Below are 56,987 nucleotides of genomic sequence, written 5' to 3'. Positions count from 1 at the left end.
CAGATGCGGTACAACCCATCCCCGTCACTTTGGTCATTAGCGGATGTCCGTTTTTTATAAAAACAGTTTGAGTGCCATTTACGATGATATCTGTTTCACCGGAGATGCATACCAAAGTTTCGTGTTGAATGGCCAACCCAATAGCTGCGTTTACGGCCTCGTTGCTGTCGGCCGTGCTGTCCACACCTTTGGTGGCACCTTCGTTGGCTTGGGCCAATGCCATAACCTCAGATGCATTGCCCTTGACCACGATTGGTTTGAACGCTAACAGTTGTTGCAAGATTTTATCCCTGAACGGGGTAGCCCCGGCGCCAACAGGGTCCAAGACCCATGGTTTGCCCAATTTATGTGAGGTCTCGGCAGCCAAAAGCATGGTTTCAGACCAATATTCATCCAAGGTGCCAATATTGATGACCGATGCATGGGCCAGAGCTACCATATCGGGTACCTCGGATTTTGCATGTGCCATAATAGGGGATGCACCTGCTGCCAAAAGGGCATTGGCTGTATTGTTCATCACAACATAGTTGGTGATATTATGCACCAAAGGAGATTTTGATCTTACGGATTCGATGTGTTTCCAGAGAATTTTTTCCATTACCATTATTGATTTAGATTACAATGGCCTTAGGTGGAAATCGGAAAACAAAGGAAAGTAACATCACCAGAAAGTGATGCTTGTTTCGCTTTTCCCTACGTCGGTGTGAGCCGTATCAGGTTCCAAGGGACTCTCTCAATTCTTTTCAGAATACCCCTAAAGCTTTTACAAAGGTACACATAATTGAGAACCTTTTTTGGAGTGTATACTATCCTTTTTTCCACATTGCCCTGTTCAAGCTTTTTTTGGTGTTCTCAGTTTTTTTAATGATGATAACGCTTTGTTAACGAACTGGGATCTGTGATTGATTTAGGATTCTATCTTTGGTTTAAGTTATAGTAGCACTATTGCGGTACATCTACAGGTTGCGGTGTGCGTCTGAACGGCTCCCCCACTATCTCATTAGATAAACAATGACATTAATATGAAAAAAATAGAAGAACAATCCGAAATGAACAAAGTGGGTAAAACAAAAACGTTGGTTGTTTTTATAGGGACCATTTTTTTGGGATATGTACTTTTTATCATCCCGGATGTTTTTTTTGGAGTTACCAAGATAAATGGAGGTAAAATCGGTATAAACTTGCTTTTTATTGGTCTCTTTCAATTTATAACGGTGACGGCCTTGCTGTACTTTTCCCTCAAAATTCTGAAGAAAAAGTTTAGAGATATTGGCCTTCGATTTGAGAATCTTGGAAAGGATATTCTTTTGGGTACTGTTTTCGGCGGCGTATGGACCATGCTTCAATTAGCTTTTATTATTCCAAACACAGGCGGAGCAAACCGTCTGGACATTAATGGAATGTTGGAAATGTATGATGGGAGTTTGGTAGGGACCATATCCTTTGTAGCGCTTGGTGTTATAGGCGGCGGAATTACCGAAGAGATTTTTAACAGGGGATATTTTATCAATGTGCTGAAGGAAACCTTCAAGAACCCCAAAACGGGACTATGGTTTTCGGCAGTTTTGTCCATTCTGCTTTTTGCATTGGGTCACATGCCGGTCAATACGTTGGACTGGTTTGATATTTTGGTGCCCACCATATTGTACACAATTTTGTTCATTTGGACGAAACGCCTTACGGCTTCCATGGTGGCCCATGGTGTCTACAATGCATCAGCCATTATTTTAACTTATTCTATTTACTTTCACTAATAAGGTAGTTTGTGTCTTTTTCCTGTGGATAAAAACAAAACAATGTAACAAAGGAAGAGATGAAATACTCTTTTGGTAAAAGTAAAACACAATTCAATTTTACAAAATATGCAAATTAAACTTCAATTGTTTTTTTTGGTCTTTAGCGGACTTCTGTGTTTTGGACAACAAAAGTCAATTTCCATAACCATAGATGATGTCCCCAATACCACTAAATATCAAAAAGATGGTTATAGCCCAAAGTTGTTGAACGTATTGGACTCCTTGGACATCCCTTTCACCATTTTCATCAATGAGAACAAAATTTTGCAAACGGAAGACGTGGAACATAACAAGGCACTGTTGGAATCTTGGGTCAAAAGGGAACTTGCCCTGATCGGAAACCATACCTATAGTCATCCCAGATACTCAGATGTTGGCCTGAACAGTTTTGTTCAGAATGTTGAAAAAGGGGAAATCTTGACCAAGCGGTATGCAGTAAAGCATGGCAAAAACCTTGCGTATTTTCGGTTTCCCTTTAACGACATGGGCAAAGATTCCATACAGCATACACAAATTAGGGAGTATTTAAAATCAAAGGATTACATCATAGCCCCTTTCACAGTAGAGAGTTCCGATTGGATGTTCGATTATGTATACCAACACTATTTGGATAGTGGTGAGGTTGGGAAAGCCAAGGCAATAGGAGAACAATATGTTGAAAAGACCATAGCTCTGGTCAAGTTTTTTGACGAAATGGCAAAAAGTTTATACGGGCGTTCCGTAAAGCATATCTATCTATGCCACGACAATGCCATCAATGCCGATTATTTGGGGGAAATCATCACAAGACTAAAACTGAACGATTACCAAATAGTAAGTTTCAAGGAATCGCTTACCGACCCGATTTATGACCAGCAAGACCATTACTATAAAAAGTGGGGCATTAGTTGGTTGTACCGATGGATGGATACACAGACAGAACGTGTGAAGTGGATGAAACAGGAACCTGAACTAACTGAGATACAGAGTCTATACCAACAGATGTTGGATAATTAGAAGTTTAATCTGATTGAAACCTTGATTTTTCAGAACAATGACACGAAACCAACAAAACTTCAAGAGGGCTATCAAACTAATTACGATTCCATTTTTGGCACTATTGCTTATTTATTGCTCGCCTAAGGGCAATCAACTTTAATCAAAATAACAAAAGTATAGATGTTTCCACCTTGAAATCCGGAATCTATTTCTTGCAAATGGAGGTCAATGGACGCATGGAAACTGTAAAGATTATAAAGCGATGAAAATGATAAAATCAATTTTTCGAATCATGTATTGCTCCATTGTTGTCATTTTATCTTCGTGTGGAGGAGAGCAATCACCTCCAGAGCCAGAACCCAGCAATGATTTACCTTTGAAAGTAACGGGAACATTGCCCGTGAACGGGGAACCTTGTTCCGATTATGAAGAAGTGCCCTCGGACGATTCCATGGTTTTGATTGCTTTTAATTGGAACGAGGCGCAATTTGCGGACAATTACGAATTAGCTGTTATGGAAGGTACTTCTGAGGTATTCAGCAATATGTATTCCAATTTGGAGGCCCAAGTGGAACTTCAAAGAGGAAAAACCTATACCTGGTCCGTTACGGCAAAGAACGAGTTCGGAGAAACACCAGGAAACTCATATTCTTTTACAACTCCGGGAATGCAGGTGGGTAATTATGCTCCTTACGCCGCAGAAATCAATGTTGAGTTTAATACGAATACAATGGAAATGTCCGTAGGTTGGGTTGGTAGTGATGAGGATAGTGATGCTCTTGTGTACGATGTAAAAGTATGGGAAGACAATAATCTTTTGTTGGAAGAGGTTGAGTACTCCCTTGACGTTTTGGAACCAATCATTTTCATGAATACATGGAAATATTCCGTGGAGGTCATTTCAAAAGATACTGCTGGTAACTTTTCAATTTCAACATATAGTGTAGAGGCTCCATAATGCTGTCTTGAACAAATAAATAAGCCCTCGGTTTTTCGAGGGCTTATTTGTTTTTATATGGAGATAGATTCTCCAATACCGGGCAGAATCAATTTCTTTCCTTTCTTCTCAAAATATTGAACGGCTTTGGTTTTGTCTAATTTTATAGGCGGAAAAGTATCGTAATGGCAACCGATTATCTGGTCGCATTCCACAAAATCACTGGCAATTGATGCATCCTCGTACCCCATGGTAAAATTGTCGCCAATGGGCAAAATAGCCATATCAAGTTTCGGGCAGGTCATAGGAATCAGTTCCATGTCCTTGGTCAGCGCGGTATCTCCTGCAATATAAATACATTTCGATTCATCCCATAGAACAAACCCTCCCGGATTTCCTCCATTGCTCCCATCGGGCAGCATACTGGAATGAATGGCAGTTACGTATTTGGCCGTTCCAAAATCAAAGGTGTATTTTCCTCCATGGTTCATGCCGTGTCCATCGATACCTTTATGGCCAAACCAACTCACCACCTCAAAATTGGAAACCAATAGTGCATCAGGATTGTTCTTGGCTATGGCCTCTACATCCAGAACATGATCTTGATGACCATGGGTCAGAAAAATGTAATCAACGTTAAGGTCGTCAATGTTAACATCGGATGCCATTTCGTTGCCGGTGATAAACGGGTCGAACAAAATGTGTTTTCCGTTCATCTCAATCAGGAAACAAGCATGTCCTAAAAAGGTAATTTTCATAGTGTAGTATTTTTTATTTCGTATGTTCTTTTGAAGGCTTTTGACCTATTGCATAAAGTTAACAAGAACAAGTTTGAATTTCAATTTGAAATCGAAAGGTTCAGAATCCTTTTGCATATTTTTTTGAATCAATAAAATATGATTGCAGAAAAAGAACTTAACTTTGCAGCATGATTGCCACGATTTGTAGAAAAGCACATTTTAATGCCGCACACAGGCTTCATAACCCAAAATGGAGCAAGGAAAAGAACATTGAAGTGTTCGGAAAGTGCAACAGTCCTAGTTTTCACGGTCATAACTTTGACCTTGAGGTACGGATAAAGGGAGAGGTTGACCCGGATACCGGTTTTGTGATGGACCTTGCCGAGCTGGGAACATTGATTCATGATGAGGTAGAGGAACGCTTTGACCACAAAAATTTGAACGAGGATTGTCCGGAGTTCGAAAATCTGCTTCCGACAACGGAGTATTTTGTAAAAGTGATCTACGATATTCTAAAACCCAAGCTTAAAAAGGGGCAATTATTGCATATTACCTTGCACGAGACATCAAAGAACTCTGCAGAGTATGGAGATTGGGATTAATTTCCGATATTGCACCCCGTTTTCAAAGGGATATTAGCTCAGTTGGTTTAGAGCGCTGCCTTGACAGGGCAGAGGTCACTGGTTCGAATCCAGTATATCCCACTTTTTCTACTCATATTCCGAAATCCTTTTTCTTAGTTTTTGGTTACTGCGCACCAAGCGTTCGTTTTGGATGCGTAAACCGCCCAATACTTTTTGCATGGCCTGTAGGCTTTCTTGTTGTAGGCTGATGATTTGTTCTAAGTCTGATCGGGAAAAACTTTTGCTCATGGTCTGTGATTGTATTCAAAAAATACTTTAAAATATTTATTTGAATCGTTAAAAGCAATATTAAAATATAAAAAATATTTTAATGAATATAATAAAGCATAAAATTAACCCAATAGCATATAGAGCTAAGTGACTATTTTTGATACGGAGCAATTTCCCAACATGGAAAAAGAAGTATTCAATCGCATCAAAGCAGTTTTGGCTGAGAAAGGAAAAACCAATAATTGGTTGGCGGACGAATTGGTTATGAACCGGACAACAATTTCAAAATGGTGCAGGAATGATATGCAACCAAGGGTTGAAACATTGTTTCAAATCGCAAAAGCCTTGGATGTGGATGTCAGGGAGCTTCTCGTTTCCACAAAATGATGGTAATGTGGCACATAAAAACTCGGATTCATGGTTTTATAAACGGTAACGACCAATCATAACACCTCCAAAACACGTTCCAAGGCCATTCCCCGCGAACCTTTAATGAGGAGTGATGCTTTTTCCAAAGGATGCTTTGTCAGATGCTCTTTTAAGGCATCAAATGATTTGAATTTACTCAAAGAAGTATTGGTTCCATAGAAATTCTCGCCTACCAAATAGATTTCGTCAAAATGAAGGTTTTCTGCAAGGTCGGAAATGGCCTGATGCTCTTCGGCCGCAGTATTGCCAAGTTCAAACATATCTCCAATGATCAAAGTTTTTCTTTTGGCCTTCATCAGGCTGAAGTTTTCCAAGGCAGCTCTCATACTCGTAGGGTTTGCGTTGTAGGCATCGAGAATAATGTCGAACCCATTCTTTGAAAGTAATTGCGACCTATTGTTTTCGGGACGATAACCCTCAATGGCCGATTTGATATCCTCAATGGGAACATTAAAATATTTTCCCATTAAAATAGCGGCGCAACAATTGGAAAAATTGTATTTGCCCACCAATTGTGTCTGTATTTGTGTTCCTTCCACCTCCAGAGCTACATAGGGGTCGACCCCAAGGAACTTTATTTGATAATATTGATGGTCGCTGGAGCTAAAGCCCATTTTTTTGGTATAGTTTGCCAATTTCTTCTTCTGAATGTCATCATCGGCATTTAAGAAAACATATTTGTTGTGGCTGATTAAATAATCATAAAGTTCACTTTTCCCTTTGATAACGCCTTCCACACCTCCGAAGCCTTCCAGATGGGCCTTTCCAAAATTGGTGATGTAGCCAAAATCGGGCTGGGCAATGTTGCATAGGAATTCAATTTCCTTTTTATGGTTGGCGCCCATTTCCACAATGGCGATTTCAGTATCCTCTTTTATGGACAATAGGGTCAATGGAACTCCAATATGATTGTTGAGGTTGCCTTGTGTGGCAACGGTCCTGTATTTTTTAGAGATAACCGCATGGATAAGTTCCTTGGTAGTGGTTTTACCATTGCTCCCGGTCAGGGATATGATTTTGGCATTGGAATAATTCCTTTGGTACGTTGCCAACTGTTGCAAGGTGGCCAAAACATCCTCAAACAGAAGAAACCTGTCGGAAGTCTTGAATTCTTCCTCGTCGATTATGGCGTAGGCAGCTCCATTGTCCAACGCGCTTTGCGCAAAAGCATTGCCGTTAAAGTTGGGGCCTTTCAAGGCAAAAAACAGACAGTTTTTGGTGATTTTCCGGGTGTCCGTACTTATGGTGGGATGCTCTAAAAATAGAGCGTGCAACTCTTTCATCATCATAAATCGAAGATAAAAAAAAGCCCCGACCTTTTTGGCCGGGGCTTTTAAAATACTCAAGAAGTTTTTTATCTCGCCTTTTTGTGGCGTACCGTCTTTTTAGATCTGGATTTAGATCCAACTCTGGACATGGCACATCTAAAGCCGATATCATCCGTTGCCATATATTGTGGCAAGTATCTACGTTGTGCAGGGTCCAACCAGTAAGCGCGATCTCTCCATGATCCACCTTTGTACACGCGAACCTCGTTGTTGATCAAGGATGTTCTGTAGTTGGATTCGTCATACTGGCGAACAATCTCACCATCCTCGTTGCGCTCAACTTTGTGTTTAGGGGAGTCGTACATTTTTTGGGTATCTCCATCTTCTTCGCTAAAGCGGTTAAAGAATCTAGACGACCCTGGGTCTCCATCTCTAAACCCTCTGTTATCACTTTTATCGAAGTTGGTTCTTAGGTAGGTTTCTTCCTCTGTCACCGCAACTTCTTTGATTTCTCCAGGAAGATTGATAGCTACGATTTTACCATTTGGCAAGGTATCGTATACAATTTCATCCCTCAATATTTCCACTTTTCCATCTTCGCCAATGGCTTTTTTCATGAAAACGTTTCCACGGTAGTAGTTGAAGTCACTTATTTCATCATCAACAATAGGACGGTAAACATCGGCAACCCATTCGTTTACGTTACCGGCCATGTCGTAAAGACCAAAGTCGTTAGGTTTGTATGATTTTACTTGGCCTGTGATGTCGGCACCATCATCTGACCATCCAGCAATACCGCCGTAATCACCTTTTCCTTGTTTAAAGTTGGCCAATTGGTCCCCTCTACCCACACGTTGACCGTTACGGGTATAGTCACCTTCCCAAGGATATTTTTTTCTACCTCTGTAGTTATTGTATTCCCTAGTTCCAACAAGTGCCTGTGCAGCATATTCCCATTCAGTTTCAGTGGGGAGTCTGTATTCCGGCATAATTACCCCGCTACTCCTTTTGGCAAAGGAATTGATGGAATCTTTCTTTTGTTTTCCTTGAAGTGAATCAATTTCACCTCCATAAACAGATTCTGGATTGTTTAAGTAAGCCTCAGTACTGAAAGTACCTTCTAGTTCTCCGTTCAACACCTTGTATTTGGTATCGTCGGCAAGGTAGCCCTCCCTTTCGAGCATTACCTCGTTCACCCTATCGGTTCTCCATTCGGCATATTGCGTGGCCTGTACCCAGTTGACACCTACCACGGGATACTCGGCATATGCTGGGTGTCTTAGGTAGTTGTTTGTCATTGTTTCGTTAAAGCCCAGTCGGTTTCTCCAGACCAAGGTATCTGGTAGGGCACCTTCGTATATGTTGGCGTATTTTGGGTCATCTGGAGGGTATACCGCCTTTAGATAATCCAAGTACTCTAGGTACATCACGTTGGTTACTTCGGTCTCATCCATGTAGAATGATTGGACGTGCTGCTGGGTTGGCGTATTGTTCCAATCGTGCATAATATCGTCCTGGACTTTACCTTTGGTAAAAGTTCCACCCTCTACAAATACAGTTCCTGGAGGCGTTTCTTGCTCTTTAAAATCCGAATTGTATTGGAAGCCTCCTTCTTTGGCATTGATTTTCCAACCTGTGGCTCTGGAGACGTTCTTTGATGAGGAAGAGTTTTTGCAACTGGAAAAACTTCCCATCACTACGGCGCAAGAAAGTACAACTTTGATTAAGTGTTTTTTCATAATTTGGGCTTGAGTACTTTAAAAATCAGGGTTTTTACCCTCAGTATCTTCGACTTGTTTTGATTTTTTAAATCTTTCGATGGCATTAGAACGGTGTTTTTACCATTATATTTTGTGCTCATCAAATATTTGTAACACCCGAAAAATGCGGCATGTTACATTTCAGTAACGGAGAAGGTTCCAAAATAGTATGGACAAATCGGTTTTTAACGGTCAATAAAGATAAGTGTGCTTATTTTTTTGCCTTTTAATCAAATTAGATGCGATTTGGACATTCGGTATTAGAAATATGTCCTTCTATATAAGAATTTCCTCAAAAGACCGTTAATGTGTAATAAGTCCAAAGGAATTATTTTGGATTCAATAACTTTACTAAACGCTAAATACTTAGAATGAGAAAGTTACTCGTATTGGTGTTGCTGGTCATCGTAGGTGCTACATCGATGAGTGCACAACAAGAAAGGGCGATCACTACAGCAGTTCCATTTTTGACCATTGCAGCCGATGCGCGGGCCTCCGGTATGGGGGATATGGGTGTTGCCACCTCCTTTGATGCGTATTCCCAGCAATGGAACCCTGCCAAATATGCTTTTGCCAATAAAAAATCAGGGGTAGGGATAAGTTATACCCCGTACTTGGAAACCATTGTAAACGATGTTTCCTTGTTAAATGCCAATTATTACAACAAGCTTAACGACCAAAGTGCTTTTGCATTTGGATTGCGTTATTTTGGATTGGGTGAAATAGAATTAAGGCAAACCATAGATCAAGATCCAACTTTGGTAAAACCCAATGAGTTTGCTTTGGATGGTTCTTATTCCCTAAAACTGAGCCCAACATTTTCCATGGCCGTAGGGGGTAGGTTTATAAGTTCAAATCTAAGATTCCAGGATGGCGTGCAAGATTCACAGGCAGCTAATGCATTTGCTGTGGATGTTGCAGGATTTTACAGGTCCAGGGAAATTGCATACAGTAATTATGATGGACGTTGGAGAGCTGGATTTAATATCTCCAATTTGGGAGGTTCGCTTCAATATGATGAGGGAGGGCAAGAAAACTTTTTGCCTACCAACCTGAAACTGGGCGGTGGTTTCGATTTTATTTTTGACCAGGACAATGTTTTGGCCATCAATACCGAGTTCAACAAACTACTGGTCCCTACGCCAAGGGATTTTAACGGAGATGGACAGATTACCACCGAAGATAACGATGAATACCAGAACATAAGTTTCTTCAATGGAGTTTTCGAATCTTTTGGAGATGCGCCTGATGGTTTCAGTGAGGAATTGAAAGAGGTTACATGGGCGTTGGGTGCAGAGTACAGATTTAGAGAAGCCTTTATGTTGCGAAGCGGTTACTTTAACGAAAGTGAGGAGAAGGGGTCCCGTAAGTTCTTTACATTGGGGGCAGGCTTCAAATTTAAATCGGCCCAAATAGACCTATCTTATCTGTTCTCGACCTCACAGGTCAGAAATCCTTTGGAAAACACATTGCGTTTCTCGCTTAGCTTTGATTTTGGAGAGGAATTCTTCAACGATTAAAGTAGATGAAAATATTTATTTGAAAACCTGTCCGTTGGGGCAGGTTTTTTTATTTTTGAGTATATCCAAAGATTACATGGAAAAAAGAAAAATTGGTTTTGAAATGCTCATTTTTAATGATGCATCGGAGTTGTCACAAAACGAACAAAAATTGTTACAAGAGGCTGCCAAGGCTAGGGAGAATGCTTATGCCCCCTATTCCAAATTTAGGGTTGGGGCCGCGGTATTGCTAGAAAATGGAGAGGTCATTATTGGAAGCAATCAAGAAAACGCATCTTATCCTGCCGGTCTCTGTGCCGAACGCGTAGCTATTTTTCATGCGGGAGCAAAATATCCGGGTATAGCCGTAAAAACTATTGCTATCTGTGCTTCATCGTCAAAGAATGGGGTAAGTTCGCCTGCAGCACCATGTGGTAACTGTAGGCAGTCCATCATAGAATATGAACAAAAACAGCGATCACCAATCTCACTATTGTTGAGTTCGGAATCTGGACCCGTTTATAAATGCAATTCCATGTCCGATATTCTGCCATTGGCATTCAATAGCTCATTTTTGGGCGATTCTTAATTCAATTCTTTTTCCAAAACAGATATATATGTATTTTTGCTCTTCCCTACGCAAGGGAAATTCATTTAATACAACAGTAGATGAAAAAAATCACCAAAGAAGTTTACCTTAAATGGTACGAGGACATGTATTTCTGGAGAAAGTTCGAGGATAAACTGGCCGCCGTATATATTCAACAAAAAGTTAGAGGTTTCTTGCACCTATACAATGGTCAAGAAGCGGTGCTTGCAGGTGCTTTGCACGCCATGGATCTTGAAAAGGACAGGATGATCACCGCTTACCGAAACCACGTTCAGCCGATTGGTATGGGAGTTGATCCCAGAAGAGTTATGGCCGAGCTTTACGGTAAGGTTACCGGAACCTCGAAAGGTATGGGTGGTTCCATGCACATTTTCTCCAAAGAACACCGTTTTTATGGTGGTCACGGAATCGTAGGGGGGCAAATTCCCTTGGGTGCCGGGTTGGCCTTTGGTGACAAGTATTTTAAAAGGGATTCTGTAACACTTTGTTATATGGGCGATGGTGCCGTAAGACAAGGATCGTTGCATGAGGCCTTCAACTTGGCTATGTTGTGGCAATTACCGGTAGTTTTCATTTGCGAGAACAACGGATATGCGATGGGAACCTCTGTGGCACGTACTTCACATTCCACAGAAATCTGGAAATTGGGTCTTGGTTACGAAATGCCCTGTAGCCCTGTTGACGGAATGGATCCTGCCATAGTTGCAAAGGAAATGGACAAAGCGATCGAGCGTGCCCGTACAGGGGGAGGACCAACTTTCTTGGAGATGAAGACGTACAGATACCGTGGACATTCCATGTCCGATGCGCAGCATTATCGAACAAAAGAAGAAGTTGAAGAGTATAAAAAGATAGATCCGATCACTCAGGTCAAAGATGTGATCCTTGAGAAAGGATATGCATCCGAGGACGACCTTAAGAAAATCGATAAAAAGGTGAAGGACTTGGTAAAAGAGTGTGAGAAATTTGCGGAGGAATCAGATTTTCCACCAAAAGAACAATTATACGACACCGTTTACGAACAAGAAGACTATCCATTTTTACAACATAAATTATAATTAGATGGCAGAAGTAATCAACATGCCTAGATTGAGCGATACCATGGAAGAAGGAACCGTGGCAAAATGGCTCAAGAAAGTAGGGGACAAGGTAGAAGAAGGAGATATATTGGCCGAAATCGAAACGGACAAAGCCACCATGGAATTCGAATCTTTTCATGAGGGAACTTTGCTCCATATTGGAATCGAGGAAGGTGATGGTGCTCCGGTTGATTCACTTTTGGCCATAATCGGTGAAGAGGGTGAGGACATTTCCGGTCTATTGAACGGCTCGGGAAGCTCATCGGAAGCTCCAAAAGAAGAAGATCCATCAGAAGATAAGGATTCTTCTTCCGAACAAGAGGAAGAAACTGAATCCAAGGATGATGAAAGTAGCGAGCCTGCCGATATTCCTGAAGGAGTAGAAATCGTGACCATGCCCCGATTGAGCGATACCATGGAGGAAGGAACGGTCGCCAGCTGGTTAAAGAGCGTTGGGGACAAAGTGGAAGAAGGAGACATATTGGCCGAAATCGAGACCGATAAGGCAACGATGGAATTTGAATCCTTCTATTCCGGAACTCTTTTACATATTGGTATTCAAGAAGGTGAAGGAGCTCCTGTAGATTCCTTATTGGCCATTATTGGCCCAGAGGGAACCGATGTTGATGCTGTTTTGAATGCGAAATCATCAGGTGGTTCATCTAAGAGCGCACCTAAAAAAGAAGCATCCAAAGATGAAGCTCCGAAAAAAGAAGAATCATCCAAAAAAGAAGAAACAGCTCCGGCCACACAAGATGGTCAGCGCATATTTGCTTCGCCATTGGCCAAAAAGATTGCTGATGAAAAAGGAATCAACTTGGCAGATGTAAAAGGGACTGGCGATAACGGAAGAATCGTTAAAAAGGATATAGAGAACTTTAAGCCATCCGAAAAAGCAGCTCCTGCGGCAGAAAAAACCGAAGCTGCCCCTGCAGTGGCACCGGTTACACTTCCAGTTGGTGAAGAAAGTGTGGAAGAGGTTAAAAACTCTACAATGCGCAAGGTAATTGCCAAGCGTTTGGGGGAATCCAAATTCACTGCACCACATTATTACTTGACCATTGAGGTGGATATGGACAATGCCAAGGCATCCCGTGCACAAATCAACAGTTTGCCGGACACCAAAGTATCTTTCAACGATATGGTTCTGAAAGCTTGTGCCATGGCCCTTAAAAAACATCCGCAGGTAAATACGTCGTGGAATGGTGATTCCATGATATACAAACATCACATTCACATGGGGGTTGCCGTCGCCGTAGATGAAGGTCTTGTAGTTCCCGTAATCAAATTTGCTGATCAGATGAGTTTGACCCAATTGGGTACTGCAGTAAAAGATTTGGCCGGAAGAGCAAGAAACAAGAAAATTAAGCCGGATGAAATGGAGGGAAGTACCTTTACGGTTTCCAACTTGGGAATGTTCGGTATTCAAGAGTTTACTTCCATTATAAATCAGCCTAACTCTGCCATTCTATCCGTAGGGGCAATCGTTGATAAACCTGTGGTTAAAAATGGCGAGATTGTAGTTGGAAGTACCATGAAGGTAACTTTAGCCTGTGACCACAGAACTGTTGATGGAGCTACTGGCGCTCAGTTCTTACAGACCTTGAGAGCGTACTTGGAGAACCCGGTGACTATGTTGGCCTAGATTTGTCGACACAAGCACATTCAATAATACATATATTTAAAAGCATCCTTTTTTGGGATGCTTTTTTTATCTTTAAAAAAATCAAAAAAGAACAAAAATGAGAATACTGTCATATGTTTTCACAGCACTATTTATAGTGAGTTGTGGTTCTGCAAAGGTTGTTCAAACAACAAGTGTATCACCAGAAATTAAAAAATCAAGTGGGACTTTTACCAATGCTGAGCGTGTCGGCGAAATAATGAATTATTTAGCGAGCGATGACCTTAAGGGAAGGGAGGCCGGAGACGAGGGAATTGAAATTGCTGCGACGTATATTGAGAATTATTTTAAGTCTTATCACCTCAAACCCTATTTTGAAACGTACCGCGACACACTTTCAAATTTTAAAAAACCTGCTTACAATATTGTGGGTGTTGTGGAGGGCAACGACCCTAATTTAAAGAATGAATATATTTTAATAGGTGCCCATTACGACCATATTGGTATCATTAAGCCGGAAAACGGAGATTATATTGCCAATGGGGCAAACGATAATGCATCGGGTACCACTTCTGTTTTGGAAATGGCGCGGTATTTTGGAACAAACAAAACGAACAAGCGTAGTATTATTTTTGCACTGTTCAGTGCAGAGGAGAAAGGCTTGTTGGGTTCCAAGCACCTGGCCCAAAAATTAAAAGAGCAGGATTTGAATCTGTATACCATGCTCAATTTTGAAATGACGGGTGTTCCTTTGCAGGGGAAGGACTATTTTGTATACATCACGGGGTACGATATGTCCAACTTGGCAGAGGTAAGCAATAGGTATGCTAAGGAAAACCTGGTAGGATTTTTACCAACTGCCAAGGAATTTAACTTGTATCAGAGGTCGGACAATTATCCGTTCCATGAAGAGTTTGGAGTGCCGTCCCATACGTTCTGTACGTTTGACTTTACCAACTTTAATCATTATCATAAGGTCGGTGATGAGAACAGTTTAATGGATTTTGGTCATATGGCCACATTGGTAAACAAAACAATTCCAGTTATTGAAGGCATCGCTAATGCTCCATCACAAGAAATCAAATTAAAAGAGTAGCATATTGTTTCGAACTGCCCAATGGTTATCGGGAGTAAGAAATCTGAAATATATTATGGCAAACATTATTATTACAGGCACAAGTAGGGGAATAGGGTTTGAATTGGTGAAACTTTTTGCAAGGGAAGGGCATCAGGTTTTGGCATTGTCACGGAATAGTAAGCCTGTGCAAAACCTGAATTTACCCAATGTGCAAACGTTACCCTTTGATTTGGGCAATCCTGCGGATTTTGAAAAACTAAATGAATTTTTGAACCAATGGCATGTAGTGGATGTCCTTATTAATAATGCAGGTCGGTTTTTGGGCAAACCATTTTCGGAAACCACAGCTGAAGAATTTGAGAGCGTTTACAAAGTAAACGTGTTCGGAGTAGCTGAAATAACAAAGACCGTACTCCCCTTGATGGGTCAAGAAGGACATGTGGTGACCGTGAGTTCCATGGGGGGCGTGCAAGGCAGCATGAAGTTTCCAGGACTCTCTGCTTACAGTTCAAGCAAGGGTGCTGTGATTACCTTGACCGAGCTATTGGCGGAAGAGTACAAGGAAACAGGACCGAGTTTTAACGTATTGGCCTTGGGTGCTGTACAAACGGAAATGTTGGAAGAGGCTTTTCCGGGATACAAAGCTCCCGTAACTGCATTGGAGATGGCCACCTATGTAAAAGAGTTTGCCTTATCAGGACAAAAATTATACAACGGTAAGCTGTTACAGGTAAGTAATAGTACGCCGTAGAAGCATAATTGAAACCGTTGGATAAACTTGTAACTTTATCCTTGTGAACGATACCCTTCAAAAATACCTTCCAGAGCTTGCAGTGGCTCCCTGTTTTGAATTGATCAAAACCCATGGAGTACATTTAAAGATTGTAAACCATCGAGTTACCCGGCACGGGGACTATCGAAGATTACCGAACGGACTGCATTTGATAACCGTAAATGCATCACTCAACAAATACCGGTTCCTGATTACACTCGTCCACGAAATAGCGCATTTGGTGGCCTTTGAAACGTATGGTCGTCGAATAAAACCGCACGGAGTGGAATGGAAGCGTACCTTTCAGCTCTTAATGGTTCCATTTATTCGGCCAGAGGTGTTTCCAACGCAACTGTTGCCCATAATTGCAAATCATTTTAAAAACCCAAAAGCCAGTAGTAGCACCGATGCTAGGTTGTCCATTGCACTTAAAGCTTTTGATGAGGAAGAGCGACAACTGAGTTATGTATACGAATTGCCCACGGGGAGTGTTTTTAGGTTGTATAATGGTAAATTGTATAAAAAAGGAAACAAGAAAGTAAAACGGTACGAATGTGTAGAGTTATCAACCGGGAGATTATATTTGTTTCAACCAAACGCGGAGGTTGAGTTGGTTCAAGATGTATCAGGATAACCGGCATTCTAATTAAAAAACAGCAAAATGAACAAGAATTATTACGCAGTTTTGATGGCAGGAGGAGTTGGTTCTAGATTTTGGCCGGTGAGTACATCATCCAACCCAAAGCAGTTTCACGATATGTTGGGGACCGGTAAGACCCTGATTCAAAAAACGTTTGATCGTTTAAACAAGTTTATTCCGACTGAGAATATTCTGATTTTGACCAATGAGCAATACAATGACTTGGTGTTGGAGCAATTGCCCATGGTAACACAAAACCAAGTGGTTCTAGAACCCGCGATGAGAAATACGGCACCTTGTATTTTGTATGCATCACTAAAGATTCAGAAAATGAACACCAACGCGGTAATGATCGTAGCGCCCAGTGATCATTGGATAGAAGATGAGGAAGCGTTTGAAAAGGATGTAACCGCATGTTTTAAGAAATGTGAAGAAGAAAATGCACTTTGCACCTTGGGGATTCAGCCAACCTTTCCCAATACCGGATTTGGTTATATCGAATTTGAAAAGGGAAGTGACCAAAACATTAAAAAGGTGTCCCAGTTCAGGGAAAAACCAGATTATGAAACCGCAAAAGAGTTTTTGGCACAAGGTAATTTTCTATGGAACGCAGGTATTTTTATGTGGAGTGTAGAAACCATAGTGGAAGCCTTCAAAAAATATCAGCCAAATCAATACAAACTATTTGGTAAAGGTATATCCTGTTACAACACAAGTGAGGAAAGAGCTTTTATCCAAGAAAATTACCCCAAGGCGGAAAACATATCCATTGATTATGCTATCTTGGAACAATCCAAATCCATTTATACCCTTCCGGCAACTTTTGATTGGAACGATTTAGGAACCTGGGGCGCTCTCTATGACAAGTTGGAGAAAGATGAAAACGAGAATGCAGTGGTAAATGCGGACACCCTTTTGGAAAATGCAAAAGGCAACATGATCCTTTCTCCAAAAGGGAAGGTAGTTGTGGTAGATGGACTAGAGGATTATATTATTGTAGATAAAGAAGAAGTGTTGCTTATTTATCCAAAGGACAAACAACAGGATATTAAAAAAGTATTGACCCAAGTAAAAGAAAAATTTGGGGATCAGTTTGCATAGCCATGAGTGAATATTTAAGGGAAGATCAGTTGACCCCCAATGACGATAACGATAGCGGGGATGAGGTAAAAAAGGACTTTAAAGGGCTTTTGGGCAGCGTGCGCAAGTTTCTATCGGACTTGTTGGAAATCCGTTCCAATACTGACGCTGCGGCCACAAAGGAATCCATTATTGCGGATATTCCCTTTAAAGGACATACCTCGTGGATTTTGGTATGTTCCATTTTTATTGCCTCCATTGGGCTAAACGCCAACTCAACAGCGGTGGTTATAGGTGCCATGCTTATTTCGCCGTTAATGGGTCCTATTCTTGGGATGGGTATGTCGTTGGCCATTAATGATATTGATACGTTGCGTAGGTCGCTCAAGAATTTTACCGTAATGGTGGTTTTGAGTGTGATCACCGCATTCCTGTTCTTCTACTTTTTTCCACTTCGGGACGAATCTTCCGAACTGTTGGCGCGTACCAAGCCCGATATTCGGGATGTGCTGATTGCATTTTTTGGTGGGCTTGCACTTGTGATCGCTCGAGCTAAAAAGGGAACCATTGCCAGTGTTATTTTCGGTGTGGCCATCGCAACAGCTTTGATGCCTCCACTTTGTACGGTAGGTTTTGGTTTGGCCATCGGCAAGCCGTGGTATGCTGCTGGGGCCATGTACCTGTTCATTATCAATACGATTTTTATTGGTCTCGCCACCTTCTTGGTCATCAAATTTTTGAGGTTTCCCATGGTGCGATATGCCAATTCACAGCGCAGGAGATTGATTGCCCGTTTGGCTTCCATTACAGGTATTTTGGTTATGATTCCGGCCGGATTTACCTTTTACAATGTGTTTCAGGAGTCGCTTTTTATGAAACAGGCACAAGAGTTTTTAAAAGGTACAGTAGAGGTATATCAGTTTGATGGTGCTGGAAGATACGTGGACAATCTCACTAAATTGGAGTATGTGGATGATGGTACTTCAATGATAGAAGTGGTTTTTATGGGCGATGAATTGGTTCCAGAGAATATCATCAATACATGGAGAACCCAGAAGAATGAATACAATAGACTCAAGGACGCCGAACTCCATATTATTCAAGGAGGAAGGGATGATTCAGAAGAGAAGTTCAATTATGTGAGTGAACTTTATGAGAAGAACAAAGCCGAATTGCTGAACAAAGATGAGCAAATCAGATTGCTTGAAGAAGAATTGGCTACTTTGACCAAAAATGCGGGAAAACAAATTCCTTTTCAAAACATAAGCGCAGAAGCCAAGGCCAATTATGAGAATATCGATGCCCTAAGTTTCTCGTACCAGATACGAACCAATTTTAAAAAGTTGGATACCATTCCTGTTTTTGAGGTAGATTGGAAAAGCGGATTGAGCTCTAGCCAAAAGGAAGCGGATACCAAAAAAATGTTGGCATGGTTAAAGTTGAGACTTCAGGACTCCACCTTGGTGATCAAGGAAGTTGAATAGCGTCAGTTTCTTTCTTCGATATACATTTGCCGAACCTTTTTGAACAATTCGGAGGAGTACACAAAGTCGGTAACCGCTTGGTTATCGGTCTTGAAGATTTCCTTATTGGTGCCTTCCCATTCTTTGAGTCCGTTTTTTAGAAAAATTATTTTTTCTCCTATTTCCATTACCGAGTTCATATCGTGTGTGTTGATAATGGTCGTAATGTCATATTCTTGGGTGATTTCGTGAATCAGGTTGTCGATTAGGATGGCGGTTTTTGGGTCAAGCCCAGAGTTGGGTTCATCGCAGAACAGATATTTTGGGTTCATAACAATTGCTCTTGCAATGGCGACTCGTTTCTGCATACCACCGGATATTTCGGCAGGAAATCGTTTGTGAGCATCCACCAAGTTGACTCGCTTCAACACAAAATCCACACGATCTTGCTTTTCCGATTGCGACTGTTTAGTGAACATATCCAAAGGAAACATTACATTTCCCTCAACGGTCATGGAATCAAAAAGGGCGCTGCCCTGAAAAACCATCCCCATTTCCTGCCTTAGATTTCTTTTTTGTTTTGTCGAAAGCTCGGAATAGATTTGGCCATTGTAGCAAATGTTTCCTTCATCAGGTTCAAAAAGTCCTAAGAGACATTTTAAGAAGACTGTTTTCCCTGAACCACTTTGTCCAATTACAAGATTTGTTTTTCCTTTTTCAAATGTTGTTGAAATTCCTTTGAGTACGTGGTTGTCTCCAAACGATTTATGTATGTTATCTACCTCTATCATTAGCCCAACAATAATTGTGTTAAAATATAGTTCACGATAATAATCACAACACTGGTCCAAACAAACGATGTGGTGCTGGCCTTGCCTACCTCCAAAGCTCCGCCCCTCATGTAATACCCATGAAAGGATGGTACCGTCGCGATTACAAAAGCAAAGACTACTGACTTGATCAGTGCATAGGTGACATGATAGGAATTAAAATCCATCTGAAGGCCCTGTATAAAGTCGCCGCTAGGTGCAAAACCTCCAAAAACAGCGGCCACCCACCCTCCTAAGATGCCTACGAACATGGAAATTGCCACTGCGAAGGGGTATAGCATAATGGCTACAATTTTTGGGAACACGAGATAGTTCAAGGAGTTTATCCCCATAACTTCAAGAGCATCAATTTGTTCCGTAACACGCATGGTGCCAATGCTGGAAGTAATGTAAGAGCCCACTTTTCCCGCCATTATTATAGAGGTGAATGTCGGTGCAAATTCCAGTATTACGGATTGTCTTGCCGCAAACCCGATAAGACTTTTGGGCAAAAGAGGATTGGTCAGGTTAAGGGCGGTCTGTATGGTGACAACTCCCCCAATAAAAAAGGATATGAATATGATGATGCCCATGGCCCCAAAGACCAATTCATCAACTTCCTTGAGAATCAAGGTTTTCATAATACGCCACTTGGTAGGCTTTTTAAATACTTCCCAAATCATGATGAAGTATTTTCCAATCGCTTCTAGGTATTTCATGCGTTTTTTGGACTTGAGATGATAAAAATAAGAATATTGTGCAGCTTTTAACCTTCATTTAAATTTTAAAACGGGATAAATGAATAGTTTTGCCCTAATTAGATTAAACCTATAACATGAGAACAACCAACCTTATAGTTTCCATTTTAGCATTGTGCATGATCAGTATGTCCTACGGACAGCGAAGAAAGAAGAACGATGCGGAAGTACAACAACCAGCGCCCATCGCACAATCGCCTAAACTCGTAGTGGGCATTGTGGTAGACCAGATGCGATACGATTATCTCACACGTTTTTGGAATCAGTACGGAGAAGGGGGCTTTAAGCGATTGGTAAACGAAGGGTTCAATTGTAAAAACAACCACTTTAACTATGCGCCCACCAGCACAGGGCCGGGCCATACCTCGGTGTATACGGGAACAACCCCAGCAACGCACGGTATCATCGGAAACGATTGGTTCGATAAGGAATCCGGCGAAGATGTGTATTGCGCAGGAGATGATAGTTATGCTTCAGTAGGTACAACATCGGATGCCGGGAAAATGTCTCCACACCGTATGCTCACCACTACCATCACAGACGAATTGCGTTTACATACCCAAAAAAGGGGGAAAGTAATCGGAGTGGCTTTAAAAGATAGAGGTGCCATTCTTCCAGCGGGGCATGCAGCAAATGCAGCATACTGGTTCGAGGGCGGACAAGATGGCAACTGGATTACAAGCACTTATTACATGGATGAATTGCCCCAATGGGTAGTGGACTTTAATAGTTCGGATATAGTAGAGTCGTACAAAAAGCCATGGAATACGCTAAAGCCTATTGAAACGTATGTAGAAAGTGGTTTGGATGCCAATACTTATGAAGGGTTGCAAGAAGGGGAGGCCAGCAATACTTTTCCTCATGACCTTCCGGCAATTTGGGATCAAAACGGTCAGTTCGATTTGATAAGAAGAAGCCCTTATGGAAATAGCATTACAGCTGACTTTGCCTTGGCTGCTTTGGAAGGCGAAGAGCTTGGAGCAGATACCATCACTGATTTCTTGGCCATTAGTTTTTCCAGTACGGATTATGTAGGTCACTTTTTTGGGGTGAACTCTAAGGAGATTGAAGATACTTACATAAGATTAGATCAAGATTTGGCCCGTATTTTCTCTACTTTGGATGAGAAGGTGGGAGAAGGCGAGTATACTGTGTTCCTTACAGCGGACCATGCTGCTATCGATGTTCCGTCTTATTTGATAGATTCCAAGATTCCTGCAGGGTATTTGGATATGAACGGTATGAAAACAAAGTTTGGCGAGTTTCTTCAGTATAAATACGGAACTACAGATGTGGTAAGGAACCTTTCCAATTATCAATTGTTTTTAGACCATAAAATATTGGCCAACTTGGATATCGACCTAGAAGATGCCCAAGAAGATATTGCCATGGAATTATTGACCTACGATGGCATTGGTCAAGTATACACAGCCCATCAAATGTGGGAGAACGAATATATCGAAGGTATACCGTACATTTTGCAGAACGGATACAATCAAAAACGTTCTGGAGATATTCTTTTGGTTCCCAATGTGGGTTATATTTCGTACAGTAGAACAGGCTCCACACACGGTTCGCCTCAAATCTACGATACCCATGTGCCGTTATTGCTTTATGGTAAAGGGATTAAACAGGGAAGTACGGTAAACCGTACGGAGATTCCTGATATTGCACCCACCATTGCAGCTTTGCTGGGCATTGCGTTCCCAAGTGGTGCCACGGGTCAGCCTATCGGGGAGGTTTTGGAGTTTGATTAGTTAAGGCACAAAGATGCTATAAATGCCGGTTTCAGGGTTTATTTCATAGTCTGAACCTGATATTTCAATGTCCGAATATTTCGTGTAAGAACAACAATCTTCAGAAATTCGTTCAGCATTTAACTGCAGTGTAAACAAGAATTCGTTCTTTGCCGTAATTAGGTAGTTGATAGTTTCGGTTTCCCAACCAACAGTATTGATGTTCAATAGATTAGTGCCTCCGTTTTGAGCGATGGAGAATTCCACTGATTGGTTGTTTGATTGATTAACAATCTCAATTTCATTGGAAGTATAGGTGCCGTTGGAAATCAAGTTATCTCCAGAATCTTGGGATACAAGTTCGAACAGTAAAGGTTGTGGCGGCGTAAAGCATTCGTTGCATTCCTTCTTACAAGCAAGAAAAATAAGGAAAACGATTATGGAATTTATTTTAGACATTTTTGATTGTTTAAGTTATGGTTTGATATTATAGAGCATGCGTTTATTGTATTTAAAGTTAAAGGTGCTAGGGTTCCAAGAATTGTATCCATAGTAGCCATTATAACTGCCGCCCCAACCCCAATTCATATAATAGTAAGTACTCTGTATGCCTAATTCACAATAATAATGAGACCTAAACCCTTCACAAACCCAAGCATGTCCATCTTCATAACCGCACCACCAAAGAAAACAGTCCTTGTCATTATAACCGGCAAGAATAACCGGCCTTCCAGAAATTATTTCTCCCTTAACGGTTGAATGATTCCAAGTTCCATAAGAAGCTGAAGAGTAATCAAATATATTTTTTAAAGCGTCTACACCATTTTCTGTATGAGCTCCTGAGCCAGTACAATTATAATTCATTTGTACTGCTGTACCTATGTCTTTTAACAATTGTGAAATTTCATTTGATCCAGCACTTGTAAGCGGCATATTTTGCCAAACGTATGAATTTGGATATTGATAGTATCTCATTACTTGTCCAATAGCGGTCGCAACACATCCAGAAGGTGGTTTACCTTGATAGCTTTCACATCCCATATTTGGCAAGTAATTGTTAAAACCTGACCATTGGCTCCATTTTGAACCAATTAATGGTCCATAATAGTTATGAATATCATTGCAATTGGGTTCTTCCCCGGGGTTAGGACCACCACACTTTGAATTTAAAGAGATATTTTCAGAAATTGCCATTTGCATTGGACAAGGCTCATATAACTCTTTAGTTGAATGATTATTTGTTGAACCTTCTTCTGAATTATTCCTTATTTTTAAAATGTTTATAGTGGCTTCTTCAAGCCACCATAACAGTCCCGACGGTATTTCTCTATTCGAAAAATCAAAATTATTTTCATTAGAGTATGCTAAAATTGGTTGAGAACTTTTATCTCCAGATATTATTATAAAGCCTCCTTCATGATAATTAAATATATAAAAAGCGGTAATTCCTGATGAGTCTGGTACCGTTAAAACTGTGTCGATGGTTTTAGTAGATGAAGCCAATTTTTTATTGCTTTCTGCTTTTGAATTGAATTCTAAAGTGGAGGCGATGGATGTAGCTTCCTGTTTAGTGATAAAATACTCATTGTTCTTAATTTCAGTTTGATTCTCAATAGTATCTTTATCACAGGATGTAAGAGCACATCGTAGAAAATGATAAAAGATATTACAATCAATTTTTTCATACGAATTTAATTTTTGGTAGTAAATTTCTTTCAAGAAAGAAATTTTAACAATAAGAGGTATATGTGAATTGATAGATGTTCATTTCCAATTGATGGAACCCTATTTTCAATTGACGGATGAGGAATTATAGGTGTTTTTTAAAAGAATTTGGACCAAATTCCCCTCCAACGGTAGCTCCTTATAAACTTTCCCTCTTTTCTGGAAACGTATTTGGGTTGCTGTTGGAAGAAAGCTCTTAGGTAGCCAAATATGGCTTGGAAGTATAACCCCGGACTTTTAGCCTGCAAGGCCATTTTTAATGTGGCAATTTTAGTGAGTACGAGTCCATAACCCATTTTATACATCGCGACACCCTTGGATTGATAGTTTTTGGTGCTGTACCCGTGTCCCGTCGGGCGAAGATGTTTCACCTTGAGTTCAGGAATCGTCAATGTATCAAAATCGTGGTATTTGGCCAGAAGTGTATCCACAGTGTCCCAGCCTACGCCCGGACGCAGACCGCCGATTTTGTTAAAGCAGGCTTTATGATAAAGTTTGATTGGTCCCCGGATATGATTTTTATCCGCAATGTTTTCATAAATCCAATTTTCTCCTTTTTTGATGTAGAGAAGTCCGGAGCACATTCCGAGTTTCCAGTTGGCCTGAAATTGATTAACGATGAGTTCAAAATAATTTTCGGGCAGAATAATGTCTGCATCAAACTTTCCAATGAGGTCAAAATCTGAGGTTTGTTCCAATCCAAAATTAAAAGTGTCCACAACTTTTTTGCCCGGAATATGTTCGTTGGACGAGCTGCGCTGAACGGCTTTTATCCAGTTGTATTTTTGTGCGTAGTCTTTTGCAATATTAAAAGTGTTGTCGGAAGAATTGTCGTCCACAACAATCACTTCATTGGGCAAGTAGGTCTGACCCACAAAGGAATCTAGGCAATCTTGTAAAAAAATTGCTTCATTGTGAGCTGGAATAACAATACTGATGCGCATGTGCTAAAATTCCAAAAAACAATCTACAAATCCCAAATTAGTTTGTTGTCATTTCGAACGAATGTGAGAAATCCAAAAAAACTAAGGAGAGATTTCTCAATCGCTTTGCTCATTTCGAAATGACGGTTAATGCTCTCTTTCCGCATATACGATATAGTATCGATTTGTAAAATATCGAAGAATAGGGCGAAGGCCTATTTTTTTGGAGGGATTTGTCCACTTGGAGGAATCTTTTATGGTCCATCCGGCTTTTTCCAAGAGCCAGTCAAACTGCCAATCCTCAAATTCGTGATAGTGCCTGTCCCATGGGTCGGTTTTACTGCGGTAGGCAGGTGCAAACCACAATCGCATGGGTATGCTTGCGACCAATTTATCCGCTTTTATTTCTTTAAGAACATTAAAAGGTGCTATTAAATGCTCAAAGATTTCGAAAGCAGTTACAACATCGGCATTAGATTTTACAATACTTTCAAAATCGACATCCAAATCTTCTCCGGCAGTATTCGTAATACTGTACCCATTGGATTTCATTATTTCTGAAAAGGGATTTTCAACCCCTAAATCCAAAATGGTCTCTGAAGTATCAATGTGTTTTTGTAAGAACGCCAATGTATGTTTGTAGCGTTTGTTGGGAAAGTTGTTTTCGTACATTTAATATCGATATACAATGGCATTGATGTTCATTCCTGCACCAACACTTGCAAATATAACAACGTCTCCCTTTTTTACTTCATGTTCCGGTAGTTTTCCTTTAAGAACCATATCATAAAGTGTGGGAACCGTGGCAACCGAACTGTTTCCCAAATCGTGTATGCTCATCGGCATTACATTTTCTGGCACAGGTTTTCCGTAGATTTTATAAAATCTTTTTATAATGGCCTCGTCCATTTTTTCGTTGGCTTGATGGATGAATATTTTTTTAACGTCCTCAATATCAACTCCGCTATCATCTAGGCAAGAAGCCATGGCCTTGGGTACGTTGATGCAGGCAAATTCATATATTTTTCTCCCCTGCATTTTAATATATCGTGTGTCTTTGGACTCCAAAGGGCTGTTCGATTTATCAAAATAAAGATAGTATGCCTCTTCATTGGCATACGTTTCCGATGCATGGGATAATATCTCTCCTTTGGGGGAATTGGCCTCAAGGATAGCAGCTCCTGCACCATCGGAAAAAATCATGCTGTCGCGGTCGTGTCGGTCAACAACTCTGGATAGTGTTTCCGCTCCGATGACCAAACACTTTTTGGCCATGCCACTTTTGATAAATGCAGTAGCTTGAATCATACCTTCTATCCAGCCGGGGCAACCGAAGATAAGATCGTACGCAACGCATTTAGGATTTTGTATTCGTAATAGATGTTTAACACGGGTGGCGAGGCTCGGTAGCGTATCCCCTTGTATTTTTCCTGGAGTAAGGTCACCAAAATTATGGGCGAAGATAATGTAATCTAACTCCTCTTTATTCACCCCAGCACTTGCTATGGCTTCTTCGGCAGCCAAAAAACCAATATCCGATGTTTTGAGGTCTGGTTGGGCATACCTTCGATTCGAAATACCTGTGATAGCTTCAAATTTTTCAATAATCACATTGTTTTTTTGTTCAAAGGAGGAGCCGTCGGTTTCCATAAACTGATGGTCCAAAAAATTTTCGTTTTTGGTAATTATGGAAGGAATGTGACTCCCGGTGCCTATTATGCCAATTTTCATATTGTGCGGAGGTTTTTAATCAATACAATTTAAGGTATTGAACCATTATTGTTATGCATGCATAATAAATTATACAATGTTCAAAAGGTAACTCATATATTGCTGGATACGAAAAAAGCCTTGAACTATTATTAGTAACAAGGCTTTTAATCAATGTTTATAGTGGTTTTTAGGCCTCTATGTAATCTTCGATAGGTGCACAGGTACACATTAAATTACGATCCCCAAACGCCTCATCTGTTCTTCGTATACTTGGCCAAAATTTGTTTTCGGTAATATAAGGTAATGGGAAGGCCGCTTTTTCCCTGCTATATGGGTGCTCCCAAGAATCGCTGGTAACCATGGCCAATGTGTGGGGTGCATTTTTCAGGACATTGTCCGTCTCATCGGCAGTAGCCTCATCGATTTCTGTTCTGATGGATAACAAGGCATTACAGAAGCGGTCCAATTCTGCACGACTCTCGCTTTCCGTTGGCTCTATCATTAATGTTCCAGCTACGGGGAACGATACCGTTGGTGCATGGAAACCATAATCGATCAGACGTTTGGCAATATCGGTAACTTCGATGCCGTTGGCTTTAAATGGTCTGCAATCAATGATCATTTCGTGGGCGGCACGTCCTCTTTCGCCAGCATACAGTACATCGAACTTACCTTTTAAACGGTCTTTGATGTAGTTGGCGTTGAGGATGGCAGCCTTGGTTGCATTTGTCAGTCCTTCTGAACCCAACATTTTAATATATCCATAAGAAATCAAGCACACCAAAGAGCTTCCCCATGGCGCTGATGAAATGGCTGTGATGGCATTTTCTCCCCCCGTAGGAATTACTGGATTGGTCGGTAAAAACGGTTTCAACTGCTCGGCCACGCAAATAGGTCCAACACCTGGTCCTCCGCCTCCGTGCGGAATGGCAAAGGTCTTGTGCAGGTTCAAGTGGCAAACGTCCGCTCCAATGGTTGCAGGATTGGTCAATCCTACTTGTGCGTTCATGTTGGCACCGTCCATGTAAACTTGTCCGCCGTTGTCGTGGACAAGTTTTGTAATCTGTTTTATGGAGGATTCAAAAACCCCGTGAGTGGAAGGGTAGGTGACCATTAATGCAGCTAGGTTCTCCGCATGTTGATTCACTTTCTCTTCCAAATCGTTCAAATCGATATTTCCTTTTTCATCGGTTTTGGTCACGACCACTTTCATGCCTGCCATTACGGCCGAAGCAGGATTGGTGCCGTGGGCAGAAGCAGGAATCAAACAGATGTTGCGATGTCCCTCTCCTCTGGATTCATGGTAAGCACGGATAACCATAAGACCCGCATATTCACCTTGCGCACCAGAGTTGGGTTGAAGGGAGGTCGCAGAAAACCCTGTGATGACATTCAATTGCTCTTCCAATGATTTTAGGACCGTTTGGTAACCTTCTGCTTGATTTAAAGGCACAAATGGGTGGATGTTTCCCCATTCGCCCCAGCTCAATGGTAACATTTCCGATGCGGCATTCAGCTTCATTGTACAGCTACCTAAAGAAATCATGGATTGATTCAAGGCCAAATCTTTACGTTCCAATTTTTTGATGTAACGCATCAATTCAGTTTCGGAATGATAGGAGTTGAAGACTTCATGCTCCATAAACGGGGCTTGTCTTTGAAGGTTGGTCGGAATAGCTTCGTCCAATTGAACATCACTCAAAGATTTTTCATCTAAATCATGTGATTCCAAAAAGCAGGAGATCAAAGTTTCAACATCAGTATTGGAAACGGCTTCGTTCAAAGAAATGGACACTGTGCTCTCGTCAATGTAGTGAAGGTTGATGTCTTTGCTTTCAGCAACTTCTTTCAGTTTGTTGCTGTTTTTCACTTTTACCTCAACAGTATCAAAATAAGCACTGTTCATTTGTTCAAAACCATGCGCTTCCAAGACGCTGACCAACTTTTTGGTGTTATTGTGTACTTTGTTCGCAATATATTTCAAACCTTCTGGTCCATGATATACGGCGTACATGCCCGCCATCACGGCCAACAGTACTTGGGCGGTACAAATATTTGAGGTGGCTTTGTCCCTTTTTATATGCTGCTCCCTAGTTTGAAGCGCCATTCTGAGCGCTGGGTTGCCATCAGTATCTTTTGTGATACCTATGATACGTCCGGGAATGCTTCGTTTGTACTCCTCTTTAGTGGCAAAGAATGCAGCATGTGGTCCGCCATACCCCAATGGAATCCCAAAACGCTGCGTGGTTCCCACCACGGCATCCACACCCCATTCACCCGGAGGGGTCAATAGGACCAAGCTCAAAATGTCGGCAGCAACGGCTACTTTAATTTCATTTTCCTTCGCTTTTTCAACAAAAGATGCATAGTCGTTTACCTGACCATGTTTTCCCGGATATTGTAACAACGCACCATAGAATTCTTCTGAAAAATCAAAGGTCTCATGGTCACCGATTACAAGTTCTATCCCCAAAGGAATAGCTCTTGTTTCCAATAAGCTCAATGTTTGTGGCAATATTTCTTCGGAAACAAAGAATTTTACCGCACCGCTTTTTTTCTGTTGACGGCTACGAAGCTCGAACAACATGTTCATGGCCTCGGCCGCCGCTGTACTCTCATCCAATAGCGATGCATTGGCAATTTCCATTCCGGTAAGGTCGCTTACCATGGTCTGGAAATTTAAAAGCGCTTCCAACCTACCTTGGGCAATTTCAGCCTGATAGGGGGTGTAGGCGGTATACCATCCTGGATTTTCCAGAATATTTCTTTTAATAACAGATGGGGTAAGCGATTCATGGTACCCCAATCCGATATAGGTTTTAAAAACCTTGTTTTTCTTGGCCAGTTCGTTCAGGTGGCTCAGGAACTCATGTTCACTGATACCTTCGGGAAGGTCCAATGGTTTTTTTAGTTTGATGTCATCGGGAATGGTCTCATAAATGAGCTGTTCCATACTTTCGACCCCAATGGTTTCGAGCATGTGGGGCAAGTCTCTTTCTGTGATGCCAATGTGTCTGGCGGCAAAAACCTCTGTGTTCATGTTCAATCCAATAAAGTGCACAAAATTAGGGATTAATTCAATCAAAATAGCCAATTTTGAAGGTCTCTAGGGTAAAGTTGTTAACCACCAATTAACCTTAGTGACAAGGCCTAATTTTTTATCCTAATGCGGACCCTCAAAGCCATATTTGATTTTTACTTGGATGCCAGTATTCATGTAGCCATTGCTGTAATTTCTATGGCGGGCGTCACCTTCCATTTGTTGGGAAGTTCATCGGATATCAATCTAATGGGCTTTGTTTTTTTCAGTGTGATCGTTTGCTACAATTTCATTAAGTATGGTGTTGAGGCATACAAGTATCTCATCGTATCGAATGCCTACCACAAAGTGATTCAAATGTTCAGCTTTGTTTGCTTTGCTTTCGCGGTTTATTTTTTGCTGCAACTAAATAGGGATATTTGGATAGCAACGGCTATTTTGGGAGTGTTGTCCGCGCTGTATGCCGTGCCTTTGTTGCCCAGTGCCAATAATTTAAGGAATTTGGCGGGATTAAAAATTTATATAGTGGCCTTTGTCTGGGCCGGGTTTTCGGTCTTATTGCCTGTTTTGGATGCAGGAATAGAGTTGCATTGGGACTTTGCCGTAACATTTATTCAACGAATGCTGTTGGTTCTGGTTTTGATATTGCCATTTGAAATCAGGGATTTACAATGGGATGACAAAAGTTTAAGGACATTGCCACAGGTCTTGGGTATAAAAAACACGACCAGGTTAGGTATCGGGTTAACCTTGATTTTTTTCTTGATGACTTTTCTGAAGGATTCAATACATCAACATGAAATCGTATTACGGCTCATTTTGTCCGTAGCACTTATTTTTGTGCTTGCCTCAAAGAAGCGAATGCAGTCCAAATACTTTGTGATGTTCTGGGTGGAGGCGATACCGATTTTTTGGTTTTGTTTATTCTGGTGGACAGAGAATTATTTTTAAAGTTTCTCTTCCAATTCTCGCTTCATTTTTTTCTTGTCATCATCGGAGAGCATAGTCAGTCCAGCTCTATCACACAAAGAGGTCAACTCGCCATTCTTTTTGGAATAGCCACGACAAACCTTGCAATAGAGAAGGTGGAAACGAAGTTTTACAATGTCCCAAAAACTAGCTTCTTTGTACTGGGATTTGTCACAAATACATGATGCCTCTTTACATGAAATCTTCATACCTAAAACCAATTTTCGTTTAAACAACCCATAAGCGATGTCCTTGCCCTATGGATCATTACCCAAAGGTTGGACGGATTTATGTCCAGTTCATTACAAATATCCTCGGTGCTCATGCCTTGAATGGTCTTTAATTTAAAGGCCAAGGCCTGTTTTTGCGGCAATTTGGTGATGCAATCTTGAATAGCTGAACCCAATTCTTCATTTTCCAAAATATTGTCGCCGTCTTTACTGAAGGGGTCCGCGACCTGTTGTTCCAGCCAGTCACCCTCTGCATCGGAATCGGAACTATAGTTGATTCGGACCTCTGCTTTGCCTTTTTTTGAATTGATTTTACGATAATGGTCGATGACCTTTCGTTTCAAAATAGAAACCAACCAAGTTCTTTCCGCAGCATCCCCTTTAAAGTTTTTGGCGGAATTTAAGCCTGCAAAAAAGGTTTCCTGAACCAAATCCTTGGCAATTTCGGCATCGCTCACGCGAGATACTGCGTAATTAAAGAGGTAGTCCGCGTACAGGTCGACCCAATTGTCCGGTTGAAGTTTGTGATTGGCCATATGCTTATCGAATTCCCAAATGTAATGGTTTTTTGGACATTTGATCCTGACATTGAAGTCCTGTTAGACGAATAATCGTTGTGTTGCTGACAAAAAACATTGAACTATTGATCGGCCTCCAAAAGTCCGGCGCGTTCCAACAATGCATTGACGTTCGGTTCGGCTCCACGGAATTTTATGTAGAGGTCCATTGGATTCTCTGTACCTCCTTTGGAAAGTACATTCTCTTTGAACTTATCCGCGACCATTTTACTGAAAATTCCGTTTTCCTTGAAATGGGCAAAGGCATCTGCATCCAGAACTTCCGCCCATTTGTAGCTATAGTAGCCAGACGAATAACCTCCTTGAAAAATATGCGAGAATGATGTGCTCATACATGTTTCCGCTGTATCGGGGAACAAATTTGTGCTTTCAAAGGCTTCTTCTTCGTAGGCTTTTACATCCTTGATACCCGATGGGTCTTTTCCATGCCATGACATGTCCAATAAACCAAAACTCAATTGGCGAACGGTAGCCATACCCTCTTGAAAAGTAGCTGATTCCTTTATTTTTTCTACCAGTTCCATTGGAATTAATTCACCTGTCTCATAATGATGTGCGAAAAGTTCCAATGCTTCTTTCTCGTAACACCAGTTTTCCATTACTTGGCTGGGTAGTTCCACAAAATCCCAATACACCGAAGTGCCCGATAGGCTAGGGTAGGTGGTGTTCGCTAGCATGCCGTGAAGTCCGTGACCAAATTCATGAAAAAGGGTCGTGACCTCATTAAAGGTGAGCAGTGAGGGCTTTGAACTTGTCGGTTTTGTAAAATTACAGACATTGGAAATGTGTGGTCTGCTATTTTCGCCATTTAAAATATACTGAGGTTTGTAGGAGGTCATCCAAGCACCGCCACGTTTTCCTGCCCTAGGATGGAAGTCGGCATAGAACAAGGAAATAAATTCATCATTATCATATACTTCAAAAGTCTTGACTTCTGGATGGTATTTGTCCACGTTGTCCACTTCTTTAAACGTAAGCCCAAAGAGTTTTTCAGCAACTTTGAAAACCCCGTTGATAACATTTTCCAGTTTGAAGTACGGTTTCAGTTTTTCATCATCCAAATTGAAAAGCTTTTGCTTCAATTTTTCGGAGTAGTAGGCGCTGTCCCATTTTTCCAAACGGTCAATGTTGTCCAATTCCTTGGCGTATGCCTCTAATTCCGTAAACTCTCTTTCGGCTGCTGGTTTGGCTTTTTCCAAAAGTTCATTTAGGAAATCCAGTACTTTTTCGGGAGTTTCGGCCATGCGTTCTTCTAGAACAAAATCCGCATGGGTTTTATATCCTAGAAGATTGGCTCTTTCGTGACGAAGATTTACGATGCGTTTTACATTTTCCTGATTGTCCAGTTCATCACCGTGAAAACCCTTGCTGCCGAAAGCCATGGAAAGTTCCTTTCGCAATTCCCTATTCTTTGCGTATTTCATAAAAGGGATATAGCTCGGGTAATCCAGCGTAATCATCCAGCCTTCTTTACCTTTAGATTCCGCCAATTGAGCGGCTGCCTCTTTTGTTCCTTCGGGTAATCCTTCCACATCTTTTTCATCCGTAAGGTGCATTTCGTACTTGTTGGTCTCGGCCAATACGTTTTCTCCAAATGTAAGCTTCAACTTAGAGAGTTCGGCATCGATTTCACGCAGACGTTTTTTATTTTCTTCCTTTAAATTGGCCCCGTTTCTACTAAAATTCTTGTATTTCTTTTCAAGAAGCGTTTGTTGTTCGGTGGTCAAATCCAGAGAGTCACGTTGCTCATAAACGGCTTTTATCCTTGCAAAAAGACCTTCGTTCAAAGTAATATCGTTGCTGAACTCTGATAAAATAGGTGATACTTCCTGAGCTATTTTTTGAATTTCCTCATTGGTCTCAGCAGAATTCAAATTGAAAAATATGCTGGAGATTCGGTCCAATTGTTGCCCGGAAAAATCCAAGGCTTCCAAAGTATTTTCAAAAGTTGGGGGTTCAGGGTTGTTTACAATGTCATCGATTTCTTTTTTGGTGTCCTCGATGGCCTGAAGAAAAGCAGGCTTAAAATGTTCGTTCTTTATTTTGGAAAAAGGAGCTTGGTTAAAAGGCTCCAACAATGGGTTGCTCATAGTTGTTACTTCTGTTCTTTGTTTTTTAAACGTATCACGGCCCAATCACTCAACAAATAGGCGAAACCGATAATGGATGAAATTACGGCCATGGTCAGTGGGGCGTAATTCCTAATGGTTGAACCATAGGTTTTTCTGTTCATGGCAGCAATGGCTTCTTCAGAATATTCGTTGAGGTCCACAAAACCGTTTCCGTTCAAATCGTACGTGCTGGCATAATCCGAAATAAATTGCCAACGTATTTCAATAAAAATCAATAGTGCGGCATACATGGCAAATACCAAAAGACTGCTTTTCCATAGTCCTTTTACGTATGGATTGCGAAGTTTTGGCAGCGTGAAGCCAAAAAAGGCAATGGCGCAAATCCCCAGCAGTATGCCAATTTGATTATAGTTCATAACCAAACACGATTTTTTCTAAAAGGTTTTCTTTATCTCCTCTGCCCCTTTGATGACTTTTTCCTTTAGTCCCTCTTTATAGGAAATTATGTTGTCCATAATCTCGCTGTCGGAACTTCCTATGATTTGTGCCGCAAGGATACCGGCATTTTTTGCTCCGTTCAAAGCGACCGTAGCTACGGGAACGCCCCCGGGCATTTGCAAAATGGATAGGACGGAATCCCAACCATCAATGGAATTGCTGCTTTTTACTGGTACTCCGATAACAGGGAGAGGAGATAACGATGCCACCATTCCCGGCAAATGTGCCGCTCCGCCGGCTCCAGCAATAATTACGGAGTAGCCATTGGTATGGGCACTTTTGCTAAAACTGAACAATTTTTCGGGTGTTCTGTGGGCGGAAACAATATCCACGTCCACATCCACCCCCAATTCCTTTAATATATCGATGGCTTCTTGCATAACGGGAAGGTCACTTGTACTTCCCATAATTACGGCTACTTTGCTCATACCTTATTTGCTTATCACTTTAATGGTTTCCTTTACCTGTTGGGCTACTTCTCGGGCCCTGGCCATATTCTCGTCCACAATAGTCACGTGGCCCATTTTCCGAAACGGGCGGGTTTGTTTTTTGCCATAGATATGCGGTGTAACCCCGTCCATTTCCAATATTTTTTCAATGTTTTCATAGATCACATCGCCTGTATGTCCTTCTGCACCCACCAAGTTAACCATAATTCCTGCTACTTTGCTGTCGGTTTTTCCCAAAGGCAATCCCAGAATGGCACGGATATGTTGTTCGAACTGGTTGGTGTAGGCTGCTTCTATGCTGTAATGGCCACTGTTATGCGGTCGTGGAGCAGATTCGTTCACCAAAATTTGGTCGTCCTTGGTTTGGAACATCTCCACGGCCAGCAGTCCTACGTGCTTCATATGTTCCGAAACTTTTAATGCCACTTCCTGTGCTTTTTTGGCTACGGCATCATCAATCCGTGCAGGACAGATTACGTATTCCACCTGATTGGCTTCGGGATGAAACTCCATCTCAACCACGGGATATGTTTTTACCTCACCTTTTGAGTTTCGAGCTACCACAACGGCCAACTCATTTTTAAAATCAATCATTTTTTCGGCAATACACTCCACATTGGGCAGTTCTTTAAGGTCTTCCATCTTTCGTACGACTTTTACCCCTTGGCCGTCATACCCAAATTGAGCGCTCTTCCAAACAAATGGCAATGAAAGTCCGCCGTTGTTTATGCTGTCCTCGATTTCCGATGTGTAGGCAAAGCGGGTAAAAGGAGCGGTTGGAATACCATGGTCGGTATAGAATAATTTTTGAACGGCCTTGTTCTGGATGGTTCTTAATGTTTTGGTAGGCGGATATACGGTTTTGCCTTCGTGTTCCAACTTTTCAAGGGCGTCAACATTTACGTTTTCAATCTCGATGGTGAGCACATCTACATCTTTCCCAAAGGCGTAAACGGTGTCAAAATCCATCAAACTGCCCTGGACAAACTCGTTGCAGGCAATTTTGCATGGAGCTTCGGGAGAGGCATCCATTACCTTGGTCTGAATATCCCATTTTCTGGTTTCGTAGAGCATCATTTTGCCCAATTGTCCACCACCTAAAATTCCCAATTTAAAGTCTGAAGAGAAAAATTGCATTGATTTGTAAATTGAATGTGGGCAAAAATACATGAAATCCACGAGGGTATAAAAGATGTAAGGTTTTAGGAGCTTTAAAAATAGTATCTTTGCCAACCTGACCATAACTTGAACACATTGATTAAGCTCCACGATAAAGTTTTTAAGCCCTATTTAAAGGAAGAGCAAATCCTTGCGGCCATTGATAAAATGGCAAAGGAGATTGCAGCTGATTACAAGGATGAAACACCACTTTTTGTTGGTGTGCTCAACGGAGCTTTTATGTTTGTTGCCGATTTTTTGAAGGCCTACCAGCACCCATGTGAGGTGTCTTTTGTGCGGTTGAGTTCTTATCAAGGATTGACCTCGACAGGCATTGTGGAAACACTGTTGGACGTTCCTGAAGAATTGGAGGGCAAGAGTGTAATTATTTTGGAAGATGTGGTGGATACGGGAAGAACCTTGAAAGAATTGGTTCATCTGTTTTCCAACACCAATGTAAAGGAATTTAAAATAGGGACCCTTTTTTATAAGTCGGACATTTATAATGGTGAATATGCCATAGACTATGTAGGTCTGGAAATTCCAGATCATTTTATTGTGGGCTATGGGTTGGACTATAACGAGTTGGGTCGAAATCTTAGAGAAGTTTACCAATTAAATCAAACAGATATGATCAACCTAGTGCTTTTTGGAAAGCCAGGAGCAGGGAAGGGAACCCAAGCAGGTTTCTTGAAAGAAAAGTATAATCTGAAACACATTTCCACTGGAGATGTTTTCCGTTACAACATCAAAAACGGAACAGACCTTGGTAATTTGGCCAAGTCTTACATTGATAAGGGGGATTTGGTTCCCGATGAGGTGACCATTGATATGCTGAAGGACGAGGTCGAAAAGAACCCAGATGCAGCAGGTTTTATTTTTGATGGTTTTCCACGTACCGCAGCTCAGGCAGAAGCATTGGACAATTTCTTGGAATCCAAGGATATGAAGGTAAATGCAACCATTGCTTTGGAAGCTGAGGACGATGTTTTGGTGGAACGTCTTTTGGAACGTGGTAAAAGTAGCGGCCGTTCCGACGATCAGGACGAAAGTAAAATCCGTAACCGTTTTGATGAATACAATGAAAAAACAGCTCCTTTAAAAGCTTACTACGAAAAACAAGGAAAATTCCACTCTGTAAACGGAATAGGTGAAATCGATGAGATTACCCAGCGATTGAGCAAGGTAATCGATTCCCTATAATTGATTTCCCAAAAGACTTTTTTATATTAGAATATGACCGAAGGAAATTTTGTCGATTATGTAAAAGTTCACATCTCTTCTGGAAACGGGGGCAAGGGTTCTGCACATTTACGTCGCGAAAAATATGTGGCCAAAGGTGGGCCCGATGGTGGTGATGGCGGTCGAGGCGGTCATGTTATAGTCAAAGGGAACAAAAACTTATGGACACTGGTCCATTTCAAGTTCAAAAAACACTTTAAGGCCGGCCATGGCGAACACGGAAGCAAAAGCCGAAGTACTGGGGCCGATGGTGAGGATGTATATATGGAAGTGCCATTGGGCACAGTGGTGCGAGATACCGAAACTAACGAGATACTTTTTGAGATTACCGAGGACGGCGAAGAGAAAATTGTGCTCGAAGGAGGAATGGGCGGATTGGGAAACTGGCATTTTAAAAGTGCCACCAACCAAACACCCCGGTATGCACAACCAGGTATCAAGGGTCAAGAAGGCGACGTTACCTTAGAGCTTAAAGTCTTGGCGGATGTTGGTCTGGTAGGGTTTCCCAATGCCGGAAAATCAACGCTACTTTCCGTAATGACTTCCGCCAAACCTAAAATTGCGAATTACGAGTTTACCACCTTAAAACCCAATTTGGGCATTGTGGAATATCGTGATTTTCAAAGTTTTGTAATGGCTGATATTCCTGGAATTATTGAGGGTGCTGCCGAGGGAAAGGGATTGGGACATTACTTTTTGCGACATATCGAACGTAACGCTACGCTATTGTTTTTGATACCTGCCGACAGTAAGGACATCAGCCAAGAGTATAATATTCTTCTGGATGAGTTGAGACGATACAATCCCGAATTGCTGGACAAGGGACGTTTGGTGGTCATCTCTAAATGCGATATGCTGGACCAAGAGCTTATCACCGAAATGGACGAGGACATGAAAGAAGATTTCAAGGATGTTCCCTACATGTTCATATCTTCCGTGAGCGGATTGGGAGTTCAGCAGCTTAAGGATAGACTTTGGAAGCTTTTGAACGAATAACCGACAGCTATCTATCCTCTAATCAATATATTGATTAATTTTAGGAGAACCCAAATATCCAATATGCGTTATTTACTTTCCATAGTTTTGATTGTTTTGTTGGCATCCTGTAGCTCTGTCAAGGTAAACTATGATTACGATAAAACAGTCGATTTTTCCAGCTATTCTACCTATAACTATTATTCCGATATGCAATCTGGATTGAGTCAGTTGGATGAAAAAAGATTGCTCAATGCCTTGGATTCTACACTAAAAGCTAGAGGTTATCGATTGGCCGAAGAACCCGAACTCTTCATCAACATCATAAGCAATGAATACAGGAGCGCACCCAATAACAATGTAGGTGTTGGTCTTGGCGGTGGTGGTAGAAATGTCGGCGGAGGAATTTCTGTTGGGTTACCATTGGGCGGCCCAAATATGCAGCGCAGTATCCAAATCGATTTGGTGGATGCACAGCGTGATGCACTTGTTTGGCAGGCAGTCGCCGAGAGTGGTCTTAGAGAAAATGCATCGCCAAGTGTGCGAGAGGATAAACTACGGGCCGTGGTAAAAAAAGTATTCTCAAAATTTCCTCCAAAGGTAAAATAGTCCTTAAAATTAGTTCTTTACCACTATCTTAAACCGGTAGCAACTGATTTTACCGTTCAGTTTGTCAAAATTACCACTTGTCATAAATCACTTCATCAAGCAAGGGTTGTCCTATACTTTAGCTTTAGAAATAAATTCTAAAACCGAACAGTTATGATAGCACTAGCCAAATTAATCATTTCAATTTTAGTAAGTATTATTTTATAATCTGCCAGCGTTGCAAAATTTATTAATATGAAAAAGCTTAAAACAATTCAGAAAGTAGTTTTGGCCATGGGAATAATTGGCGTGTCCATAGGGATATTTGGAAGATATCAAACATGGGAGTATATGGAGTACTTTCCATTTTTCTATTCGGGAATAACCATGATGTGGGTTGCCTTTTTACCACAGAAAAAATCTTGCAGCAATCCGTTTAAAAGAAAAGCCGCACAAAAATCTTAGTAGCACCAATACTGAATTGGTTTAATGTAAATTTGGGCAAACGTGGCTCAAAGGAATGGAATTAAGTAGTAGAAAGAGAAATATTGCATTTTGGACGCTCCAATTATTGGGGTGGGGGTTTATCAATGCCATTGCAGCTTTGATTCCTCAAAAAATTAGTTTGGAGATGACCATTTTCTCCGTGGTTGTTGGAATTTTTATAGGCGTATTTTCGACCTCCATCTTACGTTGGTACCTTAAGAGAAATGTTCATTTTGATTCCTTTGGTGGAAAAGAGGTCCTGAAAATTATTGTATCCATATTACTGGCTTCAACGATTTTCGGACTTTTAAATGTCTTTTTTGGATATATCTACATAAAATTTGGCCCAGAAATTACCGAGGCAGAAATGCAGATGTTCGAGGGTTATGACAAAGTCATGGTCCAAGTATTGAATTCGCTTTTTTTGGTCGGAGCATGGACCTTCACCTATTTGGTGATTAAATTGCTTTTGAAATTGAATCAGGACAGAATTGAAAGGCTGGAACTGAACACCACCTTAAAGCAGGCCCAATTAAACACCTTAAAGGGACAAATAAATCCACATTTTATGTTCAATAGTCTCAACAACATTAGAGGTCTCATGCTGGAAGATGTGGAAAAATCAAGGGAAATGCTTACCAAGCTCTCCGAAATTATTCGCTATTCCCTTACCAAAAACAATATCAATGATATTCCAGTACGGGAGGAGTTGGAAGTAGTGGACAACTATATCGACCTTTCTAAAATACAGTTCGAAGATCGTTTGGAGTTTGTGAAACAAGTAGGGGCGGATACCTTGGATCTTAGAATTCCGCCGATGATCATTCAATTACTCATAGAAAATGCAACCAAGCATGGTATTTCCAATCTTAAAAATGGAGGAAGGATTCTCTTGGATATATCCAGGAAAGAAGATGATTTGATGATAGAAGTAAGGAATACAGGAAAACTCAATATTGCCAAAGACTCCACCAAATTAGGTTTGATAAACATAGAACAGCGCTTGAAGCTATTGTATGCTGGCAAAGCATCTTTTAAATTAGAGGAGATATCTGATGAGGTAGTGGCTGAAATCAAAATACCATTGGCATGAAGATCAGGGCGGTAATAGTTGAAGATTCTCGATTGGCAAGGAACGAGCTCAAGGAACTCATTAAGCTACATGATGATTTGGAGCTTATTGGCGAAGCAAGTAATGTAGATGATGGTGTTGAATTAATTGGGTCCGAATCCCCTGATTTGTTGTTCCTTGATATCAATATGCCGGAAAAGGATGGTTTCGATCTATTGGAAATGTTGGATGAGGTGCCGATTATCATCTTTACTACAGCTTACGACGAATATGCCATAAAATCCTTTGAGTACAATGCATTGGATTATCTATTAAAACCGGTCAGCAACAAACGTTTTGATATGGCCATTGAGAAAGTCCGTGCAAAAATGGTTGACAGGCAAGTAGATAGTCCCGCCATCAAAAAGTTGACAGAGGGCAGTCAGATTTTCATAAAAGATGGAGAGGACTGTTGGTTGGTGAAAATAGGGGATATATCACTCTTCGAAATTGTCGGGAACTACACGCGGGTATTCTTCGAGGATAAAAAGCCCATGCTCTACAAATCGCTTAACCAAGTGGAAGAAAAGTTGCCCGAAGATTCATTTTTTAGGGCAAACCGTCAGCAAATCATTAATACCAACTATATTGAAAATGTAGTTCCATGGTTTAATGGAAAGCTTAAGCTCACCATGAAAAATGGTGAGGAAGTGGAGGTTTCCCGCAGGCAATCCTATATTTTCAAGGATAAAATGAGTTTATAAAAAACCTCCAATTCAATTGGAGGTTTTTTTGTTAAGGTCTTAAAATGTCCTTGTATCGGTCTTTATAGCCGACAAGCACAACAATGTTGAGAATCAGTAGTGCCAGTGCAGGGGCAATGGACTCCATCGCCATGGTTAGGTGGAACAGGACAGCACATACCGATACGCTCATCAATATGATAGCCATTAAAGCTCCATATTTGTTCAAAATGAAGGAAATGCCTGCCAACACCTCTACCAATCCAACCAATATTAGAGTTTTGGACATTGTCAACCCTGTAAAATAGGTCATCATACCTTCTGGCATTTCTTCGGGAGCCGGAAGGAATGGATAGAGTTTGTTGGCCCCAAAAATGATGACGAACAACCCCAATAGGATACGGATCACCATAAAAACTTTTGAATTCATAAGTATAAATTTTATTGGTTACACATTAAAAGTATTCAAAAATTGAATATGTGATAATTTTATGATAAGATTTAATTTGTTGGGAGCCAGTTTTTTAAAGTGATTTCAACAAGCCCCCGTCAATAGGAATATTAGTTCCAGTGATGAAAGCAGCTTGGTCCGAAGCCAAAAATGCAACCAAGTATCCATATTCTTTGGGATCTCCAATTCTTTTTACAGGAACCTGTTCTTCCATATTGGAACGAACCTCTTCTGGAGAAATTCCTAACTTTTCAGCTTTTTTGGAATTCAATTGGGCAATGCGGTCCGTATCAAAGTAACCTGTTAGCGTACTGTTCACGGTAATCCCATCTTTGGCCACATCATAAGCCAAACTTTTGGCCCAAGTGACCACCGCAGCTCGAATAGTGTTCGAAAGAGCCAAATAGTTCAATGGTTCCTTTACCGAAATAGACGCTATGTTAATGATGCGGCCCCATTTGTTTTCCTGCATATGTTTTAGCGCAAGTTCCGTAGTGTAAACAACAGATTTGAAAAGCAGGTCAAATGCATTTTGATAATCTTCAACATTTTTTTCCAATGCGCCGCCGCCTTCGGGACCTTGGGTATTGTTAACCAAAATGTCTACAGAATTGATTTCAAAGAACCTGGATATTGTTTTCTTATAGTTTTTGAAATTGGAAAAATCTACGGATAGGAACTGGTGTTTTTGCCCTTGCGAAGAGTCCAATTCACTAATGATATCTTTCATACGTCCCTCGCTTCGGGCCATCAACGTAACGCTGGCGCCGCTTTCGGCCAATTGCCGAGCGATAGCTTCACCGATTCCTTTACTGCTGCCGCCGACCAAGGCATTCTTTCCTTTGAGAGATATGTTCATGACTATCGGTATTCTTCTCTAACCGGACTAAAAATGTCCATTAATTTGCAGGCCGTCAATGCCCTACCACTATGTGGGGCATTGGAAGGAATAACCACAACATCTCCAGCAGTGTAAGTTCCTTTTTCGCCATTCAAGGTGAATTCAAAAGTACCTTCCACTACATGCATAATTTGTTCATGGTCGTGCTGGTGCTCGGGCACTTCGGCATTTGGTTCTACATCCCAAAACACCCAGCTCATCCGTTCTCCGTGTACCAATTTACCATGGTAGCCAGGCATAATTTCTTTTGATTTTATTTCTGATAAATTCATAGTTCTCAAATTTACCACCAAGATAGGCATTAATCTAGGGTTTCGGAATTTGTATTGGCACCGGCATTGGCTATTTTTGAAACCTAAATTGAATCAATGCAGGTACATTTTATAGGTTTGGGCGAGGTAGAAATGTTTAATGTGGCCTTAGCTCTTCATAAGAAGGGAGATACGGTAACCGGAAGTGATGAACTTTTTGATGAATCGTTGAAGGACGTTATGCGAGACCAAGGATTGATGTGGGATGAGATAGGTTGGTTTTCAAATAGGGTCAATTCACAATTGGATTTCGTTGTTTTAGGTGCTAATGTTACAAGCGACAACCCGGAATTGGAAAAGGCTAAGGAACTAGGTTTGCGATTGGTTTCTTGCCCTGAATTCCTATACGAGCTGGTTAAATTGAAAACACGTGTTGTGATAGCCGGCAGCCAGAGAAGGTCCGAGGTCGTTTCAATGATTTTACATGTATTGGACTATAACAATATTGAAGTCGATTATGTGCTTTCTTCTCCAAATGGAATCCATTTAACCGAAGAAAATGATTTTATTGTCATCGAAGGTGGTGATGGGCCATCATCTGTTATTGACGCTGCACCACAGTTTCACAACTATCAGCCAAACATTGCTTTATTGACCAATATTGAGTTTGAAGAAGGAAGTTTTTATTCCGATTTTGAAACCTATGCGGAACAATACGGGATTTTTGTAAATAGTATTGTAAAGGGAGGGAGTATTACCTATAATGATGAAGATGTCGAAGTAAAAAGAAGAGTGGAGTCATCGGAAAACCCTATAAGAAAGTTCCCTTACGTAACCCCGGCGTATCAACAAAATGGCGGACAAATATTTTTGGATACGCCAGATGGTGAAATGCCATTGGAAATATCTGATGAAACAGCGTTGAGCAATTTAGCGGGGGCCAAATGGGTTTGCCAACAAATGGGAGTGGACGAAGTGGAGTTTTATGAGGCAATCGCTACATTTAAGTAGCTTCAAATCCAACATTTAAAAGGATTGGAAAATGTAATTTTGTCAGTTACGGGTTAAAGGAATGGTAATTGATTGATATTCTGAATGAAACGGCTCCTTCACAATATCTCATTTTACTTAAGACGATTTGTGTCTGTTTCGTTTTTTGCATTTATGTTGGGTATATCCAACGTTTTTCTACAAGAAGACCGAATGATAAATGATTCAAGGAAAAAAGTAGAACAGCACGAGGTTCAGGATGAAGACGATTCACTCTGACTATCTCCCTACATCAAACATTGAATTGCCTTAAATGGTGGTCCAAGTGCTTATATTGCATTTGTCCCCATTGTTCGGGTGTAAAAGACCCAAAAACTGGGTGTGGGTCCCACTCTTTTTTATCTTTTTCATTATGAAAATCGTTCACCAGACCAAGTAAGATATCCTTTTCTTTTGTAAAATCTTTGTCCTCCACAACCTTCAAACCTTTGGCAGTGGGCAAACCTTGGCGCCATGGTTTATCGTTGTACAAGCTTTTTTTAAAAAATTTGCCCACAAGTTTGAGCATAAAATTGGCATTGCCATCCGATTTGTGCCGTTTCAAGGATATTTTTAATGGAAATTGGCAATGGTGAAGCATTTGGCCAACTTTCATTTTGCCCCATTGCCTTTCCGAAGATTCTGAAAGTTGATGGATACGTGCAATAATTTCTTCGTGCGCCTCAGTATTGAAAAGGGATTTCATTATGAAGGATTTATATTGAAAATTACATAAAATTATTCTCCTATCTTTAGCACATGCAAGAAAAACTAGCTTCCTTTTCTATAAAAAACTGGGCCGATGATGATAGGCCAAGAGAAAAGTTAGTACAAAAAGGGAGTTTTGTACTTTCGGATGCCGAACTGATTGCTATTTTAATTGGATCAGGAAGTAGGAACGAGAGCGCAGTGGAACTTTCCAAACGGATATTGGCTTCTGTGGACAATAACCTCAATGAGCTCGGAAAGTTATCGGTAAACCAGTTGATGCGCTTTAAAGGAATTGGCGAGGCCAAGGCCGTAACAATTGCCGCAGCATTGGAGATGGGTAGGCGCAGACGATCGGAGGATACTTCCAAAATAATCAAAATACAGAGCAGTCACGATGCTTTTGAGTTGCTATATCCACTGATTGGCGAACTTCCGCACGAGGAGTTCTGGATTGTTTACCTGAACAATTCAAACAAAGTTGTCCATAAAGCACAGCTGAGCAAAGGGGGCATTACAGGAACTTTGGTAGATGTTAGGCTTGTCCTAAAACAAGCATTGGAGCTTGGGGCTGTGGGTATTATTTTGGCACACAACCACCCTTCAGGGACATTGGCACCAAGTGCTGCAGACAAACAAATAACAAAAAAATTGAAAGTGGCATCAGAAGCTCTGGATATAAAAATATTGGATCATTTAATCTTGGCCCAACACCAATATTTGAGCTTTGCCGATAAAGGAATACTGTAGTCCATGTTGTTGATTTTTACACATAAGGTAACCAATCGATTGACCTATACGGCCAAACAGATTTTTGAAAAAATCTTGGGCGTGGAGATGGGTTTTACAACAAAGGTCGAGGAGTTCATCAAACATAATGGGCCTAAAATGACGTATTCCAAACAACCCCTGCAGAACGAATTCTTTATTCGAAGCAATGATCTTTTGTTTGAGCAAGGCATCAATGATTTAGAGGTGAGGGTATCAGATTGGGACGGGCTTCCCTGTTTTTTTTCAGCTGGGGATAAAAGCACTGTTCCCTTTGATGTTTTTTCGGCCAGTTTCTTTCTTTTGAGCAGGTACGAAGAATATTTGCCCCATGTTAAGGACAGTGTGGGCAGGTTCCCTGTGAAGGAAAGTATAGCTTATCAGAATGACTTTTTGGAGCTTCCTGTGGTAGACCTTTGGGCCTACAAATTATTGGAGGCCTTAAAGGATAGGTTCCCGGATTTGGAAAATAAGGAAAAGGACTATCGTTTTACCTCGATTATAAATGTTACAACTTCACATGCGTATGCCATGAGGGGGATTGCCCGTAGTATAGGAGGGCTTTTATTGGATTTGGGGAATTTTAGGTTCAGGGATGTCTTGGATCGCTTTTCGGTGATGATGAGACTCAAAAAAGACCCTTATGACAATTTTTTCGAGTTGGTGGATATCCATAAAAAGTTTCCCATTAAAACCATGTTCTTTTTTCAGTTTGCAAAGCATTCGGCACACGATAAAAACGTATCCACCAATAATAACAAATTTCGCTATTTGATCAAATCCGTAGCTGATTATAGTATTGTTTCCTTGAGTACCTCGTTTATATCATCTTATGACAAAAATGTGCTCCGGGAGGAAAAGAAACAATTGGGCAACTTAATCAATAGACCCATCAGCTATGCCCGGTTGCGTTATAATAAAGTAAATGTTCCCGCGACCTACAGGAATTTGGTGGAAACGGAGTTCACGGATGACTTTTCTATGGGCTACACCCACGAAATTGGTTTCAGGGCAGGTACTTGCACGCCTTTTTATTTTTACGACATCAATACAGAGGTGAGACAACCCATTAAGATCCATCCGTTTGCCATGCACGACTATGCTTTGGTAAAGTACAAGAGCAAGGAAGAAGTATACGAGAAAATGGATAAGGTATACCGATTGGTAAAACAGGTCAAGGGCGACTTTATTTTTGTATTCTCAAATGAGCTCTTGGGAGGAAAGCAGCATTTGGATTGGATGGAGCTGTATCAATCCCTTTTAAAGAGATACTATGTTTGATCATAAAGTAACCGATGTTTTTTTTGATTTGGACCACACTTTATGGGATTTTGAAAAAAACTCGGCATTGACCTTCGCCAAAATTTTGGTTGAAAATAAGGTCAACGTAGATTTGGACGACTTCTTAGAGGTTTATGCCCCCATCAACATGCAAATGTGGGCATTGTACCGGCAGAATGGAATTGGAAAGTCCGAGCTAAGGTACCAGCGTTTAAAACAAACATTTGATAGGCTCGGGGAACATGTGCCAGACGAAATCATAGACGTATTGTCCCACGAATATATCGCCCACCTATCATCTTTCAACCATTTGTTGCCCAATACCCTGGAAACTTTGGAATATCTTTTTCCAAAATACAAGTTGCACATTATAACCAATGGATTTCAGGAGGTACAGACCAAAAAGTTGAGAGGAAGTGGAATCCATCATTATTTTCAAAAAATAATTGATTCAGAAATGGCCGGTGTTAAAAAACCGGACCCCTACATTTTTCAAATGGCATTGGAACAGGCAAAGGTAAAGCCCCAGAACTCTTTGATGATAGGGGATAATCTCGAAGCCGATATTTTAGGGGCAAAAGCCTTGGGGATGCAAGTGCTGCACTATAATTTTCACAAAGAATCCGATCATGGAGAATGTACCATGATTCACGACCTTATTGAAATAAAAAACATTTTATAGAGTTATATTACAAGTGGCAAACCCCACTTTTGACACTGGGAAATGTTTTTGGCTATGAGAAAATTACTGTATTCCACTCTCTGGATCACAGGTTTATTGTGTTGCACCATATCCTGTATGGAAGAGCAAGATTTTGATCAGTTTGATGATTTAAGGGTGACCCCGACCTTGTCCTCAGGGATTTTTTATTTGGAATCCGATGAGGAGACCATAAATTTAGCAGGGCCATTGGGCTCTTTTTATTTTCAAGAGGTCACTTTTGAAGCGTTTAACGAGCAGTATGTAGCAGAGCGTTTAATCGAAGGCACAATGACCTATCAAATACAAAACACCACAAGCAAAAGGCTTCGCATAGTCATTGAATTTTTGAATGAAGATGGAAGGGTTTTGGATGTAGAGAGGTTTGATATCGAGGCCAATAGTCCGGATATTGTGGAGTATCCAGTCTTTTATGGGGCAGGAGGCAAGAACATAAATATATTATCCAGTACAAAAAGTCTTCGGGTTATAGCGGATAATCTAAGTGTTGGTTCAAGTGTTTCTGCAAATCCTGATGCAAGGATTATATTTCGCTCTGGAGCTGAATTTTTATTTCAACTACAATGAGTATGGCCCCAAGACTTATCCTGATTACACTTTTTGTATACGCCACCGGATTTGCCCAGAACAAGGAGGTATTGTACGATTTTTATGAGATTCCCCAATCTTTGATGGTCAATCCAGGAGTCAAGACCTCGCAGAAATGGCATGCAGGTATTCCTGTTTTGTCAGGTCTGTCCGTGCAAGGAGCCACCAGTGGAGTTACGGTGAACGACCTTTTTGCCAATGATGGGGTGGACTTTACCACCAAGGTGCAAGAGCGATTGTTGTCGGTTATGACCGATAGAGATGATTTTAGCTCTACAAGTCAGATAGAGGCATTTACTGTAGGGTTCAGGGGCAAAAACAGACTGGATGATTACTATTCCTTTGGAATGTATGGCGAAATGGACATTATTTCCTACTGGCCCAAGGACTTGGCCATTTTGGCTTTTGAAGGTAATGGAGGAGCAAATTTGGGTAGAAATTTTGATTTAGGCGACCTAAATCTTCGTGGTGAAATGGTCAATGTGCTTCATTTTGGCATCAATAGAAAAGTAAATGAGAATCTTACGATTGGAGGAAGAGCCAAAATATATTCCAGTATTTTTCAGTTTCAATCCATAAACAATTCAGGGTCATTTGTTACAAGGGAAGGACAGAACAATGTCTACGAAAGTGCCATCAGTGCAGATATGCAGTTACAAACGGCCGGTGTTAAAGGTTTTTATGATATCATCGAAGAGGATACGGGAACTACGAAAAAGGATGTAAAAAGCCTGTTTACGGAAAGGACGCTGTTGGGTGGAAACCTGGGTTTTGGTGTTGATGTTGGTTTTAGTTATAATTTAAATCCGCAGACGACCATTACAGCTAGTGTTTTGGATCTTGGATTTATCAGCAATTCAAAGGATGTTTGGAACTATACTTTTGCAGGTAGCACCACTACAGACGGTATTTCTATTGTTCTTCCAGAGGATATCGATGACGTTGACAATGACAAATGGCAAGAACTTATAGATGAAATCGATGCAGCATTGCCACATGGTGAAAACCAGGCCAGCTATATCTCTTGGAGGCCAGTGAAGGTTTACGGTTCCGTTAGATACGATTTTGGACAGGGCGGAACCGGCAGAATTTTTGATAATTGCGGTTGCGCCGTTAACAGCGGCGGAATGTCAAGTACTTCCGACTATTACCGCAACAGTATCGGCGGACAATTGTTCATGATAAAAAGACCAAAGGGGGTCCAAGCTGCATTGACCGGTTTTTATCAAAGACGTTTTGGTCGTGTACTTTCATTAAAAGGTACGTATACCGTGGATAAATATTCCTTTACAAATATAGGTTTGGGCGCAAATTTTCAGATGGGTCCCGTAAACTTTTATGTGCTGGCAGACAATCTTCTAAGCTACTCCAATATTGCGGACAGCCACTATGCTTCTTTACAGTTCGGATTTAATATTATATCTTGGAACGGTAATTGAGTATCTTTGATATATGAAACATAAAGTATTGTACATATTGCTTTTTGCAATGGGATTGAACACAGTGGTAAATGCTCAGTTGAACGATTACAAATATATCATTGTGCCCAAGAAGTTTGATGCATTTAAATCGGTGAATGAATACCAGACCAGCACTTTGGTCAAATATTTTTTTGAACAAAATGGCTTTAATCCCGTTTATGATGATGCACTCCCAATGGATTTGGCAGGCAACAGGTGTTTGGGGCTATTGGCCAATTTGGAGGATGGTTCCAATATGTTTACCACAAAAGTTACAATCACCCTAAAGGATTGTAACAATGTTGAAATATTTAGGTCTGTTGAAGGAATTAGCAAGATCAAGGAATACGATAAGGCATACAAAGATGCTATTCAAAAAGCATTTATCTCTTTTGCTGGAATGGATTACAGCTATGTGCCGCATGAGCAGGAGAAAAAAGAATCAGCGACGGTTACCCTCAATTTTAAGGACGATGTAAAATCAGTTCAAGAAGATTCAAAGGAGCATATTATTGAGCAAAAATCGACTACAGAGGAGCAAGTTTACAAAGCTGTGGAACCGAAACCATCATCCATTGTAAGAGCCGCCGAAAAGCAATCGTCTGAGTTGCCAACCGAGGTTTTGTATGCACAGCCGACCGATTTTGGCTATCAACTCGTGGATAGCACACCAAAGGTTGTGTTGAAGTTGCAGGAAACTTCCATGGACAACGTATTTATGACCGATTTTAATGGCAACAATGCAGTAGTCTTCCAAAAGGATGGCAAGTGGTTGTTGGAGTATTCTGAAAACGGCGAAAAAGTTCAGAAAGAACTAGATATCAAGTTCTAAAAATCATACTTGTTCTTCCATCTTTTTTTTAGGAAATCCTTCATGGCATTTTCTCTCGGGTTGTTCCCAGGTCTATAGAAAGAGGTACCTGAAATTTCTTCCGGGAGAAATTCAAAATCCACAAAATTGTTTTCGTAGTCATGTGCGTATGCATATCCTTTTCCATAGCCCAGGTCTTTCATTAATTTAGTTGGAGCATTCCTTAAAGGAATAGGCACAGATAGATCCCCGGTCTGACGAACTTTTTGTTGCGCTTCGTTAATGGCCATGTAGCTGGCATTGCTTTTGGGCGAACTAGCTAAATAAGTAGCGCATTGGCTCAAAATTATCCTGGCCTCTGGGTATCCTATCGTTGTTACGGATTGGAAAGTGGTATTGGCCATTACAAGTGCAGTAGGATTGGCGTTTCCTATATCTTCGGATGCCAATATGATCATTCTACGGGCAATGAATTTTACATCTTCGCCTCCTTCAATCATACGGGCCAACCAATAAACAGCGGCGTTTGGGTCGCTTCCACGAACACTTTTAATAAAGGCTGAAACAATATCGTAATGTTGTTCCCCGGTTTTATCATACCGAACCGTGTTGCTTTGGACCTTGTTAAGTACCAGCTCATTGGTGATTACAATTTTTTCACTTGGTTCGGAATTAACGATTAGCTCAAAGATATTGAGCAATTTGCGGCCATCTCCTCCCGATAAGCGCAGCAGGGCATCCGTTTCTTTAAGTTCAATGTCTTTTTTGGAAAGCAAGGTGTCGGTCTCGATGGCGCGCTCCAAGAGTGCTACAAGGTCGTCTTTTCCAAAAGAATTCAAAGTATAGACTTGGCAGCGCGACAAAAGTGCAGGAATTACCTCAAAACTCGGGTTCTCGGTAGTTGCACCAACAAGTGTCACCCAACCTTTTTCCACCGCAGCGAGCAAAGAATCCTGCTGTGACTTGCTAAATCGGTGAATCTCGTCAATAAAAAGAATGGGGTTTTTAGATGTAAACAGGCCACCACTTTGTTTGGCTTTGTCAATCACCTCTCGGACATCTTTTACGCCGCTACTAATTGCACTCAAAGTATAAAATGGCCTTTGGCTTTCCGTTGCGATTATATTGGCCAAGGTGGTTTTTCCTGTTCCGGGCGGGCCCCAAAAAATCAATGAGGGGATTACTCCACTTTTAATTTGATTGGTCAAAGCGCCCTGCTTCCCCACCAAATGTTGCTGACTGATATAATCCTCTAAAGTTTTCGGACGTATGCGTTCTGCCAAAGGTTCGTTCATACATCAAAAATAAAATAAATTTGATGGTCCGTTGTTCTTAAAAGAGGAAGGATTTTCATCTGCCACCTGACAATTTGTATAATTTTAATGTTATGGCGGGATGTTTGATTTTGTGACCGTATGAGTTCAGATTCGCTTAAATTCTCTAATTCAGTTATAGTAGCGCCCCTAGTGGCGGTATTGTCCATTTGGATTGTATTCTGGGTAGAGATGCAATTGGGCATCAATTTGAACGAGTACGGTGTATATCCTCGCAGATTATCGGGCCTGCAAGGAGTATTCTTCAGTCCGTTTATCCATGGTTCCATTGAACATTTATACAACAATACCATTCCTCTGGCGGTGTTGACGGCATTTCTGTTCTATTTTTATAGGAGTGCGGCCCTTCGGGTTTTGTTGATCGGGGCTCTGGTTTCGGGGTTGTTGACGTGGGCAATAGCCAGACCATCTTATCATATTGGGGCAAGTGGGGTTATTTACTTATTGGCCAGTTTTATATTTTTTAAAGGAATTTTGGCCAAGAATTATCGTTTGGTCGCCCTGTCGTTGGTTGTGGTGTTCATATATGGCAGTATGATCTGGTATATATTCCCGGTCAAGGACGGTATTTCGTGGGAAGGCCATTTGGCGGGTTTTTTCACCGGATTGGTACTTGCTTTTGTTACTAAAATCCAAGTTCCAGAGGTTCGGAAATATGATTGGGAACGAGAAGATTATAGGGAAGAGGATGACCCTTTCCTAAAACATTTTGATGCTAACGGCAATTTCATCGAGAGTACGCCAGAAGAGCCTAAAGAAAAAATAGAAATCAAATATCACTATAAAAAGTTGGACGATGATTAGCTTCTCCTTTGTCGAACAACTTCGTAAAGAAAAACACCGCAGGCTACCGAAACATTCAATGAACCAATTTTTCCCATGAGGGGCAATTTGGCCTGATGGTCTATGATGCTGAGGGTAGAAGGGGAGATACCTTTTTCCTCCGAACCCATTATAATTGCGGTAGGTTGGTTAAAATCGACACCATAAATCTCGTCATCGGCTTTCTCGGTAGCTCCAGTAACGACAATTCCAGAAGATTGCAGGTAAAAAATAGCATCTTTTAAGTGGTCTACCTTTGCGATGGGGACATTAAAGGCAGCCCCGGCAGATGTTTTTACCGTATCGTCCGTTATGGGGGCGGCCCCACTTTTAGGAACAATGATTCCGTGAACGCCACAACATTCAGCGGTACGTATAATGGCACCAAAATTTCTCACATCGGATACACCGTCAAGCATTAGAAGTAGAGGAGTCTCTTCTTTATTGAGTACTTGTTCCACCAATTCTTCAAACTGATGGAATTCCACAGGGGAAATTTGAGCGACGGCGCCTTGATGGTTATTATTGCGGGTAAGGCGGTTCAGCTTTTCAACAGGAACGTAGGATAGGCCGATGCCGCTTTTACGTGCAGAAGACTCTAATTCTTTGTAAAGATCACCTTTAAGACCTTTTTGAATAAATATCTTATTGATAGGTTGCCCGGCGTTAATCGCTTCTATGACTGCCCTTATACCGTAGATTTGACTGCTCATTATATATTGCAATTGATTTGCAAAGATGCAATAAAGAAACTTATAAGCATTTTAATGGAAGATCAATTTTTTAAAAGTACTAACCAAATGAAGTTTATAGTCCAAGCTCCAATACTCCTGGGTCATCTTTGGCGTAATGGTACGATCTCCAAAAAAAGCCTTGTCCTGAGAACTTCCAAACGACTTCACCATCCATAGTTACCTCCCAAATGCCATAATCTCCTTCGGTTATCATCGTATTGCCATTGGGGAGTCTTACGGCTCCTGAAACCCTGTCTGCGAATAACTCAGGGTTTGAGAAGCTCCATGTAACTTGTGGCGCTGTATTTTGGGGTATTGATTGTTGGTAAAGCGCTTCAGGCAGTTCCATTTCGTAAACGGTCGACTGGCCCAATTCCCCTCCGTTTGAAAAAATCATGAATTTTCCTGGTTCAAATAGGTTGGGATGGTGGTTATTGTGGAACAATCGTTCAGAATCTAAATCTCCATATGTGGTTGGGTTGCCAAATCTGTATACAAGGTCTCCACCTTGACCATAATTTCCTCCAGAATGTGCTGCAGCCGCAGAGGTATCTGTGCTGTGATCTATCACCCAAACTTCACTATAAAAATTGACACTAAGGTATATCAGATCGTTATCGGCGTCATAATCAATTCCATTGATGTGCATAAGATTACCAGTATCGTTACTATTGAAGTTGATATCAATAAGCTGTGGATTGCCCGATACTGAACCAAAATTGGATTTAGTGTCATCTACATCTTGTATGATGTGATCTATAGAATGCCATTCCCAAACAATTTGATCGTTGGTAGGGTCAATTTCAATGACCGATTCCAAATAAAGATCCATATTATGGGTAGAGCCATTTTCTGTGGCAGTCTCTTGAGGTATTCTTTCCCATGCAATGGCCAATATATTTCCATTTGGCATCCTTTCGATATCATGATGCATCCTATGTTCGCTGGTGGCATAGACGAAATCCCAAAGAGAAGTCCCTTCTTTGTCCAAAATTTGAATTTGACCTCCATAACCTCCAAAGAGAATATCATTACTTTCATCATATCTAAACGTGGCAAGGAGTGTTCCATCATCTTGGAGTACCGCGTCATTTCCAGTAGTTTTATCACCTAAATCCCATTCAAAGACAATATTTGCACTTTTGTCCATTAAATAAACAGCAGGGGCCAAAAGGTCGTTTACCAACACATAGCTATCACTAATTTGTTCCGAATCAATGATATTTGCCGTTCCAGTTTCTCCCTCAATAGTATTTTCATCGGTCTCTTCCGGTGTTTCTTCTGGTGTTTCCTCTTCCGGATCAGGGTTTTCAGTTTCTTCAGGTGTTTCCTCGCCAATAATGTCAGGAGATCCACCATCATCATTGGAACAGGAGATTAGCAAAAGTGTTGAAAGGAAACAAATGCCCAGAATTTTGATATTGTTTGTATAAAGCCGGATTAGCATAGTTCTCTTTTTCATGTTTTTTAGATATTGTTTCTGAGGGGTCTTTTATTTGATACTCAGGTCATCCTTTATTTTATCTGGGGTCCTTAAATGGGCCGCTGATTTTCTTTCCTCCATTTTTTGAAGCTGAGCTTCTCCAAACTTTTTTGGATCACCATTGAAACCTATTCGCCAAATCTTCCCTTGTTTGGATTCGGAAATATACAAAGAACCATCCTTTCCTTCTGCCAAGCCCATGGGTCTATATTTTGCATCGGGCATGCTTACAATGGTATCGACCTTTGCAAAACCATCGGCGAACACTTCCCATTCACCGGTTGGTTTTCCATCTTTGAATTGTATGAATGCTACAATGTAACCTGCTTGAGGGTATGGGGCCCTGTTCATAGATCCATGGAAAGCTATAAAGGCTCCATTGCGATATCGAGATGGAAATAAATCACCTTTATAAAATAAAAGATCGTTGGGAGCCCAATGGGCCGGTAATCCCATTAGTGGTTTTTTGTACTTATCATCCTCCGTGGAACCGTCCCCGCCATATTCTGGAGCTACTAGCCTTTTGTTCTTAAAATGATCGTAATAGGTATAGGGCCATCCAAAATCATCCCCTTGTTCTATTTTCATGAACTCTTCGGCGGGTAATACCGCTTGGTGCCATTTACTATAGTATTGTGGTGCATGGTTGTGTAGGTAGTCCCTTCCATGCTGCACACCATATAGGCTATTGTACTTGTCGTTCCAAGAGAACGCCACCATGCTCCTTATACCAATGGCGTACATTTCGCCATCTTGTTGAATTTGATTGGTACGGTTTTCATCAAACTTCCAAATACTTCCCAAAACTTCCAGTCCGGGACATGGTTTCATGCCTTTTACCTGTCCTTCTGTATTGAAATTCTCGCAAGCATTTGTTGGGGCACTGAAAGTGACGTACATATTTCCTTTTTTGTCAAAAGCCAAGGATTTGGAGTTGTGCCATCTTTTTGGGAATTGATCAATTAAAATTACTTCGGGCTTGGATTCGGGAATAAGTTTTCCTGGGGTAAGTTTTTGTCGGTACACAATTTGTTCGGAACTGAAATAGAGATATCCATTGTGAATCCTCATTTCAGTGGCAAAAGTTCCATCATTGGGATAGTCCCCGAAAGTTTTTATAATATCAGCTTTTCCATCCCCGGTAGTATCTCTAAGTGCGAGATTACCATGAGTGCCTTCAGGTTTTCTCAGTTTTACGTAGATATCACCATTATCATTTACAGCTATGTGTCTAGAAGGTCCAACGCTGTCAACTACAACAAGTGCAGAGAATCCATCAGCTAGGTACAGTCCACCGTTAGGTTCATTGATATCGCTCTTTTTTTCTGAAGCCTCACTCTGTTTGGTTGATGGCTTAACAGGCTCCTTTTCGGAAGAAGTTTCTTTCTTTTTAGAACCATCCTGACAGGCGGTTAAAATTATACTGAACAAAAGAATATACAGGTATCGAGACATCTTGGATTATGGTTGATTCTATATTGATAAGATATAAAAATTCTAGTTGTGCGGTATGGAATGCATCTCTTCTCAGACTAAAATTAACAGGTTTATGTTATGCATTCGGTGTTCAATGATGGTGTATAAAAAAAGGGCGTAAATTTTTACGCCCTTAAGTTATAATTGTATCGCTTTTTACAGGTCCAAAGCCATACAGAAGTCAAACAAAGCGGTTCCGGCTGGTGGTTCTGGGCCTAAATCCAAAACGGTTTCACCATTAGCGGAAGTGACTTGAAATGTGTTTTCTTCATCATATGATCCACTGTTGTAAAAGATCTGAATTTCAACAGTACCTTCTGGTACAATGAAAGAATATGATGATGAAGCTCCACCCTCATGGGCATAACTGGTTACTTCTCCATCAATGCTTACAGATAATGAAGCACCGTTCCAAGAGTCACCATAAGAATCTTGTTGTTCAATGGTCCACTCTCCTGGAGTTGGAGTAATTGGGGGACAAGCGACAGGTATGCTGTATACAAAGGGAGACTTAAAGTAAGATCCACCAGATACAGTACTGTTCAAATTCCCACTGGAGAAGGAGCGACCATCGGTCAAGTTCAATACGTATCGAATTGTAAAACTACTTCCTCCAGCATAATCTTCTGGTATGGTTCCGACGAAATCCGATTCGGACAGTCCCAAAGCTGTTGCCAATTCTGCTAACGTAAACTCTACTGTAATAGAGGGTAAGTCAACATCGTTTGGTGAGAATGCCGATGCGGGCAAAGTAGTGACCAGTGTCTCGTCTACTGAATCAGCTTCATCAGCGCCGGTATAGGATGCGTAGACTTCAACATCTTGAAGCAATTCTCCCTGTTTGTTGTCCTCTACCTCAAAAGTTACCGAATAGGTCGAGGTAGGAAAATTGAACAGGAAGTTTTGAGATGCAACATCGGAGCTGGGTGTTGTGGCTCTAAATACAGCACCGCGGGTTACTTCGGCGAAGACATCATCAATTGTCTTGTTACTGGAATCACAGGCTACAAAGCCAATGGATGCCAGCGAAAGTATCATTATGTTTTTAATATATCTTTTCATTTTTCTTTTTCTTTTAGTTTGATAATGGGAAACCGGAATCAGGGTTATTGTCCCAGAACACCTTCACTGTCACACTTGATTTTTGTGTAACTGAACTGTTGTTGTTTGCATAAACCGCAGGATAAAGGAAAGATCTTATGAACGAACCCGGTTCTGGCTCCAAGTTGGCCTGTAGATCGTTTGGATATCCTGTTCTTCTATAAAAGTTATATGCGTCAATTCCGTTTCCGTAAAGTGCTACCCAAAATTCTTTGGCGATAAGGTTTAGTTTTTCATCACCAACAGCAGCATCATATAGAGCTTCTACCTCTGCAACATAGTCGTCTACATCATCACTGGTAGGGGCCAAAGATAAGTCTGCATCAGCATCCAAAGCTCCAAAGGCCATTGTCTTTTCTATTGACTTTGTTACACCATCGCTAAGGAATGCTCTTGCACCAGGGATGTCTCCGGTAGCATAGGCTATTTCTGCCTGTAAGAAATCAATTGTCTGTGCCAAGAAGATAGGGATTATTCCAGCTCCACCGCCACCTGAGCCTAAATCCACTGCACTAAATTCGCTGTCATCAAATTCGCCACCTGCTGGATATACACCGTATGTTGTCTTTAAAGGTCCGTCTGGTGGAGTTCCGTCATCATCTCCGTGATCTCTTCCCCAATAACCATTAGGCAAATAGCAGAAAGTGAACCCACCATCAACATAGTGTTCAGGTATTGGCTCCACACTACAAGATAATGTCTGTTGGTTAGGGCCTTC

General features: G+C 41.1%; 60 protein-coding genes, 1 tRNA gene and 1 riboswitch (2 of these 62 running past the window's edge). Of the genes, 32 read left to right on the top strand and 29 right to left on the bottom strand.

Going from position 1 to position 56,987, the window contains the following annotated elements; translation table 11 throughout:
* Positions 1-604: the 5' portion of a hydroxyethylthiazole kinase gene (thiM, locus tag K1F36_RS09325; protein WP_220113570.1), read on the bottom strand. Its footprint begins 200 nt before the window's first position; 604 of the gene's 804 nt are visible here — the first part of the coding sequence; the start codon lies at positions 602-604; the stop codon falls past the left edge of the window.
* A 69-nt stretch (positions 605-673) separates the two neighbouring features.
* Positions 674-766: riboswitch (TPP riboswitch) on the bottom strand.
* A 256-nt stretch (positions 767-1,022) separates the two neighbouring features.
* On the opposite strand from thiM, the gene K1F36_RS09320 reads away from it, so the two are divergent.
* The 4 genes from K1F36_RS09320 (at position 1,023) to K1F36_RS09305 (ending at position 3,732) form a co-directional block, all read left to right on the top strand.
* Positions 1,023-1,754: a CPBP family intramembrane glutamic endopeptidase gene (locus tag K1F36_RS09320; RefSeq protein WP_220113569.1), complete on the top strand. Its 732-nt coding sequence runs from the start codon at positions 1,023-1,025 to the stop codon at positions 1,752-1,754.
* 108 nt (positions 1,755-1,862) lie between these two features.
* Positions 1,863-2,792 carry a polysaccharide deacetylase family protein gene (locus K1F36_RS09315; protein WP_258539001.1) on the top strand — a complete coding sequence of 310 codons (930 nt, stop codon included), beginning with the start codon at positions 1,863-1,865 and terminating at the stop codon, positions 2,790-2,792.
* 113 nt (positions 2,793-2,905) lie between these two features.
* A complete protein-coding gene (locus tag K1F36_RS20385) occupies positions 2,906-3,040 on the top strand; it encodes a T9SS type A sorting domain-containing protein (RefSeq protein WP_220113598.1) in 135 nt (44 codons plus the stop codon).
* 2 nt (positions 3,041-3,042) lie between these two features.
* A complete protein-coding gene (locus tag K1F36_RS09305; RefSeq protein ID WP_220113568.1) occupies positions 3,043-3,732 on the top strand; it encodes a hypothetical protein in 690 nt (229 codons plus the stop codon).
* Between the two features lie 53 nt (positions 3,733-3,785).
* On the opposite strand, the gene K1F36_RS09300 is transcribed toward K1F36_RS09305, so the two are convergent.
* Entirely contained in the window at positions 3,786-4,469 is a 684-nt protein-coding gene (locus tag K1F36_RS09300; protein ID WP_220113567.1) for a metal-dependent hydrolase, read from the bottom strand.
* 170 nt (positions 4,470-4,639) lie between these two features.
* Here K1F36_RS09300 and K1F36_RS09295 point away from each other — a divergent pair, with 170 nt between their 5' ends.
* Positions 4,640-5,053: a 6-carboxytetrahydropterin synthase gene (locus K1F36_RS09295; protein WP_166249111.1), complete on the top strand. Its 414-nt coding sequence runs from the start codon at positions 4,640-4,642 to the stop codon at positions 5,051-5,053.
* A 27-nt stretch (positions 5,054-5,080) separates the two neighbouring features.
* Positions 5,081-5,155: transfer RNA gene (locus K1F36_RS09290), tRNA-Val, on the top strand.
* A 6-nt stretch (positions 5,156-5,161) separates the two neighbouring features.
* Here K1F36_RS09290 and K1F36_RS09285 read toward each other — a convergent pair.
* Positions 5,162-5,323 carry a hypothetical protein gene (locus K1F36_RS09285; protein ID WP_220113566.1) on the bottom strand — a complete coding sequence of 54 codons (162 nt, stop codon included), beginning with the start codon at positions 5,321-5,323 and terminating at the stop codon, positions 5,162-5,164.
* A 162-nt stretch (positions 5,324-5,485) separates the two neighbouring features.
* Between K1F36_RS09285 and K1F36_RS09280 the strand changes: the two genes are divergently transcribed.
* Complete coding sequence (locus tag K1F36_RS09280) at positions 5,486-5,692, top strand: helix-turn-helix transcriptional regulator (RefSeq protein WP_220113565.1); 207 nt, start codon at positions 5,486-5,488, stop codon at positions 5,690-5,692.
* A gap of 56 nt (positions 5,693-5,748) precedes the next feature.
* On the opposite strand, the gene K1F36_RS09275 is transcribed toward K1F36_RS09280, so the two are convergent.
* Complete coding sequence (locus K1F36_RS09275) at positions 5,749-7,023, bottom strand: UDP-N-acetylmuramoyl-tripeptide--D-alanyl-D-alanine ligase (protein WP_220113597.1); 1,275 nt, start codon at positions 7,021-7,023, stop codon at positions 5,749-5,751.
* 65 nt (positions 7,024-7,088) lie between these two features.
* Complete coding sequence (gene gldJ / locus K1F36_RS09270) at positions 7,089-8,741, bottom strand: gliding motility lipoprotein GldJ (RefSeq protein WP_220113564.1); 1,653 nt, start codon at positions 8,739-8,741, stop codon at positions 7,089-7,091.
* Between the two features lie 392 nt (positions 8,742-9,133).
* Here gldJ and porV point away from each other — a divergent pair, with 392 nt between their 5' ends.
* From porV to K1F36_RS09225, 9 genes are all read left to right on the top strand, one after another.
* Positions 9,134-10,282 (top strand): type IX secretion system outer membrane channel protein PorV, encoded by a 1,149-nt coding sequence (gene porV, locus K1F36_RS09265; protein WP_220113563.1) that lies wholly within the window; start codon positions 9,134-9,136, stop codon positions 10,280-10,282.
* 76 nt (positions 10,283-10,358) lie between these two features.
* On the top strand, positions 10,359-10,850 hold the full coding sequence (gene cdd, locus K1F36_RS09260; RefSeq protein ID WP_220113562.1) for a cytidine deaminase: 492 nt from the start codon (positions 10,359-10,361) through the stop codon (positions 10,848-10,850).
* A gap of 80 nt (positions 10,851-10,930) precedes the next feature.
* Positions 10,931-11,929, top strand: a complete 999-nt coding sequence (pdhA, locus tag K1F36_RS09255; RefSeq protein WP_166249105.1) for a pyruvate dehydrogenase (acetyl-transferring) E1 component subunit alpha — start codon at positions 10,931-10,933, stop codon at positions 11,927-11,929.
* 4 nt (positions 11,930-11,933) lie between these two features.
* Complete coding sequence (locus K1F36_RS09250) at positions 11,934-13,595, top strand: pyruvate dehydrogenase complex dihydrolipoamide acetyltransferase (RefSeq protein ID WP_220113561.1); 1,662 nt, start codon at positions 11,934-11,936, stop codon at positions 13,593-13,595.
* Positions 13,596-13,692: 97 nt separating this feature from the next.
* Complete coding sequence (locus K1F36_RS09245) at positions 13,693-14,670, top strand: M28 family metallopeptidase (protein ID WP_220113560.1); 978 nt, start codon at positions 13,693-13,695, stop codon at positions 14,668-14,670.
* A gap of 55 nt (positions 14,671-14,725) precedes the next feature.
* Positions 14,726-15,403: an SDR family NAD(P)-dependent oxidoreductase gene (locus K1F36_RS09240; protein WP_220113559.1), complete on the top strand. Its 678-nt coding sequence runs from the start codon at positions 14,726-14,728 to the stop codon at positions 15,401-15,403.
* 43 nt (positions 15,404-15,446) lie between these two features.
* The gene (locus K1F36_RS09235) at positions 15,447-16,058 is read left to right on the top strand and encodes a SprT-like domain-containing protein (RefSeq protein WP_220113558.1); all 612 of its coding nucleotides are present in this window, start codon (positions 15,447-15,449) and stop codon (positions 16,056-16,058) included.
* 27 nt (positions 16,059-16,085) lie between these two features.
* The gene (locus K1F36_RS09230; RefSeq protein WP_220113557.1) at positions 16,086-17,165 is read left to right on the top strand and encodes a mannose-1-phosphate guanylyltransferase; all 1,080 of its coding nucleotides are present in this window, start codon (positions 16,086-16,088) and stop codon (positions 17,163-17,165) included.
* A gap of 2 nt (positions 17,166-17,167) precedes the next feature.
* Entirely contained in the window at positions 17,168-18,628 is a 1,461-nt protein-coding gene (locus K1F36_RS09225) for a DUF389 domain-containing protein (RefSeq protein ID WP_220113556.1), read from the top strand.
* Between the two features lie 2 nt (positions 18,629-18,630).
* Here K1F36_RS09225 and K1F36_RS09220 read toward each other — a convergent pair whose 3' ends face one another.
* Together K1F36_RS09220 and K1F36_RS09215 are read right to left on the bottom strand one after the other, a co-directional pair.
* Positions 18,631-19,398 (bottom strand): ABC transporter ATP-binding protein, encoded by a 768-nt coding sequence (locus K1F36_RS09220; protein WP_220113555.1) that lies wholly within the window; start codon positions 19,396-19,398, stop codon positions 18,631-18,633.
* Positions 19,398-20,135 carry an MlaE family ABC transporter permease gene (locus K1F36_RS09215; protein ID WP_220113554.1) on the bottom strand — a complete coding sequence of 246 codons (738 nt, stop codon included), beginning with the start codon at positions 20,133-20,135 and terminating at the stop codon, positions 19,398-19,400. Before K1F36_RS09215 ends, K1F36_RS09220 begins: the two co-directional genes overlap by 1 nt.
* Before the next feature lie 116 nt (positions 20,136-20,251).
* Between K1F36_RS09215 and pafA the strand changes: the two genes are divergently transcribed.
* On the top strand, positions 20,252-21,931 hold the full coding sequence (gene pafA / locus K1F36_RS09210) for an alkaline phosphatase PafA (RefSeq protein WP_220113553.1): 1,680 nt from the start codon (positions 20,252-20,254) through the stop codon (positions 21,929-21,931).
* On the opposite strand, the gene K1F36_RS09205 is transcribed toward pafA, so the two are convergent.
* From K1F36_RS09205 to gcvP, 6 genes are all read right to left on the bottom strand, one after another.
* Entirely contained in the window at positions 21,932-22,369 is a 438-nt protein-coding gene (locus K1F36_RS09205) for a hypothetical protein (protein WP_220113552.1), read from the bottom strand.
* A 15-nt stretch (positions 22,370-22,384) separates the two neighbouring features.
* Positions 22,385-23,629 carry a C10 family peptidase gene (locus K1F36_RS09200; RefSeq protein WP_220113551.1) on the bottom strand — a complete coding sequence of 415 codons (1,245 nt, stop codon included), beginning with the start codon at positions 23,627-23,629 and terminating at the stop codon, positions 22,385-22,387.
* 104 nt (positions 23,630-23,733) lie between these two features.
* A complete protein-coding gene (locus tag K1F36_RS09195) occupies positions 23,734-24,579 on the bottom strand; it encodes a glycosyltransferase family 2 protein (RefSeq protein WP_220113550.1) in 846 nt (281 codons plus the stop codon).
* 126 nt (positions 24,580-24,705) lie between these two features.
* A complete protein-coding gene (locus K1F36_RS09190) occupies positions 24,706-25,230 on the bottom strand; it encodes a class I SAM-dependent methyltransferase (RefSeq protein ID WP_220113549.1) in 525 nt (174 codons plus the stop codon).
* Entirely contained in the window at positions 25,231-26,289 is a 1,059-nt protein-coding gene (locus K1F36_RS09185; protein WP_220113548.1) for a 3-oxoacyl-ACP synthase III family protein, read from the bottom strand.
* A gap of 169 nt (positions 26,290-26,458) precedes the next feature.
* Entirely contained in the window at positions 26,459-29,311 is a 2,853-nt protein-coding gene (gene gcvP, locus K1F36_RS09180) for an aminomethyl-transferring glycine dehydrogenase (RefSeq protein WP_220113596.1), read from the bottom strand.
* Between the two features lie 126 nt (positions 29,312-29,437).
* On the opposite strand from gcvP, the gene K1F36_RS09175 reads away from it, so the two are divergent.
* On the top strand, positions 29,438-30,262 hold the full coding sequence (locus tag K1F36_RS09175) for a UbiA prenyltransferase family protein (protein ID WP_220113547.1): 825 nt from the start codon (positions 29,438-29,440) through the stop codon (positions 30,260-30,262).
* On the opposite strand, the gene K1F36_RS09170 is transcribed toward K1F36_RS09175, so the two are convergent.
* The 6 genes from K1F36_RS09170 to K1F36_RS09145 form a co-directional block, all read right to left on the bottom strand.
* A complete protein-coding gene (locus K1F36_RS09170) occupies positions 30,259-30,489 on the bottom strand; it encodes a hypothetical protein (protein ID WP_108246778.1) in 231 nt (76 codons plus the stop codon). The two genes, K1F36_RS09175 and K1F36_RS09170, sit on opposite strands and share 4 nt — an antisense overlap.
* A 2-nt stretch (positions 30,490-30,491) precedes the next feature.
* Entirely contained in the window at positions 30,492-31,046 is a 555-nt protein-coding gene (locus tag K1F36_RS09165; RefSeq protein WP_220113546.1) for a sigma-70 family RNA polymerase sigma factor, read from the bottom strand.
* A gap of 104 nt (positions 31,047-31,150) precedes the next feature.
* Positions 31,151-33,178, bottom strand: coding sequence for a M3 family metallopeptidase (locus K1F36_RS09160; protein WP_220113545.1), 2,028 nt, complete (start codon positions 33,176-33,178; stop codon positions 31,151-31,153).
* A 5-nt stretch (positions 33,179-33,183) separates the two neighbouring features.
* Positions 33,184-33,576: a hypothetical protein gene (locus tag K1F36_RS09155; RefSeq protein ID WP_220113544.1), complete on the bottom strand. Its 393-nt coding sequence runs from the start codon at positions 33,574-33,576 to the stop codon at positions 33,184-33,186.
* Between the two features lie 18 nt (positions 33,577-33,594).
* Positions 33,595-34,086: a 5-(carboxyamino)imidazole ribonucleotide mutase gene (gene purE, locus K1F36_RS09150; RefSeq protein ID WP_220113543.1), complete on the bottom strand. Its 492-nt coding sequence runs from the start codon at positions 34,084-34,086 to the stop codon at positions 33,595-33,597.
* A gap of 3 nt (positions 34,087-34,089) precedes the next feature.
* A complete protein-coding gene (locus K1F36_RS09145) occupies positions 34,090-35,244 on the bottom strand; it encodes a 5-(carboxyamino)imidazole ribonucleotide synthase (protein ID WP_220113542.1) in 1,155 nt (384 codons plus the stop codon).
* A 117-nt stretch (positions 35,245-35,361) separates the two neighbouring features.
* On the opposite strand from K1F36_RS09145, the gene K1F36_RS09140 reads away from it, so the two are divergent.
* The 6 genes from K1F36_RS09140 (at position 35,362) to K1F36_RS09115 (ending at position 40,371) form a co-directional block, all read left to right on the top strand.
* Entirely contained in the window at positions 35,362-36,468 is a 1,107-nt protein-coding gene (locus K1F36_RS09140) for an adenylate kinase (RefSeq protein WP_220113595.1), read from the top strand.
* Positions 36,469-36,501: 33 nt separating this feature from the next.
* A complete protein-coding gene (obgE, locus tag K1F36_RS09135; protein ID WP_220113541.1) occupies positions 36,502-37,503 on the top strand; it encodes a GTPase ObgE in 1,002 nt (333 codons plus the stop codon).
* Between the two features lie 63 nt (positions 37,504-37,566).
* On the top strand, positions 37,567-38,091 hold the full coding sequence (locus K1F36_RS09130; protein WP_220113540.1) for a DUF4136 domain-containing protein: 525 nt from the start codon (positions 37,567-37,569) through the stop codon (positions 38,089-38,091).
* Positions 38,092-38,325: 234 nt separating this feature from the next.
* On the top strand, positions 38,326-38,535 hold the full coding sequence (locus tag K1F36_RS09125) for a hypothetical protein (protein ID WP_220113539.1): 210 nt from the start codon (positions 38,326-38,328) through the stop codon (positions 38,533-38,535).
* A 55-nt stretch (positions 38,536-38,590) separates the two neighbouring features.
* Entirely contained in the window at positions 38,591-39,649 is a 1,059-nt protein-coding gene (locus tag K1F36_RS09120) for a sensor histidine kinase (protein WP_220113538.1), read from the top strand.
* Positions 39,646-40,371, top strand: coding sequence for a LytR/AlgR family response regulator transcription factor (locus K1F36_RS09115; RefSeq protein WP_220113537.1), 726 nt, complete (start codon positions 39,646-39,648; stop codon positions 40,369-40,371). The genes K1F36_RS09120 and K1F36_RS09115 overlap by 4 nt, the downstream gene beginning before the upstream one ends.
* 31 nt (positions 40,372-40,402) lie before the next feature.
* Here K1F36_RS09115 and K1F36_RS09110 read toward each other — a convergent pair whose 3' ends face one another.
* From K1F36_RS09110 to K1F36_RS09100, 3 genes are all read right to left on the bottom strand, one after another.
* Positions 40,403-40,780 carry a DoxX family membrane protein gene (locus K1F36_RS09110; RefSeq protein ID WP_220113536.1) on the bottom strand — a complete coding sequence of 126 codons (378 nt, stop codon included), beginning with the start codon at positions 40,778-40,780 and terminating at the stop codon, positions 40,403-40,405.
* A gap of 94 nt (positions 40,781-40,874) precedes the next feature.
* On the bottom strand, positions 40,875-41,660 hold the full coding sequence (locus K1F36_RS09105) for an SDR family oxidoreductase (RefSeq protein ID WP_220113535.1): 786 nt from the start codon (positions 41,658-41,660) through the stop codon (positions 40,875-40,877).
* A 2-nt stretch (positions 41,661-41,662) separates the two neighbouring features.
* Positions 41,663-41,974: a cupin domain-containing protein gene (locus K1F36_RS09100; protein WP_220113534.1), complete on the bottom strand. Its 312-nt coding sequence runs from the start codon at positions 41,972-41,974 to the stop codon at positions 41,663-41,665.
* 96 nt (positions 41,975-42,070) lie between these two features.
* On the opposite strand from K1F36_RS09100, the gene K1F36_RS09095 reads away from it, so the two are divergent.
* Positions 42,071-42,964 (top strand): Mur ligase domain-containing protein, encoded by an 894-nt coding sequence (locus K1F36_RS09095; RefSeq protein ID WP_220113533.1) that lies wholly within the window; start codon positions 42,071-42,073, stop codon positions 42,962-42,964.
* Positions 42,965-43,235: 271 nt separating this feature from the next.
* Here the strand turns inward: K1F36_RS09095 and K1F36_RS09090 are convergent, their stop codons facing one another.
* Positions 43,236-43,688 (bottom strand): DUF1569 domain-containing protein, encoded by a 453-nt coding sequence (locus K1F36_RS09090; protein WP_220113532.1) that lies wholly within the window; start codon positions 43,686-43,688, stop codon positions 43,236-43,238.
* 53 nt (positions 43,689-43,741) lie between these two features.
* Here K1F36_RS09090 and radC point away from each other — a divergent pair, with 53 nt between their 5' ends.
* The 6 genes from radC to K1F36_RS09060 are packed head-to-tail and all read left to right on the top strand — an operon-like array spanning position 43,742 to position 49,340.
* The gene (gene radC, locus K1F36_RS09085; RefSeq protein ID WP_220113531.1) at positions 43,742-44,440 is read left to right on the top strand and encodes a RadC family protein; all 699 of its coding nucleotides are present in this window, start codon (positions 43,742-43,744) and stop codon (positions 44,438-44,440) included.
* 3 nt (positions 44,441-44,443) lie between these two features.
* Positions 44,444-45,739, top strand: a complete 1,296-nt coding sequence (locus K1F36_RS09080) for a polysaccharide deacetylase family protein (RefSeq protein ID WP_220113530.1) — start codon at positions 44,444-44,446, stop codon at positions 45,737-45,739.
* Positions 45,732-46,421 (top strand): YjjG family noncanonical pyrimidine nucleotidase, encoded by a 690-nt coding sequence (locus K1F36_RS09075; RefSeq protein WP_220113529.1) that lies wholly within the window; start codon positions 45,732-45,734, stop codon positions 46,419-46,421. The genes K1F36_RS09080 and K1F36_RS09075 overlap by 8 nt, the downstream gene beginning before the upstream one ends.
* A gap of 54 nt (positions 46,422-46,475) precedes the next feature.
* Positions 46,476-47,027 carry a hypothetical protein gene (locus K1F36_RS09070; protein ID WP_220113528.1) on the top strand — a complete coding sequence of 184 codons (552 nt, stop codon included), beginning with the start codon at positions 46,476-46,478 and terminating at the stop codon, positions 47,025-47,027.
* A gap of 2 nt (positions 47,028-47,029) precedes the next feature.
* Positions 47,030-48,487 carry a DUF5723 family protein gene (locus K1F36_RS09065; RefSeq protein ID WP_313790017.1) on the top strand — a complete coding sequence of 486 codons (1,458 nt, stop codon included), beginning with the start codon at positions 47,030-47,032 and terminating at the stop codon, positions 48,485-48,487.
* Between the two features lie 13 nt (positions 48,488-48,500).
* Positions 48,501-49,340, top strand: coding sequence for a hypothetical protein (locus K1F36_RS09060; protein ID WP_220113526.1), 840 nt, complete (start codon positions 48,501-48,503; stop codon positions 49,338-49,340).
* On the opposite strand, the gene K1F36_RS09055 is transcribed toward K1F36_RS09060, so the two are convergent.
* Complete coding sequence (locus K1F36_RS09055; protein WP_220113525.1) at positions 49,337-50,614, bottom strand: replication-associated recombination protein A; 1,278 nt, start codon at positions 50,612-50,614, stop codon at positions 49,337-49,339. The two genes, K1F36_RS09060 and K1F36_RS09055, sit on opposite strands and share 4 nt — an antisense overlap.
* Before the next feature lie 120 nt (positions 50,615-50,734).
* Here K1F36_RS09055 and K1F36_RS09050 point away from each other — a divergent pair, with 120 nt between their 5' ends.
* On the top strand, positions 50,735-51,457 hold the full coding sequence (locus K1F36_RS09050) for a rhomboid family intramembrane serine protease (RefSeq protein ID WP_220113524.1): 723 nt from the start codon (positions 50,735-50,737) through the stop codon (positions 51,455-51,457).
* Here the strand turns inward: K1F36_RS09050 and rlmB are convergent.
* The 5 genes from rlmB to K1F36_RS09025 all read right to left on the bottom strand — a co-directional run.
* On the bottom strand, positions 51,454-52,188 hold the full coding sequence (gene rlmB, locus K1F36_RS09045; RefSeq protein ID WP_220113523.1) for a 23S rRNA (guanosine(2251)-2'-O)-methyltransferase RlmB: 735 nt from the start codon (positions 52,186-52,188) through the stop codon (positions 51,454-51,456). The genes K1F36_RS09050 and rlmB overlap by 4 nt on opposite strands.
* A 94-nt stretch (positions 52,189-52,282) precedes the next feature.
* Positions 52,283-53,671 carry an aryl-sulfate sulfotransferase gene (locus K1F36_RS09040; protein WP_258538999.1) on the bottom strand — a complete coding sequence of 463 codons (1,389 nt, stop codon included), beginning with the start codon at positions 53,669-53,671 and terminating at the stop codon, positions 52,283-52,285.
* Positions 53,672-53,701: 30 nt separating this feature from the next.
* On the bottom strand, positions 53,702-55,147 hold the full coding sequence (locus tag K1F36_RS09035; protein ID WP_220113522.1) for a PQQ-dependent sugar dehydrogenase: 1,446 nt from the start codon (positions 55,145-55,147) through the stop codon (positions 53,702-53,704).
* A gap of 177 nt (positions 55,148-55,324) precedes the next feature.
* Positions 55,325-56,230, bottom strand: a complete 906-nt coding sequence (locus K1F36_RS09030) for a hypothetical protein (RefSeq protein ID WP_220113521.1) — start codon at positions 56,228-56,230, stop codon at positions 55,325-55,327.
* A gap of 13 nt (positions 56,231-56,243) precedes the next feature.
* On the bottom strand, positions 56,244-56,987 hold the end of the coding sequence (locus K1F36_RS09025) for a SusD/RagB family nutrient-binding outer membrane lipoprotein (protein WP_220113520.1). The gene runs 948 nt beyond the window's last position; the window shows 744 of its 1,692 coding nt (coding positions 949-1,692); its start codon lies off the right edge, out of view; the stop codon is at positions 56,244-56,246.

The organism is Flagellimonas abyssi, assembly GCF_019457905.1.
GTDB lineage: Bacteria > Bacteroidota > Bacteroidia > Flavobacteriales > Flavobacteriaceae > Flagellimonas > Flagellimonas abyssi.
Note: the sequence above shows the minus strand (reverse complement) of the source record. Positions and strands in the feature narration are given on the sequence as shown.

Bases quoted from the DNA above. Each gene is read 5' to 3' on its own strand.
- K1F36_RS09320 (WP_220113569.1), top strand. From the start codon at position 1,023: ATGAAAAAAATAGAAGAACAATCCGAAATGAACAAAGTGGGTAAAACA.
- K1F36_RS09315 (WP_258539001.1), top strand. From the start codon at position 1,863: ATGCAAATTAAACTTCAATTGTTTTTTTTGGTCTTTAGCGGACTTCTG.
- K1F36_RS09305 (WP_220113568.1), top strand. From the start codon at position 3,043: ATGATAAAATCAATTTTTCGAATCATGTATTGCTCCATTGTTGTCATT.
- K1F36_RS09300 (WP_220113567.1), bottom strand. From the start codon at position 4,469: ATGAAAATTACCTTTTTAGGACATGCTTGTTTCCTGATTGAGATGAAC.
- K1F36_RS09295 (WP_166249111.1), top strand. From the start codon at position 4,640: ATGATTGCCACGATTTGTAGAAAAGCACATTTTAATGCCGCACACAGG.
- K1F36_RS09285 (WP_220113566.1), bottom strand. From the start codon at position 5,323: ATGAGCAAAAGTTTTTCCCGATCAGACTTAGAACAAATCATCAGCCTA.
- K1F36_RS09280 (WP_220113565.1), top strand. From the start codon at position 5,486: ATGGAAAAAGAAGTATTCAATCGCATCAAAGCAGTTTTGGCTGAGAAA.
- K1F36_RS09275 (WP_220113597.1), bottom strand. From the start codon at position 7,023: ATGATGATGAAAGAGTTGCACGCTCTATTTTTAGAGCATCCCACCATA.
- gldJ (WP_220113564.1), bottom strand. From the start codon at position 8,741: ATGAAAAAACACTTAATCAAAGTTGTACTTTCTTGCGCCGTAGTGATG.
- porV (WP_220113563.1), top strand. From the start codon at position 9,134: ATGAGAAAGTTACTCGTATTGGTGTTGCTGGTCATCGTAGGTGCTACA.
- cdd (WP_220113562.1), top strand. From the start codon at position 10,359: ATGGAAAAAAGAAAAATTGGTTTTGAAATGCTCATTTTTAATGATGCA.
- pdhA (WP_166249105.1), top strand. From the start codon at position 10,931: ATGAAAAAAATCACCAAAGAAGTTTACCTTAAATGGTACGAGGACATG.
- K1F36_RS09250 (WP_220113561.1), top strand. From the start codon at position 11,934: ATGGCAGAAGTAATCAACATGCCTAGATTGAGCGATACCATGGAAGAA.
- K1F36_RS09245 (WP_220113560.1), top strand. From the start codon at position 13,693: ATGAGAATACTGTCATATGTTTTCACAGCACTATTTATAGTGAGTTGT.
- K1F36_RS09240 (WP_220113559.1), top strand. From the start codon at position 14,726: ATGGCAAACATTATTATTACAGGCACAAGTAGGGGAATAGGGTTTGAA.
- K1F36_RS09230 (WP_220113557.1), top strand. From the start codon at position 16,086: ATGAACAAGAATTATTACGCAGTTTTGATGGCAGGAGGAGTTGGTTCT.
- K1F36_RS09225 (WP_220113556.1), top strand. From the start codon at position 17,168: ATGAGTGAATATTTAAGGGAAGATCAGTTGACCCCCAATGACGATAAC.
- K1F36_RS09220 (WP_220113555.1), bottom strand. From the start codon at position 19,398: ATGATAGAGGTAGATAACATACATAAATCGTTTGGAGACAACCACGTA.
- K1F36_RS09215 (WP_220113554.1), bottom strand. From the start codon at position 20,135: ATGAAATACCTAGAAGCGATTGGAAAATACTTCATCATGATTTGGGAA.
- pafA (WP_220113553.1), top strand. From the start codon at position 20,252: ATGAGAACAACCAACCTTATAGTTTCCATTTTAGCATTGTGCATGATC.
- K1F36_RS09205 (WP_220113552.1), bottom strand. From the start codon at position 22,369: ATGTCTAAAATAAATTCCATAATCGTTTTCCTTATTTTTCTTGCTTGT.
- K1F36_RS09195 (WP_220113550.1), bottom strand. From the start codon at position 24,579: ATGCGCATCAGTATTGTTATTCCAGCTCACAATGAAGCAATTTTTTTA.
- K1F36_RS09190 (WP_220113549.1), bottom strand. From the start codon at position 25,230: ATGTACGAAAACAACTTTCCCAACAAACGCTACAAACATACATTGGCG.
- K1F36_RS09185 (WP_220113548.1), bottom strand. From the start codon at position 26,289: ATGAAAATTGGCATAATAGGCACCGGGAGTCACATTCCTTCCATAATT.
- gcvP (WP_220113596.1), bottom strand. From the start codon at position 29,311: ATGAACACAGAGGTTTTTGCCGCCAGACACATTGGCATCACAGAAAGA.
- K1F36_RS09175 (WP_220113547.1), top strand. From the start codon at position 29,438: ATGCGGACCCTCAAAGCCATATTTGATTTTTACTTGGATGCCAGTATT.
- K1F36_RS09170 (WP_108246778.1), bottom strand. From the start codon at position 30,489: ATGAAGATTTCATGTAAAGAGGCATCATGTATTTGTGACAAATCCCAG.
- K1F36_RS09165 (WP_220113546.1), bottom strand. From the start codon at position 31,046: ATGGCCAATCACAAACTTCAACCGGACAATTGGGTCGACCTGTACGCG.
- K1F36_RS09160 (WP_220113545.1), bottom strand. From the start codon at position 33,178: ATGAGCAACCCATTGTTGGAGCCTTTTAACCAAGCTCCTTTTTCCAAA.
- K1F36_RS09155 (WP_220113544.1), bottom strand. From the start codon at position 33,576: ATGAACTATAATCAAATTGGCATACTGCTGGGGATTTGCGCCATTGCC.
- purE (WP_220113543.1), bottom strand. From the start codon at position 34,086: ATGAGCAAAGTAGCCGTAATTATGGGAAGTACAAGTGACCTTCCCGTT.
- K1F36_RS09145 (WP_220113542.1), bottom strand. From the start codon at position 35,244: ATGCAATTTTTCTCTTCAGACTTTAAATTGGGAATTTTAGGTGGTGGA.
- obgE (WP_220113541.1), top strand. From the start codon at position 36,502: ATGACCGAAGGAAATTTTGTCGATTATGTAAAAGTTCACATCTCTTCT.
- K1F36_RS09130 (WP_220113540.1), top strand. From the start codon at position 37,567: ATGCGTTATTTACTTTCCATAGTTTTGATTGTTTTGTTGGCATCCTGT.
- K1F36_RS09125 (WP_220113539.1), top strand. From the start codon at position 38,326: ATGAAAAAGCTTAAAACAATTCAGAAAGTAGTTTTGGCCATGGGAATA.
- K1F36_RS09120 (WP_220113538.1), top strand. From the start codon at position 38,591: ATGGAATTAAGTAGTAGAAAGAGAAATATTGCATTTTGGACGCTCCAA.
- K1F36_RS09115 (WP_220113537.1), top strand. From the start codon at position 39,646: ATGAAGATCAGGGCGGTAATAGTTGAAGATTCTCGATTGGCAAGGAAC.
- K1F36_RS09110 (WP_220113536.1), bottom strand. From the start codon at position 40,780: ATGAATTCAAAAGTTTTTATGGTGATCCGTATCCTATTGGGGTTGTTC.
- K1F36_RS09105 (WP_220113535.1), bottom strand. From the start codon at position 41,660: ATGAACATATCTCTCAAAGGAAAGAATGCCTTGGTCGGCGGCAGCAGT.
- K1F36_RS09100 (WP_220113534.1), bottom strand. From the start codon at position 41,974: ATGAATTTATCAGAAATAAAATCAAAAGAAATTATGCCTGGCTACCAT.
- K1F36_RS09095 (WP_220113533.1), top strand. From the start codon at position 42,071: ATGCAGGTACATTTTATAGGTTTGGGCGAGGTAGAAATGTTTAATGTG.
- K1F36_RS09090 (WP_220113532.1), bottom strand. From the start codon at position 43,688: ATGAAATCCCTTTTCAATACTGAGGCGCACGAAGAAATTATTGCACGT.
- radC (WP_220113531.1), top strand. From the start codon at position 43,742: ATGCAAGAAAAACTAGCTTCCTTTTCTATAAAAAACTGGGCCGATGAT.
- K1F36_RS09080 (WP_220113530.1), top strand. From the start codon at position 44,444: ATGTTGTTGATTTTTACACATAAGGTAACCAATCGATTGACCTATACG.
- K1F36_RS09075 (WP_220113529.1), top strand. From the start codon at position 45,732: ATGTTTGATCATAAAGTAACCGATGTTTTTTTTGATTTGGACCACACT.
- K1F36_RS09070 (WP_220113528.1), top strand. From the start codon at position 46,476: ATGAGAAAATTACTGTATTCCACTCTCTGGATCACAGGTTTATTGTGT.
- K1F36_RS09065 (WP_313790017.1), top strand. From the start codon at position 47,030: ATGGCCCCAAGACTTATCCTGATTACACTTTTTGTATACGCCACCGGA.
- K1F36_RS09060 (WP_220113526.1), top strand. From the start codon at position 48,501: ATGAAACATAAAGTATTGTACATATTGCTTTTTGCAATGGGATTGAAC.
- K1F36_RS09055 (WP_220113525.1), bottom strand. From the start codon at position 50,614: ATGAACGAACCTTTGGCAGAACGCATACGTCCGAAAACTTTAGAGGAT.
- K1F36_RS09050 (WP_220113524.1), top strand. From the start codon at position 50,735: ATGAGTTCAGATTCGCTTAAATTCTCTAATTCAGTTATAGTAGCGCCC.
- rlmB (WP_220113523.1), bottom strand. From the start codon at position 52,188: ATGAGCAGTCAAATCTACGGTATAAGGGCAGTCATAGAAGCGATTAAC.
- K1F36_RS09040 (WP_258538999.1), bottom strand. From the start codon at position 53,671: ATGAAAAAGAGAACTATGCTAATCCGGCTTTATACAAACAATATCAAA.
- K1F36_RS09035 (WP_220113522.1), bottom strand. From the start codon at position 55,147: ATGTCTCGATACCTGTATATTCTTTTGTTCAGTATAATTTTAACCGCC.
- K1F36_RS09030 (WP_220113521.1), bottom strand. From the start codon at position 56,230: ATGAAAAGATATATTAAAAACATAATGATACTTTCGCTGGCATCCATT.